The organism is Nocardia sp. NPDC001965, assembly GCF_053594175.1.
Map to the genome: position 1 here is coordinate 57,672 of NZ_JBSFDZ010000014.1, position 55,330 is coordinate 113,001.

Sequence of the window (55,330 nt, forward strand, 5' to 3'; positions counted from 1 at the left end):
GAGCAGGCTCAACGGACCCGGGTCCACCGCGGCGGAGTGGTAACTCGACTGCCCCGCGCTGAGTGTGACGGCGGTGACCGCGCGGGCCAGCCGTTCCGTGGTGTATCCGGCGTCCTCGATCGCGCGCTGGGCCAGCAGCAGGGCGAGCCGCTGCTGCGGATCGGTGACACACGCCTCCCGGCGGGACATCCCGAAAAAGCGGTAGTCGAATCCGTCGATCTCGGCGAGGTGCCCCATCGGCAGGTATGTGACGGTGTCGTCCAGGCCGGTGGCGGCGATCCGTGCGGGCGGCATCGGCCCCACCGAATCGCGGCCCGCGGCCAGGTTGGCCCGGAATTCCGCAAGGTCGGCAGCGTCGGGGAAGCGCGCACCGATACCGACGATGGCGATATCGGTGTCACGCGCGCGGGCGGTGGTGTGGACGCCGGAGTCCGGCACGGTGTGCTCCTGAGGGGTCACAGCTCGAAAGCTCGGGTTGGGGCGCAGACCTCGGGTTCGGCCGGCACCGCGGCACCGGCCGCGAGCGCATCGGCCTGGTCGCGGATCGTGCGCAGATCGAACAGCTGCCCGACGCGCACCGCGCCCGGCCGGTGTTGTTCGAGCAGCAGATGCAGCACGACCACCCGGTGCGAGTTGCCGCCGATCTCGAAGAACGAATCGTCGAGATCGAAGTCATCGTGTTCGAGCGCGGCGGACCACAGTTCGGCGATTTCGCGTTGCCCGGGTGTCCAGTCGGCGCGCGACGGCCCCGGCAGCGGGGGGTCGTCGGCTCTGGCCAGCAGAGCGGCTGTGTCGAGCTTGCCCGCCGCGGCGATCGGAATCGTATCGATCGGCACGAACCGGCTCGGCACCTCCAGCGGCGAGAGCCGTTCGGCGCAGTGCCGGGCCAGGGCCCGGCGACCGGGCGGCGCGGTGCCGACGGCGGGCACGATGAACGCGATGAGGTCGTCGATCTCGTCGCGGCCGGTGCGTACCACGGTCACCGCGTGCGCGATCCCCGGATGGGTCTCCAGCACCGCCTCCACTGCGTGTCGTTCCACCCGCGCGCCGCGTATCTGCACTTGGCCGTCGGCGCGGCCGAGATAGTCGATATCGCCCGCGCTGGTGAGTCGCGCGAGATCGCCGGTGCGATACATCCGCGCGCCGGGTTCGCCGGCGAACGGGTCGGCGACGAAACGGGCCGCGGTCTGCCCGGGACGAGCGGCGTAGCCCATGGTGATCTGATCTCCGCCGACATACAGTTCGCCGATATCCCCGTCGGTCGTCACCGTCAGCTCCGGCCCTAGCACCCGCGCGGTGTTGCCCGGCAGCGGTCGGCCGATGGGCACCCGTGCGGTATCGGTGACAACGTGCCATACGCAGGTCACGGTCGCCTCGGTGGGGCCGTACTCGTTCACCAGGACGGTGGCGGGCAGCAGTTCGCGATGCCGGGCGGCCAGCGCCGAGGACAGCGTCTCGCCCGCGAGGGCGACCACCGTCGGCGCGGCTGCCGCCTCGGCCAGAATCGGCAGCAGCAGCCGGTAGTACGACGGCGTGGCGACGAGATGACTCACCCGCGACCCGGCCACGAGCGCACCGACCGCCGCGGCGTCGGGCAGCTCCCGGTGGGTCGGCACCACCACGGTCCCGCCCCGAGTGAGAGCCCACGGACCGAAGAGCAGTGCGGCGTCGGCGGTGAGCGGGCAGGTCGACAGAGTGACCAACGCGCCGTCTTCGCACGGATAGTCACGTCCGGAGATCATCGCGGCCAGGTTGCCGCGGCTGACCACGACCGCCTTGGGTGCGCCGGTGGATCCCGAGGTGGTGATGACATAGGCGGGCGCCGACGCGGGCGGCGGCGCGGGCAGCGGGCCGGCCGGTGAGGTCTCGCCCAGCGGCACCAGTGCGGGCCGGGCCGACGCGGGGGCGAGCAGTGCCGCCACTTCCCCGCGCGGTGTTGGAGGCGCGTGCTCGTCGAAGATCACAGCGGTACATGCCAGGTCGTCGACCAGTGCGCGCACCTGCGCGCCGCCCCGCCCGGGCTCGACCAGACACCACGCCGCCCCCGCGCGTAGTGCGGCCAGCATCGCCACCACCGTCCACACGTCCTGCCGGAGCAGACACAGCACCACGTCGCCGGGATTCACACCGGCCCCGACCAGGCGCCCGGCGAGAGCGGCGGTGCGGTCCGCGAGTTCGCGATAGGTGAGTGTTTCTCCACCGGAGATCAGCGCGGTCCGGTCCGGGACCTCGGCGGCCCGCCGCAGCAGCCCGCCGATCAGATCGCCGGGCGGCGTCGGCGCATCGGCCGACCGCACGAGCACGTGCGCGGTGTGGTGCGCGTCGGTGCGTCCGTCGTGACCGAGCAGTACCCGTTCCGGGCCTTGTTCCAGCACGGCGAATCCGGCGAAGCGCAGCGTGACGAGCATGACCCGGTTGACCTCGGTCGGCACGAACTCCGCGACACAGCGCTGTCCGCGCGCACTCGCCCGCTCGACCAGGTGCGCCAGCAGCGCGCCACCGACCCCGCGCGACATCACCCGGCAGGACATGAGCATCAGCAGCAGTACCGAGTCCGTGCCGCGCACCTCGGTGACCGCGAGCCCGATCGCGCCGTACTCGCCGAACCGGTCGCGCAAGGTCGCGATCAGCACCTCGTGCGTGGCATCGGCGCTGAGCTCCCGCAACTGCCCGATATCGAAGGTGCGGCCGGTCGTGTTGAGCTGGTGGGTACGCACCGTGAGTTCGTGCGCCCGGTCCAGATCCGCCTCGCGCGCCCGGCGCACAGTCATCACGAGCCCGAGCCCGCGCAGGAATTCGGCATCCGAACCGGCGAAGGACTGCTCGCCGGCCCGTCTGCGCGCTTCGGCGCGATAGCGCTGTCTGCGCTCGCGGGCGTCGCGGGTGACGACCGCCGGGCTGAACTCCGCGAGATCCGGCAGACCCGCTATGTCCTCGGCGGCATAGCAGCGCACCTGGGGCAGCGCGGACGCCACCTCGGCGCGTTCGACCGGATCGTTGTCGACGAAGGCGACGGCATCCAGGCCGATGTTCAGCGACTCCGCGATCCGGCGCACCGCCAGCGATTTGGCCTCCCAGCCGATCTGCGTCGCGCAGAACATCCCCTCGACCCCGTGCTCCGCCAGATGCGCGAGCGCCGGAGCGGGCTCGCCGCGACTCGCGACCGCGTGTACGATGCCACGCTCGTCCAGCAACTGCAGCGCCCTGCGCGCTTCCGGACGCGGTGCGCGGGCGTCGCCTTCCAGCACCACACCGTCCCACAGAGTGTCGTCCAGATCCCACACCAGGCATTTCACGATCGTGTTCATGAGAACATCCCTCCCCTATCGCCGTCCGGCAGGCGACGCAGCAGGCTGGTGCTCCACGCCGCGACCGGGCTGCTGTTCAGGAGCAGCAGGTGCTCCCCCGGCGCGCGAGTCCGCGCCGCGAGGTCCAGGTTGACCAGCACATCCACCGAGCCGAGGTGGCCGAATTCGGCGAGATTGCGGTGGCAGGCCGGATCGATGCCGACACCGAGCGCCTCCGCCCAGAAGGCGAACGCGCCGGCCGACAGGTTCTGCATCAGTACCGAACCCAGGTCGTCCATACGTAATCCGTTGCGAGACAGTATTTCGTTGTTCATCACGGTGAACCGTTTGCGGCTTTCGACCGCGAGCCGGAAGCTGTAGGTGGCCTCGTCGGCGCAGGTCTCGCGCCACTGATCCGAAGGAAGGTCGCGGTAGTCGATCCGGAAGAGGTCCGCGTAGCGGCCGTCACTGCGCACCTCGTGGTCGACCAGCTGATACCGGCCCCGGTTTCCGGCACCGAGCACAACGGCGGCGGCCCCGTCGCCGAGGATCGTCATCGGCGCGCGATAGCGGAACCGGGTCGGCGCGGTCGCCGCGGCTACGACGAGTACGGTGCGGCACCGGGTGTCCCCGCGCAGCAACGCCGCCGCGAGGGTGAGGGCGGCCGAGATCGACACGCATCCCAGTTCGGCGATCCCGGCGACGAACGCACGATCCGCGCCGAGACGCTGCTGGAGGCGCGTGGCCTCGGAGGCGAGCAGATAGCGCGGTGCGCGCCCACCGACCACCAGCAGCGCGTCGAGTTCGCTCGCCGCCAGCCCCGCGCGGTCGATTGCCCCACGGGCCGCCTCGGCGGCGAGATCGTGCTCCGCGGCGTCAGGTTCCGCGGCGTCGCGGGCACAGCGCACGGAGGTGATGCCGAGCGACAGTGCGTGCGCGCGACGAGCGGGCGGCAGGTCCGACAGCTCGGCGAGATCGGCTACCGCGATGGTGGATTGAGGAAAAGCGGTCGACACCGGACCGAGGGAGATCATCGGTGTCGCTCGCTGTTCTCCGACAGGAGGTCCGCCGCGGCACGGGATTCCCCGACGGACCGCAGCACGAACTCGCCCAGATCCTGTTCGGCGATCTCGCGGGCGCCTTCGATGATCTGCATGACCTTGGCATCGCGGTAGAAGCGGCCGGCCCGGTTGCCGGGGGCGCAGCCCGCGGCGCCCAGCATCTGCACCGCGCGCTCACTCACCGCGCACGCCGCCCGGGCAGCGGCGTATTTCGCGGCGATGGTGGTGAGGTGCGCGGTCGGTTCGCGGTTGTCGCGGTCACCGGCCGCGCGGACGCACAGCGCCTCCGCACTCGCCACGTCCACCCAGCTGCGTCCGAGCACGGCACGCACCGATTGGTGGTCGGCGAGGCGGACATCGCCCTGGATCCGGTCGCGCGCATGCGCCGCGGCGTCGCTCAGGCATGCCCGCGCCATTCCGGTGCAGCCCCACGCGATCGTGTACCTGCCGTGGTCGAGTGCGGTTCCCAGCACATGCGACAGGCCGAAACCCGCTCGGCCGAGTATGTTCCCGGCGGGCACCCGCGCCGCGTCGAAGGTCAGGTGCGCGAGGCGCGCGCCCCGCATGCCCAGCTGATCGGTCACCGGTTCCACCTGCACTCCGGGCTGATCCGTCTCCACCAGCGCGGCGACCGGGCCGTCGTCCGATCGCCCCACCACCAGCACCACATCGGCCAGCGCCCCGAAAGTGACCCACAGCTTGCGGCCGGACACACGTCGCTCGGGCCCGGTACCCGTGACGCGGGTGGTGATTCCCGAAAGGTCGCTGCCTGCCCCGGCTTCCGTCGCCGCGAGAGCCGCGACCAGCGCACCACCGGTCAACCCGGGCAACCAGTGCGTACGCTGCTCGGGAGTGCCCCAGCGGGCGATCGTCGCAGCGACCAGGCCCTGCACTGTGAACAACGACCGCAGCGACGTGCACACCGCGCCCAATTCGGCCGCCGTCCGGCCGGTTGCCGACGCATCCGCGCCGCGACCGCCGTAACGCGCCGGACTATCCATGCCGAGCACGCCCGCTTCCGCTGCGGCGGCTACTATTTCCCGCGGCGTCCCCGTACTGTCCCATTCGGCCGCACCCTCAGCGGCGCGGCGCAGTAGAGACTCCAGCCGGCTCACCTGCCGGCACCCAGGTCGGCGGTGGAACCACATTTGCGGGTGACGAAGGCGGCCGCGCGCCGCGCCGTCCGGAAATTGTCCAGATCCAGGTCGTCGATCTCGATCTCGATCTCGAAAGTACCCTCGAGATAGGCGACGATCTCCAGTGCCCGGAGCGAATTCACCAGACCCATACCGAAATAGTCGTCGTCCGGTCCCAGCCGGGTGGCCGTGACCACACCGAAATACCGCACCAGCCGCTCCACCAGATCCGGATGCGGTGGGGTGCCTTCGTCGCTCATGAACTGCCTGTCCTCGCCTGGATATCACCTGCCGGATATCCAGGCGAAGCTATCAGCGGGCTGCCCGTCGCGCGTGCCCCCAATTCCTCTGCCGCCAGAACTCCCGGATGAGTTCACCACCGCGCGTGCCGGTCCCGGTCCAGGCCGGTCAGAGCCAGGCCACACCCAGGTCGCCGGCCAATCCACCGCGACCGCGCACATCGCTGCCACAGTGGTTCCGCCTCGCCGGACCTGTGACACCGAAACAGATCGTCGCCGAGTCCACGGAGTTCGGGCGACCATGCTCGCGCCGAGGTGATTCATCCGACCAGTGGTGGCTCGTCAACAGTTCGGCATGCGTCGTAGTCGATCAAAGATCGACCATTCGACTACTTCGGCGGTGACCTGCAGACCGGTCGCGAACCTTGGCCGGCGCGTGCCGGCCCACGACCGTTTCGAAGTCGGGCATCGCGGCCGGCGCCACACGAGTGCCGGGTCCTGCGCCCAGACGCACTGCGCGGTCCTGCCACCGATCCCGCGGGTCACGACCTTTTGCTGCCCTGACCGGACCTCCGCGGGGGGTGTGGGGCCCTGCCGAGGAAGAGACCCGCCGTGGGTATGTCATCGCCAACGGCACGAATTCATCGAGCTGAATACACCGGTGAGACGAGACGGGCCTGTTGCCTCGAGTTGATCCAGGATTATCAGTGTTCGCTCAGAATGACCCGACTCGAACTCCCACAAGCTTCTACCTGCAGCCTTGTGTCGGCCCGTGTCGACACCATCGTTGGTGGCGGCCGCGCAGGAGCTGCTGCGCCTGGTCGCCGAACAGGCTCCGCAAGCCGCCTAAATCGTGGGTGTTCGACTGGAGCGGGTCGCCGCGGCCCGTGATATCGAAGTCACTGACGTGGCCGTGCAGGGCGGTTCTGCGTCCTGGATCCGACTGCTGTGCAATTCCTGGGCGGCTACGGCTTTCGGCACGCCGGGCGGGGATGACGTGGCGATCATACTGGGAGACAGGGCAGGCGGGTTGGTCCGTCGAGTGAGGTGCCGTCGAGTGGGTTGATTTTGTACCGGCCGCGGCTTTATTGCGAGACCCTGCCAGGCCGGAACCCCGGGAAGCGCGACCCCCATCCCACATCAGAGATTGGTGATCGATCGGTCAGCTTTGGGGCGTCAACGTGATGGCGCCGACCAACACTCCGCCCAAATACGCCGGGCCCCTATACCCGCCATGTCCGTCGCTGATCAGTACGACTCGGTGGCCGGGGAACAGGTCCACGTAATCACCGTCGGGCGTCGAATGAATTGGGTAACGCCCTATCAAGACCAGGTCCCCGCCCTCGACGCGCGCGTCGCGTTGCAGGAGCACGATGCCGGCCGACCATGTCGTGGACGTATAGGCGCCGGGTTCGACATCGGCGAATGCTTCGCCGACCGTGCCGAAGAGCGTGGCGGCACCCACCGCCACGGCGATCGCAGCAGTCCGCACTATCGCTGGTCTGACGCGTACGGACATACGTCAACTCCTGTCGCCTCGGGTCACCAACTCTACGTCACCGCCCCAGGTTTCGTTTCCCGATGGATGGAACCCGTCGAGAACATACGACAGTCGAATACGCGACCGCACCAGTCCGGACCCCCTCTCACCGCGCCTACTCGAACGCACACAGCCCCAGGCGTTGTCGTCGATTGTGCGTCTGTCTGGGGTAGACCGCGCCAACTCCTCGTCCGCAAACACCCGCGTCGCCACGAAACCCGACCTCCAGCACAACCGACCAATCGACCGACCTCATCGGCAGCCGGCCGAGCACCGACCGAGCCCATCCACGCCCGAGCCATTACGTGGACATAACCTCCCAGGCGGTGGTGGCGATACAGTGCCCGTTGTTCCGGTCGACCAATAGTGAAAGCCCGATACGTCCGGGGATGTCCCGTAATGCGGGCAGAACGATCTCTCGCATATGCGAAATTCCGGCATCGATAGCTGAGGGTTGCGCCCGAATCATGGCAGGTAGCGCGAACACGATCCACTCCCTCTCGGCTCGGAGCAGCGCCCCCGGTGGCACCACCGGTGTCCTTCACACTGCTCTTCCGGGTTGCGGTGGCAAGGATCGGCACCTGTCGGCAGTCGAGATCCGTTCAGCTGAGCGACCGGCTCGCTGTGCGCAGATCGTCCAGCGCTGCCAGGGTGCAGGGCTGGAGCGCGGCGTCGGGCCGGGACTCCAGCCACCGGGCACAGCCCCGTTCGAAGGCGAGGATGCCCAGCTAGCCTGCGAGGTGCGCGGTGGAATCCGGTACGCCGCGGGCGGCCAGGGCATCGTTCATGGCTGCCGCGAGACCGATATTCGCGAGCGCGTCGCCTTCTCGGAGCTCGATATCGGCAGCGATCGCGGCTTTCGGGCGGGGGCCGAGTCGCGGCTCACCGGGCCCATCGCGTTCGAGGCGCGTACGAGGCCGGCGGCGACCGCTTCGAGCGGGGTGGCGCGCTCGGGTACACCCTCCGTGCCCGGCCGCGTCTCCACCGAAGCCGATCTGCTGCCGACCGACGGGCCTGCCGCTGGCCGGCCGTTCACGCGCTCGACGCGGCCGTACTCTTCCGGCCGGCCCTGGAGAAGGCGCCGGCGGGGATCGGAATCCGATAATGCCTCGTGGTCAGCGCACCCGGCCGCCGCCGCGCAGAAAGAACTCGCTATCCAATAATGGCGCAGGGTCTACACCACACCGTCGCGCCTCGACAACGAACGACGATACGGTCGATGCGCCGTGGCCCCTGGTCAGCCGAGCCGCCAGCACGTCGGTGGGGCGATTCAGAGCTTCGTCACCCATGAGAGTTTCCAGTTCTACCGATCCGCGCTCGCCGAGATACGCGGTCATGCCATTCGATGTGGATACCACCGTTCGCGAGGTTGCCGCGGTGGGCGATTCGACTCGCGGTTTCCGGCGATGGAGCAGTATTTCGAGGAGGAGCCGGCGCCGGGTTCGCTCTCGGTGTGGCCGGTGACCGAAATTACTTGGTCCACCTCGGGCAAATTTGCCGAGATATCCCCTTACTTCCGAAGCTACGCCCTTGTAACCCGTTGCGCAACACGACCTTCGAGACCCCTGGTGCGGGTTCGCGCGAACTCCGAAATTTTCTGTTCCCTTACGGTATGTCGAAGTATTTTCTCGCGAATAGTGACAGCGATATGTCACGAACAGCGGAATCGTTTATCGCGAATTCCGACAGCGATTATCGAACGAGTCCAGGTGGTCGGTGTCCCGGGGTTTCCGAAGAAGGCGAAGCTCGGCGTCGGCCCTGAGCCGGTCCCTCACGCACAACGATCTCGAAACCGGGATGTGCTGCAACACCGGTGGCCACAGCACCGATAACCACACAGCGGGGCGTGCCGAACGCACCGCGAACCGCGACAGCAGCATTCACCTCGACTGCGTACAAACCGTCGCCGGAACAGAGTAACTTCCGTGAACGGGACGGCCGCTCATCACGACGACGGTCGCGCGTGAATCATGCTGAGCAAGTGCATGAGTCGATGTTTACGAGGCCGTATGTCACTCTCGAAGGAGAACCTGACAACGGGGTACAGCCGGCAGGGGAGCGAGCCGATGTCCGAGATGTCGAAAGTCAACCTGTACGCGGCGATTCGCCAGGATCTGCGTGCCGGTCTCTCCAAACGTGCCATCGAGCGCAAATATCGGGTCGGGTGGCGCACCGTGTCCAAGGCGATGGAGTCGGTGTGGCCGGAGCCGCGCAAAGAGTATCCGCATCGACCGCAGAAGCTCGACCCCTACAAACCGTTCATCGACGAGGTCCTGCGTGCTGACCTGAACGCGGACCTGGACCCATCCCACAGACAACGTCACACGGCGACATATATCCATCGCTGGCTGGCCGAGGAGCACGGCATGACCGGAGTGTCCTACCAACGGGTCAGTGCCTATGTTCGTGCCCGCAAACCACAGCTGCAGGGTGAACTGGCGAATCATCGCCGCACCGAGCGGCTCATCGGAGCCGCGGGCTTCCCGGCCCGAAAGGAGCTGTCCGGCTTCGAGTTCGATGCCGACCCGACCGTCGACTCCGCCATGATCCGCACCCTCGCAGACTGCGACTGGGTGAGGGAGGGCCTGCCGCTGCGTGTGATCGGCGGATCCGGCACCGGAAAGTCCCATCTGCTCATCGCCCTGGGTATCGAGGCCGCGAAGGCCGGATTCCGGGTCAGGTACACATCGGCCGCCATGCTGCTGGCGAGGTTGACCGAAGCCGCAGAGGGCGGGCGGCTGGCCAATACCATCGCCCGCTACAGCGGTGTCGACCTGCTCTGTATCGATGACCTCGACCACGCGGAATCAGACGGCCGTAGCGCCGAATTGCTTCTTCGAGTGCTGGAGGAACGCGAAGCGGGAACGTCGGTCGCGATCACCTCCGAGCGCGACCTCTCCAGTTGGTCCGGACTCCTCCCGGAGGACCGCACTGCGATCATCGACCTGCTCACCCGCGGTGGCATCACCATCCGAACCGGCACCCGCAGGTATCGCCGCGCACGTTCCGGAACGACCACCGGTACCGACAGTCCTCCCTGATCTCGAGGGGCCGGTGGCCTGCGAGTTCGGAGTTCGGCGGCAACCCTATCGACCCGAGCGGCACCGTTCCCCGGACAGACCTGTCCGCGCGCCGAGGCACGCGGACAGGTCTTGAATCCTTTCGGTGTATCGAGGCTCAGGGTGCCGTGATGGTGTTGGTGTCGAGGGTGACCGCGCCGTTGAGGGCCAGGATGTTCCCGTCTGCGGTGACGCCGGTCGTCACCGTCACCGAGGTGAAGGCCAGCAGGCTTCCGGCGAAGTCGGTGTCGGCGCCCAGTGTGGCCGAGCTACCGACTTTCCAGAACACGTTGTCCGCGGTGGCGCCGTTGGTGAGGTCGACCACGCTGTTGGCTCCGGTGATAAGTGTCGTCCCGGCCTGGAAGATGAACACTGCGTTCGGATTGCCCTGCCCATCCAGGGTGACGGTCCCGTTGAGGCCGATCCCGGCGACTGCGTTGTACACCCCGGAGGTCAGGTTTTGTCCGGCGAGATCGGTGGTCACGGTAGCGGTGGGTGTCCGGCTCGCCGCGTCGGTGTAGGCAGCCTGCAAATCGGTGTGTGCCTGCGCCGCGACCGCGTCCCCGGCATGGATCGCACCGCCTGTCACCGTTCCCGGCGGGAATCCGGTCACCGCGGTGCCCGGGCTGACACCCAGGTCACCGGAGATGGCCGTGGCTCCGGTGTTGGTGACTGTCGAGGCACCCAGTACCGCGAACGACGAGGCTGTTCCGAGATCGACCGGCGCCAGACCCGACACGTAGGTGTAGGTGACACTGTTGCTGGTGCCGCCCGGGGTGGTGACGGTGACTGCCACCGAACCGGCCGCGTGTGCGGGGGTGAGGACGGTGATCTGGGTGTCGGAGTTGACGGTGAACAGGATTGCCGGTGTGCCACCGAAACTCACCGCGGTGGTTCCGGTCAGGCCTGTTCCGGTGAGCACGACCACGGTCCCGCCGCTGGGCGGCCCTGAGTTCGGGGTGATCCCGGTGAGGGTGGGCACCACGATATAGGTGAACGCGACACCGTTACTGGTGCCACCTGCGGTGGTGACGGTGACCGATACCGTTCCGGCCGCGTGTGCGGGGGTGAGGACGGTGATCTGGGTGTCGGAGTTGACGGTGAACAGGGTCGCCGGTGTGCCACCGAAACTCACCGCGGTGGTTCCGGTCAGGCCTGTTCCGGTGAGCACGACCACGGTCCCGCCGCTGGGCGGCCCTGAGTTCGGGGTGACTCCGGTGAGGGTGGGCACCACGATATAGGTGAACGCGACACCGTTGCTCGTGCCGAACGGGGTGGTGACGGTCACCGATACCGGCCCAGCAGAGTGAGCAGGGGTCACCGCGGTGATCTGTGTCGAGGAGTTGACCGTGAACGAGGTTGCCGGTGTCCCACCGAAACTCACCGCGGTGGCTCCGGTGAAATTGGTCCCGGTGAGCACAACCGCCGTCCCGCCGGCCGCTGACCCCGAGGTCGGAGTGATGCTGGTCAAGGTAGGAACCGGAGCCGGACCATAGATGTAGGGCATCGGGTTGCTCGTGCCGTCCAGCAGTACTTGCACGGTGACGTTCACCGTGCCGGTTCCGGGCGGGACGATGGCCGTGATCTGGGTATCGGAGTCGATGGTGAACGTCGTTGCCTTGGTGCCGAACCGGACGGTCAAGGGACCGACGTTGGCGTATCCGGAGCCGGTGATGACGACGGAGTTGAAACCCGCTGGAGGGCCGAAGGACGGTGTCAACGAGGTGATGACAGGTGCCATTTGCTTTTCTTTCTGTTCGGTGATCGGTGAAAGGGATTTTCCGCAGCAGCGCAGGCCTGGCCTTTGTGACGCCGCTTGAATCCAGTAGTCCTCCGGTGACCGCGTTTTGGCAATGGAATTTCCTGTTCGTTTTCTTCTGGCCTGCATCAATATTCGGATTCGTCCGGTAGCTGCTGGGAAACTGGACTCGAGACACTGAGATCGATCGATATCGGTTTCCTCGTCCTGAATGGTGCTCGAATTCGCGAGCAACCGATGTCCGAATTCGTGGTCAACCGACATCGGAATTCGTGACCAGACGGACGAGGTGGCCCGGCGCTCCTCCGGGATGGGCACGCGGGCGCGACATCCGGGCCGAGTGCGGACGACCCGGTCCATCGTGCTGTCCGCTGCCCGATGGACGGCGCGAGCGTCCGATCGAGGGCCTGTCACCACCACAGCGTCGGAATTCGCGACCGGTACCGTTCCACTCCACCGAATTGATGTCGAGATCTACGACCAACCGCTGCCGGGATTCGCGATCAGAATCAGATACCGGTACGGACCAAGGCACCCACGATATGACTCAAACTGCCTGGTAGCCGATAGTGTGGTGGGCGGCTCACCGGATGTCCGGCAGGGCTTCCGGGCGCCTAGGGGGGGTTGACAGGGATGAGCTGCCGGACCTCGCCGTGGAGGACGACTCGCCGACGGTTGTGACCGCCGGTCTCGAGCAGTACGACCCGGACCCGGCGGCGGCGCCGTGCCGGACGTCGTCGCCGGGCGCGCCAGGTGTGATGTCCAGGGAGGTTGGTCGGTCGGGTGATCGGTGGCCGGCCTCCGAGGGCGGAGTGGGCTCGGTGGTGATTGTAGAAGTGCAGCCAGGCGGGTAGGGCTGTGTTGCGGTGTTGGGTGGATTCGTAGAACCGGGCGTAGGCCCAGCCGTCGGCGAGGGTGCGGTGGAATCGTTCGATCTTGCCGTTGGTCTGTGGCCGGTATGGCCGGGTCCGTTTGTAGGTGATCGCGAGGTCGGTGCAGGTGTCGCGCCATGTGAAGGATCGGTAGCAGGCGCCGTTGTCGGACAGGACGCGTTCGACGGTGACACCGTGGTCGGCGAACCACGCCACTGCCCGCCGGAAGACACCGGTCGCGGTGCCGGCTTTCTCGTCGGTGCAGATTTCGGCGTAGGCGATTCGCGAGTGGTCGTCGATCACGGTGTGCACGAACGCGGTCCCGATTCTGGGGTTCCCCTTCTCGGTCCGACCGGTTCGAGGCACCGAGGAGATCTTGTTTTTCTTGCCCTGTTGCCGGCCGAGGAAACGCCAGCCGCCCCCGTCGGGGATGTTGCCGAACTTGGTGACATCGACGTGGATCAGCGATCCGGGGCGGTCGTGTTCGTAGCGGCGTAGTGGTTCGCCGGTGACCCGGTCGATCCGGGACAAGCGGTTGATCCGGCACCGGGTCAGCACCGCGTGCACGGTGGAGGCCGGCATACCCAGCCGGCCACCGATCTGGACAGGGCCGAGCCGTTGACGCCACCGCAGTTCAACGATCCGGCGCACGATATGCGGCGGGGTTCTGTTCGGGCTGGTCACCGGGCGTGAGCTGCGGTCGATCATTGCGGTCGTGCCCTGCCCGCGGTAGCGGTCGGCCCACTTCTTCGCCGTACGAGGCGAGACCATGAACATTTTCGCCGACGCGGTGTAGGTCCAGCCGCCGTCGACGACGAGTCGGGCCAGTCGTAGACGGGCACGTGGAGTCAGAGCTGCGTCAGCGTGGGACACGAAGGCCCCCCTGGATGGTGAAGCGGTTCCTCGACAGCTCCACTTCACAACCGGAGGGCCTTCGCTGTCACCTCGACTCACCCACGAGGGGCAGGACAACCTCCCCGACATCACACCTAGGGGATACCGATGGCCACGCACGCATCCGATGTCGGACTCTTCGTCGCCACTCGGAAGGGATTATCAGTGAATACCCGTTGCCATGGTGCGTCCGACTATTCTGAAGGGCACCGGCGGCGTGCAGCCGCGATCGAGGGCGTGCACGAAAACGTGGGAAGGCGGCTGATGACTTTCATCCAGCGTTTCGACCATATCGGTATCACCGTGGCCGACATCGATACCGCGACGGCGTTCTTCGTCGGTCTCGGGCTCCGGGCCGATCAGAAAATGATCGTCGAAGGAGAGTTCCTGGACACCGTGATCGGAATGAAAGGTGCTGCCACCGAGATCGTCATGCTGCACCCACCCGGCGGCGGCGCGACCGTGGAGCTTTCGAGCTTCAAATGGCCGGCCCCCCTCCCAGGCGCACCAGCCGCACCGGCGAACGAATTGGGCCTACGCAACGTCGCGTTCGAGGTCCGCGACCTGCAGGCCGCGGTCGGCTGGGCCGAGGCCGACGGTTACGGCCTGGTGGGAGGTATCGGTGAGTATGAGGGCGTGTGGCGGATGGCCTACGTCCGCGGGCCCGAGGGGATCATCGTCTCGTTGGCCGAGCGCATCCAGAATTGAGGGCAACGCCATGAGCACCACCGTGACCGACGAACAGATTCGAGCGCTGGCTTCCACCGCGAAGCCCTACAGTCCGGCCATCCTTCGGTGGACACCTCAGCGAACCATGGCCGGCGCGGACGCGATAGAACTCGAGCATCAGCGGCGCATGGTGACTCTCCGCGCCGACAGCGTGATCGCCATCCTCTGCCCGGTCGCCTCCGACACCGTGGCCGGTGTCGCGATCATGACCGTACCGGCCGACGAAGCCGCCGAGATCATGGCCGCAGACCCCTGCGTACAAGCTGGGATGATGCGCTGCGAGGTGCATCCGTGCCACGGCTTCCCCGGAGACACGCTCCCCGTTTGAGCGGTCCGGCTGGAGAGCGCCCTCAAAGCCTGTTCGGTCTCGGGCGCAAAGGGGGCGCCCGCGGGTCGAGAATCGGGGTGGATTCCGGTGGTCCGCTGATCTGCCTTGCCGTGGCGAGCATGCCGACCTCGGCCGGTTCCCCGGTGATGTCGGCAATCGCGGCCCGACCAGATGGCGGTCGGATCGAGCTGTTCGGTCAGATAGCCTGCGAGGTTCGCGAGCCGGATCTCCGCCGCCCTCGCCGGGATCACCCGGCCTTGGGAAGACCTCGCGTCGTCGTCCAGATTGTCCGGTGTGAGCTCGGGCGGATCCTTCGGGACTATGACTTCGACTTGCCTCGAGTCCCTGCTGCCCTGCGGCAGGCGGGTGGTAGTCGACCGAGCGGTCTCGACCGGGCCAACGTTCCGCACGAGGCCACCTTCTGATCGGTGTGGCGAGCGGGGACGAATCCCAACGGCGGGCCCCTCGACCGATATCCGCAGAGTCAGAAGGACTTCCGCGATCCGACGAATATGATGTACTACGCCGCCCTGCCGGTTCTCAGGATTCCCTAACTCCCACAGGCCCCTACCTGCGATTTTGCATCGATCCGACTCGGCACCGCTACTAATCCTCGTGTATAACCGCAGGTAGAAGGCCTAAGATGGCGCAGTTTTGTGTCCGGAGGGGGAATCGACCAGTACGCCCACGCGGCGCCGGCCAGTGCGAGGTTGCTCCTGGAGCCATGACGCCAGAGCAATACCAGACTCTCTGCCCAGCCGGGTGATCACGGGGACTGCTCTCGCACGGGTGGGCCATCGGTAGGGCGGCTTCATACGCAATCATGCACGTCGGCCATGATCCCCGAAGACGGCCAGACGCATGTAATACCCGTGCTCGGTGGACAACAGTCACCGAGTCGAGTTTCCACCATGAGCGCCCGGGCCTCGAGACGTCCGCACACGCCCGCACGCGACCGTCCATGAGCGTCGGCCGGGTCGAGCTCCTGGCCGCACGGTCACACCGACCGCCACGGCAGGAGCCGACGAACCGCCTTTCGTCCCGTAGTGATATGTGGGGGTTTCGACATCAAGGAATCCTCGCCCCGAATACACCACCCGAACGCCACCCACCGGTCGTCGTCATCGGTGATCACATACTCTTCGGCCCCGCCGAGAATGATCGCCTCGACCGCCGTGGCGGCCTGGGACGGCTTGCACTCGAACTGGATTTCGTAGTCGGCGATGGCTCGGATGCACCAGCCCGTTTCGAGGCGCACCGCGGCGTCGCCCATATCCACCAGTTTGATGTGTGGATCGGCCCCGCTCACTTGGGCTTCCGTGGACGAGGATCCGCTGGAGAGCACCAGGGTGCCGGGATTCGAAAACGTCTGGATGATGTCATCGGCGGTATGTGCCCGCCAAGAAACCCCGATGAGGTAGCGTCCCCGGACGGGGTCGCCCGGGAATGAAAAGTAGGCGGTTGCGTAGATTCTGGCCGAGGACTCCTCCGGTGGCACGGTCATCTTCGCGGTAGTAGCGAGGCCGGAGTGGGGTGCTGATCTCGTCTCCGACGACTGCACGATATCGGGACCCGCAACAGTTTCCCGATGGCGAAAATCGTCAGAGCCCAACCACAGTCGGACAGCGGTGGCAGTCGAAAAGTCTGTGTTGAAGTAGCTGATCCCGGAGTTTTCCTTGTGGTCGCACGTGATTTGGAGTCCTTGCGAACCGTTACCGGCGCGGCAGGACGATCTCGGCTCCTCCCCGGTGAGCCACGTAGACTTCGGCGCGGCTCGTCAGCTCAACGGCATGTTCGCAAGCGAGGTCGAAATCGGCATGAAACAGATCGAATTCGACTCGCTCGACCCGATGTAAGGGAGGTCTCCGGTAAATGGTTCATCGACGAAGAAGAACCTGAATTACCGGAGACCTCGTGACCAGGTAGCGGTAACGGGGCGCGCGGACCCGACCGATGCCCAATGTGCTCGGAGGGTTCCGTTGCTGCCCCGACGGCTCGGTATTGGTTGAGGGCGGGCTCACACCCGCTCTCAACTGCTGCTCAACTTCGAGACACTGCCTAGCGCTGATAGACCTCGACGTAGGCGTTGGTGGTCACCGCGATGACGCCGGGGCCGGCCCCGGTGCAACCGGTGGTGACGCGCTCGCCGGATGGGGTGAAGGGGTAGCTGAGGGCGTGGTAGGGGCCGATGGCGTAGAGCGGGAACGGACCGTTTGCGTAGAGGCCGAGGCATTCGACGCGCAGGACATAATTGCTGCCGCCGTCGGGTCGGCAGATCGCCGAGGCGCCGAAGAGGTCACGTTCGACGACGCAATCCTGGGGCGCGGCCTGGGCGGTGCCCGAACCGATGATCGCGACGAAGGCCAGGCCCGAGATTCCGGCGGTAGCGAGTCGCGCTGCGGAGGCGATGGTCTTCTTCATGGAAGTTCTCCTGTGTGAAGGTGGTCGAGGAGCGTCGCCGCGTCCGCGGCGTCGAGTTCGATATCGAAGATCTCGGTGAGAATCCTCGGGACGTCGGAAGGTAGTACCGCACGGGTTTCGCCGGTGCCGTCAGGGTAGTTGGTGTGCAAGGTGAGACCGTCGAGCATGTGGTGGACCTCCGGGTGGAGGCGCTGCGTGATGGGGCGGGTGGTGAAAGGCGAATGCGGGGACGTCGAGACGTAGTAGTTGCCGACGGTCTGGTCGATCGGGTATTGCGGATTCATCGTGAACGTGCGACGGGTGAGCCAGCCGCCGCGGGAGAAGTGACGCAGGGTCCACAGACCGCCGCCCAGTACATCGCTCTCGTATTCGAGCATGAATCGCCATGTGCCGGCGGTGAATTCTCCGGCGGCGGGAGCCAGTTCGATCGGTTCCAGCGGGCCCGAGCCGAAACCGACATCGCACAACCACGCTCGTTCGTCGTCGGACGTGGTGACGTGCAGCAGGGCGTGTGTGGCGGGGAGCAGCCGGGTATCCGTGCCGAGGAAGATCCGTCCGGCCAGGCCGGTGACGCCGAAGCCGAGCCGTTCCAGCACCGCGGCGAACAGCGCGCAGTTCTCGAAGCAGTAGCCGCCTCGGCGGTGTCGAACCATCTTGTCCTGCATGAACTCGACGTCCAACCGGACCGGCCGGCCCAGGATGATCTCGAGGTTCTCGAAAGGGAAGGTGGTGGTGTGCCGATAGACCAGGTCGCGCAATGTCGCCAGGGTCGGCGCACGCTCGCCGGTGAAGCCGATGCGGGCCAGATACGCGTCCAGGTCCAGGTCCGCACCGTGCCATGTGTTCATGCGCGGCCCGGTCGGCGGCCGAAGTGTTCGACCAGACGGGAGTAGCTGTCGTCGCCGTGGCCGGCGGCCAGCGCCTCGGCGACGAGCTGCCTGGTGTAGGCCGGCAGCTCGGTATCGATTCCGCGGGAATCACTTTCGGTGATCAGATCGTCGATCGAGGGCAGGTGGTGTGCGAGTGCGCCGAACGGGGTGGCGAATTCGGCGCGGTCGATCTCGCCGGCGAACAGGCCGAAAAGCGACGGCAGCGCCGCCAGCGACGGCTCCGCCTGATCGGCGTAGCGGGTGATCGGGATTCCGGCATCGCGCAGCAGCGCCGCGGCGTGCAGGAATCCGTTCAGCAGTCCCCACATGATGTCGTGGAATGCCATTCCGTACAGCAGTGGCACGCCGGGATCGGTGGACACGTGGGTCGCGCGGCCGCCGAGCGCCCGCAGGACCGGTTCGTGCCGATCGAAGACCGGGCGGGAGCCGCCGAAGAAGATCACCGCGTCCGGCGAGCCGATCACGGGGGCGATGGTCATGATCTGGCCGTGCAGGTAGTCCGCGCCCAGGCCGGTCACCAGATCCGCCGCGACCCGGGCCTGTTCGGAGGGGCCGTCGGTCAGGTTGACCACCGTACGCCCGCCCAGGGCGGTACCCGCCGTCCGCAGCAGCTTCTCGGCCGCCGCGCCGCCCTGGACGTTGACGATCACCAGCTCGGCCTCACGCACCGCCGCTTCCGGCGACTCCGCCCGTCGAGCTCCCGCGGCCACCAGCGGCTCGGCTTTCTCGGGCGATCTGTTCCAGACGATGAGGGGGTGCCCGGCCGCCAGCAGAGCGGCGGCCAGCGCGGAACCCATTTCCCCCAAACCGAATAGTGCGATTGTCATGATTCTCCGATCTCGGTGCTTGCGTACGACGGTAAAATCTCAACCTTTGTTGAGATCAAGAGGACGAGACGTAGGCGACCTCGGTCGGCTCCGCGCGCCGGCCGGTCAGTGACCAGGCCGCGAACAGACCGAGCAGGATGAGGACGGAGGCGACGAAGACCGTGCTGCGCAGACCGTCGGCGGTGGCCCGCTGCAGCGCCGCACCGTCGGACCCGGTCGCGCCCGAGTTCGCGATGCCGACGAGCACCGCGAGCCCGGCGCCGATACCGACCTGCATCGCGGTGTTGGCCATCCCGCCCGCGGTGCCCTGCTCCTGTTCGGCGATACCGGTGCCGGCGGCGGCGTACATGGTCGGATAGACGGTGCCCATCCCGGCGCCGTAGACCAGGATTCCGACCACGAGCGTGCGGTAGGAACCGTCGGCGACCATTCCCCCGGCGAGCAGGGCGCCGCCCACCGCGCCGAGCAGCAGCCCGGCGATCAGGGTCGCGCGGATGCCGATCCGCACGATCAGCCGCTCGGCGACGAAGTTCGCGACCGCGATGACCAGCGACAGGCTCAGAAACACCAGCCCGGTGACCAGCGCGCTGTAGCTCCACACGTTCTGCAGGAACAGCGTGAGGAAGTAGACGATGTTCTGCATGGTCGCGCCGAACACGAAGATAACGACCAGCACCGGCCCCAGTGCACGGGCCAGCCGCAACGGCATGAGCGGGCTGTCACTGCGCGACTCGATGACCAGGAACGCGGCCAGCAGCGTCACCGCGAGCGCGCCGCCGCCCAGGACAGGCACCGAGGTCCAACCGGATTCCGGGCCCTGCGCCACAGTGAACACCAGCAGCGTCACACCGACGGTCCCCGTGAGCGCGCCGGGCACATCGAACCGACCCCGACCGCGCGGACCGTCCGCGCGCAGCAGCGGAAACGCCGCCACTACGCCGACCACGACCAGCGGCACATTGATCAAGAACACTGCCTGCCAGCCGAACGCACTGGTCAGCACGCCGCCGAGCAGCGCACCGAGGCTGAGTCCGCCCGCACCGGCCATCGCCCACACCGCGAGTGCGCGGATCCGCCGCCTGCCCTCCTCGAACATGATGTTCACCAGCGAGAGCGTCGCGGGAAACAGCAGGGCAGCGCCGATGCCCTGGATCGCGCGGGCGGCGATCAGCGCGATCGTAGTGGTGGCCAGACCTCCCAACAGCGACGCGATACCGAACACCACCATGCCGAGCACGAACATCCGCCGCCTGCCGAGCAGATCCGCCGACCGTCCGCCCAGCAACAACAGGCCACCGAAGAAGATGGCGTAGGCGCTGACCACCCACTGCATGGAATGCCCGGAGAATCCGACGTCACGGGCGATATCGGGCAGGGCGACGTAGATGATCGTGAAGTCCAGCGAGGTGATCAGGCTGGAGAAGGCCAGCAGGGCCAGTGTCGTGGTGGGACGTCTCATGGCGGTGTCCTTCTCTACAGCGGGTAGGGCCGGGCTTCGCGGGCGGCGTGCAGCGCGCGGGCCCACCAGGTGAGCTGGTTGAGCAGCGCGGTGGCGGCGGCGCCCGCACCGGCGCGGTCGAGCGGCTGACCGGCGTCGTCGAACTTGTTCCAGCACGAGTGGAAGCTGACGGTGTCGCGGATCGCGATGGCGTGCAGTTCGCCGAACACCTGGCGCAGTTGTTCGGCGGCGCGCAGACCGCCGGAGACCCCGCCGTAGCAGACGAACGCGACCGGCTTGGCCTTCCACTCGTCTACGTAGGAATCGATGGCGGTCTTGAGCGCGGCGGGATAGCCGCGGTTGTATTCGGGCGAGACGATGACGAAGGCGTCGGCCCCCGCCAGACGTTTCGACAGCGCCGCGACTGCGTCGTCGGGCTGGTCGAGGTCGGCGGGGAGCGGGGTCTCGGCGAGGTCGATCAGATCGAGGTCGAGCCCGCCGTGCTCGACGGCGTGACCGTGGAACCAGCGGGCGACCGTCGGCCCGAACCGCTGGGTTCGGGTACTCCCGATGATGATCGCCACGCGCAAGAGGTCGGTTGCGGGCATCGGGCCTGCCTTCCGGTCGGGTCTATGTCGTCACGACCCTCGCCGATGCGGCCTACGCCGTGCCTACAGTCGCCCTACACGGGCCAGGAAAAACGGGTGCGTATCGTCACGGTCATGCGGTTCGGTGTGCTCGGTCCCTTGACGGTGCGCACGGACTCGGGCGAGCCGGTCACGGTCCCGTCCGGGCAGGTGCGCACGGTGCTGGCGGTGCTCTTGGTGCATCGGGGGCGTCCGGTGTCGACCGATCGGCTCGTCGAGGTGCTGTGGCCGCGTCGGGCTCCGCGGGATGCGGCGGCGGCGCTGCAGGTCAAGGTCTCGCAACTGCGTAGCGCGCTGGCCGCGGCCGAGCCGGATGCGCGGGCCCTCGTGGTGTCGGGGCCCGCGGGATACAGCCTGGACGTGCCGGCCGGTGCGGTGGACGCGGGCCGCTTCGAGGGCATGCTCGCTCACGTCGCGCCGAACCCCCGGCGATATGCCGATACCCTGACCGCCGCCCTCGAGCTGTGGCGTGGCCCTGCGTTCGCGGAGGTGGCCGACGCGGAGTTCGCGGAGGTCGAGGTCGCCCGGCTGGACGAGCTGCGACTGTCCGCGGTGGAATCCCGGGCCGAGGCGCTGCTCGAACTCGGCGAATACGCGGCGCTGGTCGGCGAATTGGCACCGCTGGTCGCCGAACACCCCCTGCGCGAACGCTTACGCGCGGCGCACCTGTGGGCGCTGTACCGGGCCGGACGGCAGGGTGAGGCGCTGGCCGAGTTCACCGATCTGCGCACGCGATTGCGCACCGAGCTCGGCGTGGATCCGAGCCCCGAGATCGTTGCCGTACACCGGGCGATCCTGGCCCAGGACCCGCTGCTCACGCCCCGCTCGGCCACCACGACGAACCTGCCCGGCCAGCTCACCGAGCTGATCGGCCGGGCCGAGGCAGCGCACGACGTGCGGACGCTGGCCGCCGCGCATCGCTTGGTGACCCTGGTCGGGCCCGGCGGTGTCGGCAAGACGCGCCTGGCGATCGAGGTGGGGCACACCCTGCTCCCCGACCGGCGCGACGGCGTATGGTTCGTCGAGCTGGCCGGGATCGAGCAGACCTCCGCCGCACGCGCGACCGTCGTCGACACCGTGCACGCGGTGCTGGGCATCCGCGACGACGTCCGCTCGCCCGCCGGTCCGGTCGACCAGCTGATCAGCGCGTTACGCGGTAAGCGGGTACTGCTGGTCCTCGACAACTGCGAACACCTGGTGACCGTGGTCGCCGAACTCACCGAGCGACTGTTGCGCTCGGTCGCCGAACTGCATGTGCTGGCCACGAGCCGCGAACCACTCGGGATGGCCGGCGAGGCCGTGTACCCGGTGGCCGCGCTCGAACTGCCGCACTCCCCAGCGGATATCGGCCCCGACTCGCTACCGAGGTTCAGCGCGATCCGCCTGTTCACCGCACGCGCGGCGGCCGCGGCGCCCGGTTTCACCCTCGATGCCGGGAACGCCGCGACCGTCGCCACCATCTGTCGCCGACTCGACGGAATTCCGCTGGCACTCGAGCTGGCCGCCGCACGGGTGCGGGCGCTCGGCGTACGAGAATTGGCCGCCCGGATGGACGACCGGTTCGACCTGCTGGTCACCGGGCACCGCGGCGGGCCGAGTCGCCAGCAGACCCTGCGCGCGATGATCGACTGGAGCTGGGAACAGCTCTCCGAGTCGGAAAAGGTGGTACTGCGCCGACTTTCGGTGCACGCCGACGGTTTCGGGCTGGCGGCGGCGGAGTACATCTGCGCGTTCGGGGAACTCCCTCGCGGACAGGTCCTCGGTCTGCTCGCCCGGCTGGTGGACCGGTCACTCGTCACAACGACCGACACCGACGACGGCCCACGATACCGGCTGCTGGAATCGGTCGCGCTGTACTGCTCGGAGCGGCTGAGCGAGGCCGGTGAGGCCGCCGTTGTGCACGAGCAGCGCAATGAGTACTACGCGACGCTGGCCGAGCAGGCACGTGACCGGTTACGCGGCGCCGAACAACGGCGACGGCTCACGATACTGGACGTCGAATACGCGAATCTGCGTGCTGCCGTCCAGGATTCATCGCTTCGCGGAGATCATATCGTCGCACTTCGGCTGGTGGACGCGCTTGCCTGGTACTGGTTCCTGCGCGGCCGCATCGGGGAGGGTGTCCGGCTACTCGATACGGCGCTGGCAACCTCCCGCGAGGTCGCGCCCGTGCTGTGGGCCAGGGCCAACGGCTGGCGGTCGGCGCTGATGCTGCTCGGCGGCGGCGATGCGGACCGTTCGGGACTGGTGCCCGCCGGGCTGGCCGGGTTCAGCGAGGTGGACGATCCGGCGGGTCGCGCGTTCGCCGAATGGCTGCTCGCCGAGGTGCTGCTCGGCGGCGGCGACCAGGCGGTCAGCGACACCCTCGCACAGCGCGCGCTCGCCGGATTCCGCGCGGCCGAGGATCACTGGGGCATCGCCGCGGCCCTGAGCAGCGCCGCGCACCATGCCATGCTGCGCGGAGATCTCCCCGCCATGGCCCGCGACGCCACCGAAAGCGCGCGACTGTTCACGAATCTCGGCGATCGGTGGGGACAGCTGCGCGCCACCGAACTGCTCGCCCGCCGCGCCGAGATCATCGGCGACTACCCCGAAGCCGCTCGCCTGCGCCGCGACGGTCTGTGCCGGGCCGAGGAGCTGGGGCTCTGGCCGCAGGTCGCCGATATGCTGTCCGGACTGGGCCGACTCGCCCTGCTCGCGGGCGATCTGGACCAGGCGCGCCACCTCCACGAACGCGCGCTGGAGCTGTCGGTGAGCCAGGGCCACGAACTCGGCCGGGTCTTCGCCGAGGTCGGTCTCGGCATCGGCGCCCGGCGCGAGGGCCGCCTCGACGATGCCGAACGCCACACCCGCGCATCCCTGGACTGGAATCGGGAAGTCGGCTACGCACCGGGTGTCGCACACAGCCTCGCAGAACTCGGCTTCATCGCCGAACTACGCGGCGATCCCGAACAGGCACGCGCGCTGCACGACGAGGGGCTCGCCGTGGCCCGGCGCACCGGCGACCCCCGCGCGATTGCCCTCGCGCTGGAAGGACTCGCCGGAGCCGCCGCCCTCGCCGGGGATTTCGAACAGGCCAGGGCCTTGCTCACGGACGCCACTGCGGCACGCGACACCGCGGGAGCGCCACTACCGGAGCGGGAACGCTCCGATGTGGACCGCATCGCGGCGGCAATTCACGCGGCCGAGTGATGAGAACACCCACCAGCCCGTCCCGAAGTCCTACGCCCGGTCGCCGATCGAGGGTGAGTCTTGGTGGTCCAGCCACCCCGGGAACGCCCGAGCCCGTGGTCGCCGGGCTCGGTGTCGACCCCGCCGGGCGGTTCGACCTGGCGGTGGCCGTCGCGGCGGGCACCGGCGGCATGCCGATGCGCCCGCGCGATGGTGGAGTCCACGCTCACCTGCCACACGATCGGATCGCACCGGCGGCGTCGGCGAAGGCCTGCAGCATCTTCCAGATCACCGCCCACACTCCCGCACCCTGCCAACGCCGGAACAGCCCGTAGATCGTTTTCCAATGCCCGTAGCATTCGGGCACGTCCCGCCACGGAGATCCGATCCTGGTTCGCCATCGGATTCCGTCGATGAGCTGGCGTTTGGCCCATTTCGGTGGATGTCCTGGTTTCTTGCCACGAGGCAGCAGCGGTGCCAGCCGGGCCCATTGGGCGTCGGTCAGGTTCGCTCGCCTCGTCACCGATACGCTGGTCACGAGGTCTCCGGTGTTCTGGTGTTGCATGGTCGCTCACCGACATACCGGAGACCTCCCTTCGTTGCTCATCGACACGCTCACGTACGCAACATCATTCACATAAACCGAGTGGTGGCGCCGCTCAGTGTCAGTGGCCACCGCAGACTCCCCGCGTACGGCCAGTTGCAGCTCCCCACAGGTGGTCAGCTCTCGCTTCATGGCAAACCATCACCATCCTCGCGGGATGCGCGCTCATGCCGAGATGAGTGCGGTGCGCCATGGTTCGGCAGACTGTCCGTGTGCCGGTGGTGCGCGCCTGCTTGACACGGACGAGCGCAGGGTCCTCGGTCTGCTGCTGGTCGAGGACGTCGACGGCGCTCCCCGCCGAACACGAGGAGAAGACTCCGTCGCGATCGCCTCCAACCGCCTCACTCTCGGCGGCAACATCATCGAGACCGGCACCGACTCCTACCGCCTCGCCCGCGAGGCCGCCTGCATGTCGCCGCGCGGTGTTGTGCAGTGCGCGACGCACGCGTCCGGTTTGGAGGCGGTCTCGCGTTCGAATGTGCGGCTGGTGAATCCGTGTCGACGTGCGCCGATGACGATAGCGAGCGTCGGGAGCAGGAGCGCGAGCGTGATCCAGCTCAGGGAGGGGGATCCCAGTACGTTGAGGGTGATACCGCCGATGACCCCGCCTGCGGCGATCCCGATGTTCCAGCATGTGGTGAGGAGTGCTTGTGCGACGTCGCCCGCTGGGCCGGCGGCGTCAGCGATCGCGGTTTGCAGCAGGGTTGAGGCGCCGCCGAACGCGAGCCCCCACAGGGCTGCACTGGCGTACACGAGAGCAGGGGTGCCGGAGAAGACGCTCAGGACGAGAGCCGCTGTGGCCAGGAGCGCGCAGGACAAGATCATGAGCATGCGCAGGTGTCGGTCGATGAGCACGCCGGTGAGCCAGATGCTCACGAGCGACACCAGGCCGAAGGTAAGCAGCACCGAATCGACCTGACCCGCCATGCCGAGCGGGGCCAGGATCGGGGCGATATAGGTGAAGAGAATGTTGTGAGCTAACACGAACGTCAACGTCACGACGAGGATCGGGGCGACTCCGGGTGTGCGGAACGTGTGGACCAGCGGCAGTCGTGCGCCCTTGGATTGGCCAGGGAAGTTCGGAACGGTGGCAATCACCCATACGATCAGTGCGAGAGTCGCCAGTGTCATGATCCCGAAAGCGAATCGCCATTCGACGACCTTGGCGAGGAGCGCAGCTGCGGGGACCCCGACGGACAGCGCAACGGTTGCGCCCGCCATCGCGATGGCCATGGCTTTGCCTCGCTGGTGCGCGGGAACCATCCGTCGGGCGTAACCGGCAAGGAGCGCCCAGAGCAAGCCGCCGACGATACCGCCGAGGAACCGGGCGGTCAGGGTGAGTGCGAAACTGTCGGAGAAGGCGGTGATCGTGTTGGCGACCGCGAACCCGGAAATCGCGAACAGTAGCAGGTGCTTGCGTTGCCAGCCGATCGTTGCTCTCGTGAGAGGAACCGCCGCGAGAATCGCCCCGATCGCGAAGACTGTCACGCTCTGCCCCGCAGCGGCCTCGCTCACTCCCAGGTCGCGGCTCATCTGCGACAGCATCCCGGCGGGCATCGTCTCCGTCAGGAGCGTGATGAACCCCGTGGCAGCCAGAGCCAGCAGACCTGCGAGCGGGAACCGTGCATCAGCGGCGGATGGTGATGGTGATGGTGATGGTGACGTAACCGTTCGTGTCATACCCTTATCATCAATGTGTGACATTAATGAGAGGGTCAAGTCCAGCTGCCTCGCAGCCCAGACGAAAAGGGTGTGGGGATGAAGATCGGTGAGCTCTCCCAGCGCACGGACACGCCCGTGCGGATGCTCCGCTACTACGAGAAACAGGAGCTGATCCACTCCGAACGGCTCCCCAACGGGTACCGGAACTACGAGGACTACGTTGTCGACCGGGTGTGGCAAGTCCGGGGCCTGCTCGATGTCGGCCTGCCAACACGGATCATCAAGCAGATCCTTCCCTGCCTGGACGGTTCGCGGGCGATACACCTGCCATACGTCACCCCAGACATGATCGCGACTCTCGAACACGAACGCGACCGCATGGCAGAGAAGATCGAATGCCTCACGAAAAACCACCGAGCCATCAACGACTACCTCGACGCCGTGAGCCACGAAATCCGAGCTTCCTGACAGAGGCTGCAGTACCTCTCACTGCCGCGCGCGGGTGCGATGCGCGGCCCGCCGTAGCCATCCATCCGGCAACATCGACGTTCGTGTCAGTGTTAGTCTCAAACCCCTGCAAAGGCTATTCCCCATCTTGCACCGAGCCGGTCAAGTGCGGACCTGAACGTCCGATCCCCCGGCTGCACCCGGAGATGATCGCGGCCTTCAGGAAGTCGATGTCATTCGCGACCTTCAGCGCCGATACCGTGCCGGCACCCGACCGACGAGCCGCGACCGCCGAACTGTTCGCCGCCGCGGCCCGCGGCGAACTGGAAGCGGTTGTGCACGAGACGCTTTCCCTGGAACAAGCTGTGCTGGCGCATCAGAAAATGAAAACCGGCGAGATATTCGGCAGAATCGTGCTCACACCATCGGCGAGATAGGCGACACCGCCTCTCACCTCAATATCAACGCACGCACATGCCGCCTATCGAGCTTCCACCCGCATCCTGTGTGTTACTACCGATTTGCTGCGGCGGCCCGATCGCTCCCCACCAAGTGGCCGTCAATGGGGAGTCCAAACTGGCCGCTGACACTCAGCGCCGCCCACCACTCACCCCACTATTGAGACAAGGCCCAGTGCCGGCCGTCTGCTTGGGAAGCAGATGTTCTGCCATTGAACTACACCGGATTGCGCGCGCGATCGCTCGGCTCGGTCCGTCCGATAGGGGCCGAAACCGGAAGTCTCGGTCTCTGTATCCGGTGTCTCGGGTGAGCGAGTCACGCTTGCCGTGGAGTGTGAAACCTGCCTTGAGCTCGGCGTCGTTCGATCTTCTCCATCTGTGATCGGAGGATCTCGTTCTCCAGTTCTCGCGCCTCTGCCTGTGTCGCGAGGGCGACGAAGTGATCGTGCACTCCATGGACCGCCTCGCCCGCAACCTCGACGACCTCCGCCAGCTCTTCCGCACTCTCACCGGTAAGAGCGTGAAGGTGGTCTTCCTCGACCCCGCCCTTGTCGGCTGAGGCCCGAACTCCGCCCGCACCCGGGCACCGGGCCGCGCCCGGTGCCCGGTTAGCGAAAGGAAGAACCGATCACCACGCCTGTCCGACCCGACGACCCAGCCGGAAGCTACTTCAACGGCTGGGCCATACCCACCCCGGCCGGGGACTGGAACTACGAACTTGACGACTGGGGCATCTGGCACGGCCCCGGCTGGTGGCCGTTCCACCGCTACTACGAGCGCCCCGGCGCCGCCTCATGCCTGCGGCCGGCCTCGGTCCGAGTGTCCCCGGACACCGCCTACCAATCGTGGCGAAACGAATACGTCCTGCTCTGGCCCTCCCACAACCAGAGCACCCGAGTCGATGCCCGCCTGCGCCTGTTCGTCCGCACACAAGGTCTCGGCGCCATCCTCGCCGACACCCACATCATCCTCGACCTCAAACAACGCACCACCACCATCGACACCGCGTGCCCGCCCTCCCTGAGAGAGCAAGCCGAAACCAAGGCCGCCCGGCTTCTGCATTTCGTGCTCGACCACCGCGCCGCCCGCCGCTGCGGAATCACCGAACCACCCACCGCCCACGACCGATGGATCACCCACACACAGCAACCCGACCCCACCGACGCGCCGACATGGCCACCACCCCGCCCGTGCACTCCGGACCCGCAGACCATCTCATCGCTGAACGAAAGGACCTACCGCCCATGAATCCCACGATCCCCGACCTGACCGAATTCGACGCCTTGCTGCTCGCCACCAGCGCCGGAAAGGACTCCAGCGCCACCCTGGCCGAAGTCGTCGTCGCAGCCGACGCCGCCGGCGTCCGCGACCGGCTCACCGTCGTACACGCCGACCTCGGAGAAGCAGAATGGGACGGCACCGTTGACCTCGCCGCCGAACACGCGGCCCACTACGACCTTCCGTTCACCACCGTCGCGCGCCGCCACCCAGACGGAGCAGTGCACGCCATCCTGGAACGGGTCGCCGAAAGAAAACTCTGGCCCGACGCCCGACGACGCTGGTGCACAGTTGACTGCACGGTCTGACCATCCTCCGTCATGGCCGTGTTTCCGTTGTCATGGAGGAGAACTGGATTGGATATCCGTCAGCAGCTGATGCAGGGGCAAATTATGCTTCCGCGGGTCGGCTCGGTCGTCCCGATCGACCGTGCGCACCCGCCTATGGACGCTTGGAGATCAGGGGGTCGGCGGCGCCGCTCACCAACAAAACCCGATCTGGTCAGCGCGGGGTTCAGACATCAGTCCCGGCGTTCACACGTGGTGCCCGCTGTCACTACCGGGTGGCAGTCCGGGCCAGCGCAGCCCCCGCCAGGATTTCGGCAGGATGATCGACCCCTCGAAGACAAGGCGGATCAACCCCTCGTAGCCCTGGCGCATCTCGGCCAGGTGGTCCCAGGCACGGTGGCGCTCCCTCTCGTCCGCGCCGTGGTGCAGAGTCCAATGTGCACATGCCCAGGCCTCCGCGACGCGCGCGACGACTCCGCCGACGGAGTCGGTCCCGGGGGTTACGCCGGGCCGCGGACGCGGCAGGAAGCCGTGTACCAAACCATCGATCGCGGTTATCCGATCACCGATCTGTTCGTGTAGTTCGAGGGCCTGGTTCGGTTCTTCGATCCATCTCAGGTACAGGCTGGACAGCTCCCCTGCCAGCACAGCCATGGGGGCGCCGGATCCGGTGTTTCCCTGGACCGCGGCTATCAGCGCTTCGGGAGTGAGAATCGGCCTGGGCTCATCGGTCGCGCCGGTGCCGCCGCGGTATCGGCTCGCCTTGGTCTCGGTGCGGGCCCCTGGTGTTGCGATGGTCATCGCCGATACTCCGATCGGTCGTCGTGCAGTATCCGGTTGGCTCAACACAGACAAGGCTGCGTTGCCGGGGACGCCGACTGTCCGAGATGGTTGCCTGCGGGACGACGTAGGCGTCCCGCAGGCAACCGCGAACCGCCCTTTCCCGGTGGGGCCGGCTCACGTCTGTGACACACTGCGCTCCGTCACGGAACCCGGATCGAATTCCGTTCCCGCGGGGCGCTGGAGTGATCGCTCCGTTCGGGCTCGTACGTTCAGAAGAACCAGTGCTCGGGTTCGCTTCCGTGTGGCACGATGCTGCTGAAGTTGCCGCGGAAGAACCCGAGCGCTTCGCCTTCGCGTGAGCAGACATCTCGGACGGCGCCGAAGACGACTGTGTGGTCACCGGCCCCGACGATGCGTTCGACATCGCAGTCCAGGTGGGCGAGCGCACGGGGGACGACCGGTACCCGATGGCCGTCGTATTCGAGCCCGAGGCCGGCGAAGTGGTCCTCTCCGCGCTGGGCGAAGCGGAGGGCGATTGCCTGCTGGCGGCTCGACAGGATGTTGACCACGAACCGCCCGGCTTCCGCGACGGCATCAGCGCTGCGATCATTCCGCCGCTATACCCGCTCAGCGCGCGACAAACCTGCCGGATCCGGACAACCGACACGGCCGCCGCCACCGGCGCGCTGCGCTATCGCCGCCGCCGGCCCATCCACCGACCCCTGTTGCCGCCGGAACAGCGGCAATGCGCAAACCGGCGCACGAGAAGCCTCAGGTCCGCCTCGCCGCTGGGCTGGTGCCCGACCGGGGTCGCGGTGCCCGACGACATACGGGAGTCACGCAGGGTGCGCAGTGGGATCGAGAACGACCTTGACAGCTCCGTCCGATTTCGTCTGGAACATCTTGTAGGCCTCCGGTGCCGAGGTGAGCGGAAGCCGATGGGTGGCGAAGGAATCCACGCCGAGCGGATCATCCTCGCGGAGCAGGGGCATGATGTCGTCGACCCACCGAGTGACGTTCGCCTGGCCCATGCGCAGCTGGATCTGCTTGTCGAACAGCACTCGCATCGGGATCGGATCGATCATCCCCCCGTACACGCCGCTGAGCGATATCGTCCCGCCGCGACGCACAATATCGATCGCGCTCCGGAATGCCGCCAGCCGATCGAGAGCGGCGGTATCACTGAGCTTTTCGGCCACGGCGTCGGGCAGATGCGCGACCGATCGCTGCGCGACGGAGCCGAGCGGGGACCCGTGTGCTTCCATCCCGACGGCCTCGATCACGGCATCGGTTCCTCGTCCGTCGGTCCTGTCGCGGATGGTCTCGCCCAACCCGTCGCCCACCTGCGCGAGGTCGATGGTTTCGATTCCTCGTGCTGCGACTCGTTCCAGCCGTTCGGGCACCAGATCGACGCCGATCACCCGGACACCTCGATATGCCGCGACCCGGCACGCCATGTCACCGATCGGGCCCAGCCCGAGCACAGTGACCGAACCGCCGGGCGGCACGGCCGCGTACTCCACCGCCTGCCACGCGGTGGGCAGAACATCCGACAGGTACAGGAATCGCTGGTCCTCCGGGCCGTACGGCACCTTGATGTGCGTGGCTTCGGCGTAGGGGACGCGCAGGTATTCCGCCTGCCCTCCCGGCACCTGTCCGTACAGTTTTGAATATCCGAAAAGTGCTGCGCCGCTGCCTCTTTCCGCCACCTGCGTCGTCTCGCACTGGGTCGGCAGGCCCCGATCGCACATATAGCAATCACCACAGCTGATCTGGAACGGTACGACCACGCGGTCACCCGCATACAGGGACGTCACCCCGCTTCCGACTTCTTCGACAATGCCCATGGGTTCGTGCCCCAGCACGTCGCCCTCGCTCATATAGGCGCCCAGCACTTCGTACAGATGCAGGTCGGAGCCGCAGATCCCCGAGGAGGTCACCCGAATGATCGCATCGGTGGCGGCCTCGATCCGGGGATCGGGCACCGTCTCGACGCCTATCTCGCGCCGGCCCTGCCATGTCACGGCTTTCATCGCATACCTCCACTTCCGTCACCACCACCCCGCGACCTGGTCGGGTGGCTCCTGGAGCTGATAGTCGGGTCGCTCTTCGGCCGACCGCTCGCGCGATGCGCGTGGCTCGGCCTGTTCACGGGGGGCATGCCGTGCTTCTCTACACCGGGCCGATGCTCCGTCGGGCTCGGTCATCACGTCCCCTTTCCTCGGCTACGCCATCACCCGGGCTATGCCCGGGTATCAGCATCGGCGCCGCGGCTACCGTGACCGGGATCGGCGGGGATCACGAATGGTCCGTGAGGGCACTCACGACGTCGCGCATCTGCGCCTCTGCGTGCGCCTCGGTGGTGGCGGGGTCGATCACCAGCAGCCGGACGCACCGATTCTGGGAGCCGAACACGTACATCATCATGGTCGGCTGGCCCGGCAAAGGCCCAGTGACCTCGATCCCGTCGCAAGGGTCGATACCGCGCTGGGACAGGCTCAGCGAATTCCAGTCGAAGGCGATCCGCGTGGTGACCCCCAGCCGCGCGGTGAGGGCGCTGATCAGATCGTGCAGCTCGGTGGTGAGGTTGCCGGTTCTGGGCCACCAAGCACCGTCGACACATTGAGAATCCTGTGCGGGGGCGCCGAGCCGTAGTCGCGGTGTGCGGGTGGGTACAGCGAACGGTTGCCCACCGCCGGCGCCCCGGAAGCCGCCGGCCGTGCGCTGTGGGTCGTCGGTCATATCGACCTCGCGGAGTCGGAGATCCGGCCCGCCGGGACCGGCACACGACCCCCTTCGTCGTCCCAGCGGCGCAAGGCGTCCGCGTTCTGCGCGTACTCGAGGAATTGCCGGTCGGCGGCCCCCACCAGTTCGTCGGCGGTGAGTTCGTTGCCGGGCCGGGACGCAGCGGACAGCAGGGCCCGCGCGGTCGCGGCGTCGGTGCCGGCGGGAATCACCAGCAGCACGAGACGAGTACGGTCCAGGCCGAGAACACAGAGAGTATGTGCGGGTAGATGCCGGTAGCCGTCCAGATGCACCGGGCCCCCGCCGAGCGTCATCCGCCTCGGCGCGGGGCGCCAATCGTCGATGTTGTACATGATGCGGTCGACCGGCCGTGCGCGCCCGCGCTGCAGCGCCTCGAAATCGAGACCGGCCAATTCGGCGACCAGGTCGTCGGTGTGCGGCCACCAGGCACCGGCCACTGCTCCGGGGCGCGGCGCTCTCGGTGTGGGACGCCGCCGGGATTCCGGTGGCGAACCGCCCCTTCTGGACAACCGGACCGACCGGTCCGGCTTGATCTGCTCGTGTTGCAGCGTCATTGCGACGCTCCTGACCGGGGCCGCGTAACGGCCCCTGTTGATCGAGATGAGTAGCGGCTCCGAGGACGATCACTACAGGAGCGCCCGGCCTCGGACAGTGCGTGGAGTCTCGCCCCAGCCGATAGAAACGCGCGACCGGTTACCGTGCCGGGCGTCGGCCCTAGCGAGCGCCGGAGCGACCGAATATCTGGCTCAGGCCGCGGCGGTGAGGCGCCGACGGCTCACCGGGATACGGTGCGTCGCCGGGCGCCGTACCGGCGATATCGGTGGTACCGGTGTGGGCGTAATGGGTGGGAGCTTCCCGCTCCGCTCCGACTGGCTGCGACGGGCGGGCCGCGCCGGCAGGGCCGTCACGACGCGTTGCTTTGAGTTCACGGCGGGCGGCGCGGCCGCGGCGGGCCGTACGGCGAGACCCCGCCAGCAGCAGTGCCAGGCCGGCGATTCCGATACCGCCGACCACGATGCCGTAGAGGAACAGCACCCCGGTGGAACCGGTGACGTGGTAGCCGAACACCGCGAAATCGCCGGTCAAGGTGTGTGCAGAGCCGCTGTTGGCGAACACCCCCGCGACCCCGACCAGCACAGCGGCGACGAGGATGACGAGCCCGATGATGACAATCATGACGATCCCTCGGATCTGTTGGGTTCTTCCAGTAGACGCCTCTCACAAGCTGGTGTCAACAGTGTAGGTCTACAGTATTTGTCATCGCGGACTCACATCGCAGCGCGGTAAACACAACCGGCCGCCTCGGGGGCTCGACTCGGCACTGGGAGATGCGGCGGTTCGCTTTCGCGCATATCCACCTTTCTCCGTACGGGCGACAGCCTCGATTGCGCCGCCAACGCGCGCAGCGCCGAGCGCAGGCCACGTCGGCCCATCGGCCGGGGCCATCGTTCGCCGGGCCGTCCGTGACCGCCTTCGTTGGGGCCTCGGAATTTCTTCTCCGAGGCCGTCTCGGGCGCATCGTCGCTGGTGGCGATCAGAAAATTGTCCGGCAGGGCCAGTTTGACGATGGTGCGCAGGGTGAGCAGGTATTGGCGCAACAAGGGGCCGGTCGTATACGGGATGCCGTACTCGGCGCACAGCGTTCGCACCCGGTGGCTGATCTCGGCGTAGCGGTTGCTGGGCAGGTCCGGGAAGAGGTGGTGTTCGATCTGGTAGCACAGGTTTCCACTCAAGAACGCCAGTAACGGCCCGGCGTCGAAGTTGGCGGTGCCGAGCATCTGCCGCAGATACCACTCCGGTTTCGACTCCTCCTCGACCACAGTGGGTGCGAATTTCTCCGCCCCGTCGGGAAAGTGTCCGCAGAAGATCACCACATACGCCCACAGGTTGCGCGCCAGGTTGGCGGTCGCGTTCGCCGCCAGGGTCCGGCGCCACCGCCGCCCGCTCAGCAGCGGGAACACCGCATAATCCTTGCCGAGCTGTCTGCCGATCTTCTGCACGAACGCCTTGGTCTCCGCGGTCTTTCCCGCAGGGGTGGCGGCACGATCACGTTCGGAGTACAGGTCGTGTAGGGCGATACCCCACTCGAACAGCGCCGCCAGCACGAAGTTCTGGAAGGGCTGCAACAGTAGCCGCGGCCGCCACGGTTGGTCTCGGGTCACCCGCATCACACCGAAACCGATATCGTCGTCCATCCCGAGCACATTCGTATACACGTGGTGCCGGAAATTGTGGGCGTAGCGCCATTGCGATGACAGCCCGGCCATATCCCATTCCCAGGTGCCGGAATGGATTTCGGGGTCGTTCATCCAATCCCATTGGCCGTGGCCGATATTGTGACCGAGCTCCATGTTCTCGACGCTCTTGGCTATCGCCGATCCACCGACCCCCAGCGCCCAGCCCATCCTTCCCCGGCTCAGGGCGATGACCAGACGAGAGGCCAGGTCCAACCCCCGCTGGAAGGCGATGGTGCGGCGGATATAGGCCGCATCCCGTGCGCCCCGCTGCGCCACGATGTCACGCCGGATCGCGTCGAGCTCGAGGCCGAGTGCTTCGACGTCGGCGGGACCGAGGTGCGCGTAGACACCGACTTCGGTAATTGCCATTGTTCATACCCTCGAATTGCCAAGTGTTCCGCCATGATCTATCCGGCGCCGGTGCCGATATTCCGCACGCGCAAGGAGCGCTGACCAGCGCTTGAATGCACTTCCCAAAGCATTCCGGGCATATTCGCTCTTTCCGCCCGGACGCGGTGGTCGATCTTGTTCTTCGTGGCCGTCGAATTGGTCCCCTCTTCGGCTTCTGCGCATCTGGCCACGGTCGGCCGAATCGTCCGACCGGTCGACGCATGACCCGCCTGCACCGCCAGCCTAGACTCGATTACAACGTATGTCTACGATGTAGAAGTACACTGTTATTACATCCAGATGAACAGGTGGAAACCGCGATGAACGAGACGAGAGCCGGTCCGCCCGACCGCCGGGATCGACCGGACGATCCCACCGAGAATCGCATTGCCCATCCGCTGACCCGCCCGGTCATTCTGGCTGCCGCGCTGGAGATCATCGACCGCGACAGCATCGACCGGCTATCGATGCGACGCCTGGGCAACCGGCTCGGCCACGACCCGACTGCGCTCTACCGGCATGCCGCCAACAAAGCCGCGCTCCTCGACGGCGTCACCGAATTCGTGCTCGACCAACTGACCGTCGATGCCACCGACCCCGACTGGCGCCACCAGCTACGTCTCGTCGCCCGGGATTTCCGCAGACTCGCCGTGGCGCACCCGCATGCAGTGCCGCTGCTGGTCACCCATCCCCTGGCCACGCCGCTGGGCCTGCGGCCACCTGGCACCCTGCGCCCGCTGGAACACATTCTCGACCTACTCACCCGGGCCGACTTCAGCGGAAGCGACGCCCTGCACATCTATCGGGCGCTGTTCGGGTTCCTCTACGGACACATCCTCAACGAAGTACAGGAAATCGTCGACCGGCCGGAAGAGACCACAGACCTGCTACGCCTCGGCCTGCACCATCTACCGATCGGCGAGTTCCCGCTGCTGCGCGGACTCGCGACACAGCTGGCCGCCTACGACGGTGTCACCGAACTGGAACGCGGCCTCGACACCCTGCTCACCGGCCTCACCACCACCATCACCCCAGCTACGCCACGCCAAAAGTACCCGGGGTGACCTGTCAGCGGGCGGCAGGCGCATCATCCGGACCGGGCAGGACAGCATCACCGGGCAGAGGCGCGGCAAGATGCGGCCCCGGCAACGTCGCCGCGAGACCGGCCAGCAGGATATCGAGCCCCCGTTCGAGTTCCACGGCGCCGTCATAGGCGGCCAGCGCCGGCGCCAAACCCCGAACCAGTGGAAACTCCCCGATCGGCAGCCGGTACAACCCCAGCCGCAACAGATCATCGGTCTCCTCTGGATGCTCCACGATCTCCTGCAACTCGTTGAGGACGTGCCCGTACAGGAATCCGAACAGAGCGCGATAGATGTGCAACGCATCGGCCACGGCGTACCCGACACCTGTCAGCAGCGCGAGCATGTCCTCCAGCGGCCGCACCACCACCGGCGGTCGCTGCCCCAGCGGAGTACCCAGCGGCCGGGTCACCAGCAGCGGCACCACCAGAGGATGCGCCAACGCCACCCGCCGGAACTCCCGGGCCACACGACGCACTTCAGAGACCCAATCGGCAGCCGCGGCATCGACCGACAATTCGGCGAACACCACCTCCGCGACACCGTCGAGAACCGCCGCTTTGTTCGGCACATGCCGGTAGATCACCATCGGATCCCGGCCCACCGCCTCGGCCAGACGCCGCATCGACAACCCCTCGACCCCGTCGCGGTCGACGATCTCGAGCGCCGCGCTCAGTACCGCCGCCCGAGTCACCGGGCTGTCCCGGCGACCGGCGGCCTTTCTGCGGTTGCTCGGGGGTTCAGCCATCACGAAGGGGCTCCGTTCTCCAAGGCGGAAACTCTAAATGTAGATCTACAACGTAGACAGATGGGCCGCGCCGCGTCCAGTGAGGTGGCCGCGGCGGCCGCCCATCGCCGTCCGGCATTCCGGAGAGGTGCGAGCACGATCGCGGCGCCGGTGACGGCCATCCACGCCGGCAACGGATAGAGCACCAGCCGTTCGGTGATTCCGACCTGCAGGCCGACCACCATCAGCACCGCGCCGACAAGGCCCGCCGAGGCACAGAACGCCGACCACAATGCCATGACAAGGCGGTGTTTCCACAGCCAGATCGCGAGCAGGATCAGCACGATGTGGCGGGATACGAACGCGGGCATGACGGCCAGGGCGTGCACAACGATTCCGTCGTCGGACGGGAACAACCCGGTCGCGGCAGTACTCAGTCCGATGATGACGGCGAGAACAACGATCGACCATTGGCGTGGGCCGCGCGGGATGTAGTGGCGGAACACGAGGGCGCCGGCAATGGTCACCAATCCCAGCGCCACGAATGTGGCGTTCATGAGCAGATGCAGCGGCGAACACGCATGCGGTGTGCAGGTGGTGATGCCGAGATCGCTGATCGTATCGTTACGGAAGCTGTAGGCGGATTTCCATGCCGTAGCGGTCACGAGTTCGGCGAGCAGATAGCCGAACACCAGGATCCACGCGAACCCCGCCGCGAGATAGCGGACTCCGCTCCCCGGCACCGCGGTGACCGGGCCGAGGCCGGGCACGGTCGGCGGGTACCCGATCCGGGCGATGAGGTGATCGACAGTACGCATGGGCAAGCGCCTCAGATTTCGGTGCCGAAGCAATAACAAGGACATATTCAGTGCTGGTCCCACCGGGCCGGTCGACGTCGCGACGCAGGTGAACCCATCAACTCCTGCCACCATCGTAGACCTACAGTGTTGACTTTGCGCTTTGCGCGGGGTGTACTGGAGCGACAGGAGGCCGAGAATGCCTCGACGATCGCCATCGCAGAATTGTCGCCCCGCTCGTCGAAGCGGTGCCGTTGGCCGAGGAATCGGCATACCCGATACCTCCCTCCGCAGCTGCGCCGGCCGCTTCGGCAATCCCTGTCGGCCGCCGCTCCCGCCAGCAGACGCAAGACCACAGCGGTCGGGTCCTTTTCGACTTCACCCGGCGGGCGACACCGCGAGACCCACCCACCGGGGACAACAGGAGAACAGTCCGATGGACAGCAAACCCGATACCGTTCGCGGCGATACCGCCGCCGTGCCAGGCGCGGATCCACCGGTAGTGCGCTGGCCCGAACCCAGCCCGCTGGCCGACTGGTGGGACCAGGTCATGCGCCACCACCCGACCACAGCCGCATGACCTCCATGCCCGGCGCCGACCCGTCCGAGCAGGCGACGGCACCCCGCTCACCGGCACCACCCTTTCCGGGAGGGACGACACGTCCCGTATCCGCAACGGAATTCGCCATCGGCCGCGCACCTGTCCCTGCTTCCCTGCTGACGCGAGAGTGGGCAGATCACGCGCATGTCGGCAGAACGCGCACAGATGCGCCGAGATTCGATCATCTGCACGTGAGGAGTTCCCCGTGACAGCACACGCGAGCAATATCCGACCGACCCCGTCCCCGGCTGCCTGCCGCGCCCACCGCGGCCACGACTCCTACGACGGAATCGAGCCCCTGCTCGAGAAGCTCGCCGCCCTCGGCCCCGCCGGCCCCCACCGCCCCGCGGTGCGCGACGAAATCATCAGGCGTTGTCTGCCGCTGGCCGACCATATCGCTCGCCGTTACGCAGGCCGCGGCGTCGAATTCGATGATCTGCAGCAAATCGCGCGTATGGGCGTCGTGCACGCCGTCGACCGCTTCGATTCCGCGGTCGGTACCGAATTCATCTCCTTTGCCGTACCCACTGTCATGGGAGAAGTACGCCGCTACTTCCGCGACCAGGGCTGGGCCCTCCGAGTTCCCCGGCGGCTGAAGGAACTACGCGGCCGGATCACCGCCGTCACACCGCTCCTCACACAGGAACTCGGCCACATCCCCACCGCTCGCGATCTCGCCACCGCACTCGACACCGCGGTCGAGGAGATCACCCAAGCAGTGATCGCCACCAACGGCTACGCCACCGACTCCCTCGACGACCTTTCCGGCGCCGACAAAGACGGCAACCAGCGTCCACCCTCACATGCCGAACGGCTCGGCAGCATCGACCCTTGTTACGGCCTGCTCGAGGACGCGGCGGCGGTGCGGCCACTACTCGCGCGGCTCCCCCGGCACGACCGCCGCATTCTGATCCTGCGGTATTTCGACAACAGAACCCAGCAACAGATCGCCACGACGATCGGCTGCTCCCAGATGCAAGTCTCTCGCACGCTCACCCGCATCCTGACCACACTGCGGGAGCAGGCCCTCAGCGAACCGGACAACGTCCACCCCACGGTGGATCGACAATCTCGGACTCGAGAGCACTGCGCTGCTCGTTCTCCTTCCGGACTACATCCGCGCCGCCGGTTCGAGATCGAAAGCACTGCCAGGCCCCGCATCGTTTGATTCTCTCGGTCCTGCAGCGACCGTTAGGCCGTGTTTCATAAGCCGTGGCCGGATAGCCACAGGTTGATCGCGGCGACACGGACGGTGGCCAGGTAGCGGACGGCGAGTTTGTCGTAGCGGGTGGCCACTGCCCGGTGCTGTTTGAGGCGACTGATCGTGCATTCCACCGCGTGCCGCAACGCATACAGGCTCGGCTCGAATGCCGGCGGCCGGCCGCCGGCATGGCCTCTGGCCGCGCGATGCGCGGCCTGGTCGGCTTTGATCGGGATCGTGGCCTTGATCCCGCGCCGCCGCAGGTAAGCACGGTTGGCCGCCGACGAATACGCCTTATCGGCCAGCACCCGATCCGGGCGAGACCGCGTGCCACCGACCCCGAGCCGCGGCACCCGGATCTCGCCGAGCACGGTCGTGAACTGCGGACAGTCCGCCGGGTCAGGCACCACGCCTGCTCGGTTCGGGCTTCCAAGTGACGGACGCGGAAAGCCTCTTCGTGGGCGTCGATGAGGTCCCGTTCGAGGGCGTTCTGCCAGCCCACGCCCCCGCACCGGCGCGACAAACGCGATATCGGCCGAGGTCAGCGTAAAGAACCGGAACAACTCCTCGCGGTTGACCTCCCCAGACTCCCGCAAACGCGCCAACTCCCCGTCCGCAAACACCCTTGTCGCCACGAAACCCCACTGTTCGTCACCCGAGAACCGGCCAGAAGTAGGCCATTGTCGAACACTGCCGGGCGGCACAGTGAGGGTCGTTCCGGAGACCGGCCCCGAGCGTGGTTTCGACTCGGCCGGCGACTGACAGGTCGACTGGCATTCCGGTGAGAGCTCCGGTTTCCGAAGGCGCTCGGGTGCGGCAGGGTTCGGCTCGTCGTCCAGGACGCACGAAAAATCTGGCGTGGATGGTGTTCCCGGCGGCACGCTCACTGCGCGCGTAGCAATGCGGCGACCGCGAGCCTCGACTTCATGCGCGAGTCGATCGAGTAGCCCACGATCCGGCCGGAGAATACGTCCTTGACCGCGCAGAGGTAGAATTTACCTTCACCGGTGCGATGTTCGGTGATGCCGCTGAGCCACAGATGGTTTCGTGCTTGCGCGGTGAAATCGCGTTTCACGAGGTCGTCGTGCACCGGCGGGCCCGGTCGGCCGTTCTTGCCGCGCCGGCGCTTGCAGAACGCCCTCCAGCCGAGCAGATCCGCCAGGCGGTGCGCCCGGCCATCGGTTCACCGGATTCGGCGGCTTCGTCGGCCAGGAACCGGCAGCCGAACTCCGGGTCGTCGTGGTGGGCGTCGAACAGGGCGTTCGCGCGATAGGCCTCGATGAGTTCGGCCTCGGTGACCGGCACGGCCGGCCACCGGTAATAGGGTTGGCGAGCAAGGTTCAGGACCCGGCAGGTGACCGCGACGGGGATCCCGTCGGCGGCGAGCTCGCTCACGAGCGGGTAGACCCTTTTCCCGGAAGATTGGCCTGCGACAGATACTCCGCCGTCCGGCGCAGCACCTCGTTCTCCTGCTCGAGCAAACGGCTGCGGCGCCGCAGTTCCCGCAGCTCGTCGGACTCGCTTCTGGTCGTTCCGGGCGTGTTGCCCTCGTCGATATCAGCTTGACGCATCCACTTCGTCAAGGTCATCGGGTGGATCCCGAAATCGGCGGCGACCTGGTCAAGAGTCACTCAGTACGCACCGAGGGTGGAGAAACCCGTTTCGGCCGGCCCACCCAGCAGGGGCGGAATCCGAACGACACCTTCGTCCACGACCGAGGCGACGAGCGGTTCAATACCGCTCGCAGGGCCATACCGGCCAGCAGAGCCCAGAGCGCGGCACCGATCCCGGCGAAGCTCACACCCGATGCCGCGATGACAATCGTTACGACGCTCGACTCGCGGTGTTCGCCGCAGGCAAGGGCACCGGAAAGCGCCGCACCCAATGTAGCCAGCAACGCCAATCCGGCAACAGTCTCGAACACGCCCTTCGGAGTGGCGGCAACCAGGGCGATGAGCAGACCCGAGCTCAGCGCGAGGAAGAGGTAGGTCACGCCCGAGGCGAACGCCGCGACCCAGCGCCGCTCAGGGTCGGGGTGGGCTGTGGGAGCGGCTGCTAGGGCCGCGCTGATCGCGGCGAGGTTGATCGCGTGTCCGCCCGCTGGGGCACCGATGATGGTGCCTAGGCCGGTAATCGTCATGGACGCACGCCACGGCACGGTATAGCCGTACGACTTCATTACCGCGGCGCCTGGAATATTCTGCGACGCCATAGTGACAACATAAAGTGGAACCGCGATTCCGAGGAATGCCTGCCAATTCCATTCCGGCACGGAAATCTCCACGGTCGGGATGATCCCGCTGACGTCCAGGCGCCTATGGTGCACGACGATGCTCATGGCAGCCCCCAGCACCGCTGTGCCGAAGGCTGCGAGACCGGCTGGTTCGACACCACGGAATCACAAGCGCTACTGAACTTCCAGCAGCACGAGTGGCGGGAAACGGTCGCGTGGATCGCCGAGGCTCAGCCACGTTTCCTGCGAATCGCCCTCCGGACCACCGGCTCCCTCCTACGGCCGGCGATACGCACGGCCCTGGCCCTGCAGCGACGAATAGAACATCGGGGCCGCTACGCCGATCCCTGGAGCCTGATCGCCGCCCGATACGGCCCGCAAGCCCTCGCCGAAAGTAGCGGAGACACGGACCGCTGAGCACGGCATCTCCGGTACTGGCACGGCACCCCGCTGACCCACAAGCGTCGGAGCCGGCGAGCGACCGCGCGATATATCGCCCCCGAGAAGGGCTGTGCGACAGCGACACTCCTCCCGCTCCGGGTCCCGTGGCCCATCGGATTCCCGTGAACCCGCGAGTAGGTGATGCCTCTGCACGGCCTTCGTCGCCGTGCGGTCAGGGCGCGGTGATCACCGCCGTGTACATCTCGAGTACCGGCCGGTACAGGTCGGTGTCGTTCAATTCGGCGGCCAGCATGATGCTGTCGCTGGTGGCGATCAGCAGCTGCGCGAAAGTGGATACCGGCATACTGAGGGTGGCGCCGAGCTTGCCGAGGCTTTCTACGATGAAGGCCGTGAGCTCGTCGGTCACCTGCTGCTGTTTCGGCGCCACACGCGCGCGGGCTTCGGGGTTCCGGAGCAGGTAGAGGGTGAATTCGTAGCCCAGCGCGGCCTGCTGGGCGCCACCGCTTTCGGCGACGCGGCGCCATCGTCCGGCGATCTCGGCGAGCTCACTCTCACCGATCTCTGTGACCGAGGCCAGCAATTCGGTGAAGTTGTCGAAGAAGCGCCGCCAGTACCGTTGATGGACGGCCAGGAACAGGTCTTCCTTTGTCTTGTTGGACGATGGCCGGATCTTCGCCGAATACATCGACTGGCGGGAGAAACACCCCTCCGACGACATCGTCACCGAACTGCTCGAGGTCGAGTTCGAGGACGAAACGGGAGCGGTCCGCCGGCTCACCCGCGACGAACTGCTGATGTATGTGAACATGGTGGCCGGCGCCGGCAACGAAACCACGACACGCCTCATCGGCTGGGCGGGCAAAGTCCTCGCCGAGCACCCCGATCAACACCGCGAACTCGCCGACGACCCCGGCCTCATTCCCCGGGCAATCGCGGAACTGCTCCGACTCGAGCCACCGGCACCTCACGCCGCACGCTATGTCACCCGCGACATCGAGCACTACGGCCGCAAGGTGCCCGCCGGCAGCGTCATGATGCTTCTCATCGGGGCAGCCAACCACGACCACCGCCGATACCCACCCGACGCCGACACGTTCGATATCCACCGCCCACCGCAACCCCATCTCGGGTTCGGGATCGGCGCCCACTTCTGCCTCGGCGCCGCCCTGGCCCGCCTCGAAGGCCGCATCGCCCTCGAAGAGGTGCTGAGGCGCTTCCCGCAATGGGACGTCGACCTCACCACGGCACGAATGTCGACAACCTCGACGGTCCGTGGATGGGACACCATGCCCGCCGTCCTGCCTTGACCCCTACCTGGACACCGTCAGCGGATCCCAGAGCGTCCGGAACGAATGGCCGGAAGATACCGAAATGCAGGACCTCGGAGGCCGAGGATACTTCGTCACCGGCGCAGCAAGCGGTATCAAACCCGTGTGTGTCAGGCTCGCAGCGTCGAGATCGACTTAGTATCGAGGTAACTGTCGAGCCCTTCGCGCCCGAATTCCCGCCCGACTCCGCTGGCCTTGACACCGCCGAAAGGCGCGTGCGGATCCATGCTGTAGGCCTGGTTTATCCCGAGTGTTCCGCTGCGGATGCGGCGCGCGACGGCCAGGCCGCGCTCGGGGTCCCGAGTCCACACCGAGCCGGAGAGGCCGTACTCGGTGTCGTCGGCGAGTCGCACGGCATCGTCGAGACCCCGGTAGGGCAGCACGGTCAGCACCGGTCCGAAAATCTCTTCCCGGGCGATACGCATGTCGGGGGCCACCTCGGTGAACAACGTCGGCCGGATGTACCAGCCGGTGTCTGCGCCGGGGGGCGGTTCAGGGCCTCCGGCGACCAGGTGAGCGCCTTCGGCATGCCCCTGCCGGATGTAGTCGCGGACGCGCTCCCGCTGCCGAGCGGAGACCAGGGGACCGATCTGGGTGGCCTCTTCGTGGGGACTCCCGACAACGAGCCGGTCGATCATGGCGGCCAGCGCATCGACGAATTCGGTGTGCCGGTGCTGCGGTACCAGAATTCTGGTCTGCGCGACGCAGGCCTGTCCGGTGTTCATCAGCGCGGCCACCTGCACACCGGAGGCGACGGTTTCCGGGTCTGCATCGTCGAGCACGACCGCGGCGGATTTGCCGCCGAGTTCCAGGCTGACGCGTTTGAGAGCGGCACCGCATACGGCGCCGACTTCGCGGCCGGCTGCGGTGGATCCCGTGAAGGAGACCTTGTCGATACCGGGGTGACCGACAAGATATTTCCCGATGTCGCTGTCGCCGGGCAGAATGGATACGACGCCCGGCGGGATCTCGCTGTCCTGGATCAGTTCGGCCATGAGATAGGCATCCAATGGCGTCTCGGGTGAGGGTTTGAGCACCACGGTGCAGCCGGTCAGCAAGGCCGGAGCCAGTTTGGCGACCACCATGAGCATCGGCATGTTCCACGGGACCACTCCGGCCACCACGCCCACGGGTTCGCGGTGGATCAGAACGTCCGAACCATAGTAGCCGGCGCGGCGCTCCTCCCACGGAAACGTTTCAGCGAGATCGGCAAGGGCCCGCATCATCACGCCGGGTAGCCGGGCGTGCGCGGATCGGGAAAAGGTGATCGGGGCTCCCATTTCCGCCGTGACCAGCTGCGCGACTTCCTCCACGCGCGCTTCGTAGCAGTCGGCGAGATCACGCACGATCCGGACCCGCTCGGCGGGGTCGAGCCGCGGCCATGGGCCCTCGTCGAAGGCTCTGCGCGCCGCCTCGACCGCGTGGTCGACATCGGCGCGTCCAGGTGCGACGATCTGCGCGATGGGTTTTTCGGTGTCCGGGGAGATCACCTCGATCAGTCCGCCGTCCTTCGGCGTTACCCAGGCGCCGCCGATGAAGAGGCTCGTGTATTCGCGCATGGCGTCAGCCGATCTCAAGAGGTGTGCACACTCAGTTCACGCAGCAATCGCACGGTGGGCGGTGGATCCGATTGCACGGCGACCGGTTTCGACATCTCCCCCGAGCGGGCTCGCTCGCCCATCCGCGCTTGTACCGCGGCCAGGTCATCGGCCTCGATTTCGTAGAGGGCGATGAAACTACCGTCTCCGGCGATCGGTTCGAGTCGGCGGGCGGAAACGATACCGTCGACCCCGAGCATCTCGCCGATATGAGTTTCGGTGTACCAGCGATGGTATTCCTCGACCTCGGCCGCCGAGCTGGGACGGGATTCGACGTAGAGAATTCCTTTGGGCATGTGTGACTCCTTCTGTTGTCGGGCGGTGGTGAGGTCAGCGGCCCGGCTCGGCGGTAGAATTCTTGTGGACAACGCCGTCCTTCATCACGAAATCCACGGTCTCGAGTGCGGTGATATCGCGGGCGGGATCGCCGGGGACGGCGATGATATCGGCGAGCAGACCCGGTGCTAGCCGGCCACGGTCCTCGGCATCGATGAGCTCGGCGCTGGTCACGGTCGCGGCACGCAGCGCCTGCATCGGGGTCATTCCGCGATCGACCAGCGCCCAGAGTTCTTTGGCGTTCTGTCCGTGCGGCACTGCGGGTGCGTCGGTGCCGCAGGCGATCTTCACTCCGGCCTCGATCGCCTTTGCCAGCATCCGGCGTGCTTTCGGGAAGACCTGTTCGGCTTTACGACGCAGCGCGGGCGGAGCTTTGGAGGTGTCGAGGCCTTCGGACAGATAGCTGGTCGGGACCAGGAAGGTGCCGTGGTCGACCATCATCTGCACGGTGTCATCGCCGGCAAGGGACCCGTGCTCGATACAGTCGACGCCGGCGCGGATACAGGCGCGGATGCCCGCGTCTCCGTGCGCGTGGGCGGCGACCTTGATACCGGCACGATGGGCTTCGTCGACGATGGCGGCGAGTTCCTCGTCGGAGTATTGCTGGGTGCCGGGCGCGGTGCTGTGCGACATCACTCCGCCCGATGCCGAAATTTTTATGACTCCGGCGCCGTATTTGATCTGGTAGCGGGTCGCCGCCCGGACCGCCGGCACTCCGTCGGCCATCCCCTCTTGCACCGACATCGGCATGATGTGCGGGGCCAGTTTCTGGAACATGGTGGGGTCGAGGTGCCCGCCGGTGGGCGTGATGGCGTGTCCGGCCGAGACGACCCGCGGGCCCGGGAACCAGCCGTTCTCGATCGCGCGGCCGAGGTCGACGTCGAGCAGATATCCGCCGGTCTTGACCATGAGCCCCAGGTTGCGAACGGTGGTGAATCCGGCCATGAGCGTGGCCCGGGCGTTGACGGTGCCGCGCAGTGTGCGGTAGACGGGATCGTCCTGCACACCGTGCATCGGATTCGGTAACCCGCTGGGGTTTTCGGGGCCGCCGATGAGCAGGTTGATTTCCATATCCATCAGACCGGGCAACACTGTGCGGTCACCGAGGTCCACCGTGGTCGCGTCGGCGGGAATCTCGGGTGGATTCACGGCCTCGATCAGTCCGTCGCGGACGACGATCACCGCGGGCGAGCGCACCTGACCTGCATCGATATCGATCCACCGCGCTGCGCGCAGGACCGTGGCGCCGGTGCTCACGGCGTCGGCTCGATGACGCAGTCCATCGATGCCTGGCTGGCATCGGGAATCCACGGCTGATTCCACACCTCGACCGGGAAGGACACCATGATCATCGAATACAGCAGGTGCAGCAGGTTCAGCGCGTCATCGGGCATATCGTCGAGGCCTACCGCATCCAGATAGCTCAAGGCGTTCTCCGCGCGCGGCGTTATCGCGTCGTAGAACCGCTGCATCTCCTCCATCGAGGTGGCCATCCGCCGTGCGTAGCGTTCCCGCTCGGTGGCCAGGCACCACTGCGCGGCGAAGGGTTCCAGGTCGGAGAATTCCGGGGGTAGCAATGTCATCGCTGGACTACTCCTGTCTGTTGCTCGCGGTGGTCGGCGACCCAGTCGGCCGCGGTCTTGTGCAGGTGGCGGAGCAGGATCTCCTGATCGCACAGCGGGAAATGGGTCACCGCTCGCGATTCCAGTGTCATCTGTGTCGCTTCGAGGGTGCTGGCGTCCTGCAAGCCGTATTCCTTGAACGTCACGGCCGTCATCTCGTGGGCGACTCGATCGCGCGGCGTCCGGGCCGGGATGAAGTACAGGTTCCCCTCGAAAATATGGGTGTTGTACGAGGTCGGCCAATAGTGGTAGGTGAGATACCAGCCCGCCGACCAGATCAGGATCACGAAGTTGGGGAACATCTGAAACGAATCCAGTCCCCACGGCTCGCACTTCCCCGGATTGACGCCGGAGGGCAGTTCACCCAGATCAGGGACGTCCCACGGGCCGAAGAGTCCGCCCCGGGTGATGTCCTCCATCGGTTTACGCATGGACGGGTCGAGTTCCCAGGTCACCACTCCGGAGGTGCTGACCAGGCGATGCGGCCCCTGCAGTTGATAGTGCGGCGCTTCGAAGCCGGCAGCCTGGGCCGCGGCGGAGAAGTTGTCCGGAGACTGGTTCCCGTGTAGGACGGCGGCGTGATAGAACTCCTGGAAGGCATCCATGTAGAGTTTCCAGTTCGCGCCGACTTCGGAGCGGTAGGAATAGCGTTCGGTGAGTTGATCGAAGGGGTAGCCTTCCAGGTCGGTGATCATCGGCCCGAGGAACTCCCGCAGTGACTGCGCCGGCCGGCGAGCCAGATTGACGAATACGAATCCGGCCCATACTTCGCAGTGCACCGGAGCCAGGCCATAATCCGACTTGTCGAGGTCGAAGAACTCGCCCTCCTGCTGGACGAAGGTGAGCTCGCCGTCGAGTCCGTAGCGCCAGCCGTGATATTTGCAGGTGAACTGCCGGCAGGTGCCGGAAACCTCTTCGCGGGGCAGTTCGTTCCACACCAGTTTGTTGCCGCGGTGTCGGCAGATGTTATAGAAGGCCCGGACCTGCTTGTCCTTATCGCGTACAACGATCACGGAGGCAGAGGCGGCGTGGATTTCCTTGGTGAAGTAGCTGCCCACCCTCGGCACCTGCTCGACCCGCCCGACGTTCAGCCAGGCCTTCTTGAAGATCGCTTCCCGTTCCTGTTCGTAGACCTCCGGGGAGATCGAATCTTCATAGGACATCGGGGCGGTGCCCAGTTCGGGATAGTGTTCGGTCCAGCTGCCTTCGGCGGGTTTGGGCCAGCGGGGCATGGTGGTGCTCCTCGAGGTGTCGATCGTTGCGGGAGATACCCGGTGACTATTGGATCGGTTCGTCGCCCAGCACGGTGGTGCGCAACATCTCGCGCGGCGAATTCTCCGGGTACGGTGCCGCCCGGTGGATGACTCCCCGGTTGTCCCAGATCACCGTGTCGCCGACCGACCATTCGTGCCGGTAGACCCGTTCGGGAGCGGTGGTATGAGCGAGCAGGTCGTCGAGTAGCGCACGTCCCTCGGCGCGGTCCATACCCACCACGTGGTCGGTGGAAGTGCCGAGGACCAGGGAGCGGCGGCCCGACTTGTGGGTCCAGATCAGCGGGTGCTCGCGAGTCGGCCAGTTCTGCCAGTACTCGAGCAGCCGGGGCGAGGGATCGGGGGTCACCGGACGCTGCGAGGCCTCCAGCGAATGCAGCACGCGCACTGTCGCCAATCGCGCCTTCTCCTCGTCGGTGAGGCGGTCGTAGGCCTTGTAGGTGCTGGCGAATTCGGTCTCGCCACCGCTGACAGCAACGGCTCTCGCGGACAATACGGTCGCCATCTGCGGATACACATCGTCTCGGGGCGTGCAGCCGTCGATATGCCAGTCGAAGGTGCCGCGCAGATAACCGGCCGACGAGTTCTTCGAAGAGTCCAAGCTGACCCGGTAGATTCCCGTCACCGGATGATGGCCGGCGGAGGTGTCGATCTCGCCGAGTTTGCGGCAGAAGGCCACCTGCGCCTCCGGTTCCCAATTCAGGCCCCGGAACACCAGTACGCCGTTGGCTTCCAAAGCGTCGAGGACGAGCCCGGGGACGGTGTCATCGGATGCCATCCGGTCGGCATCGAGGCCCGCGACCTCGGCGCCGATCTCATGGTTGAGTTTCTCCACTGTCACTGTGGTCATTACTGCTGCGCTCCTGCGGTCCGAGTAGGTGATGCCGGGGGCCGGCCGGGTCGGTTCACGGCCACGGCTCCCCGATGCGTTCCAGTTCGGCGTCGGCGCTGTCGACCGGCCGGGGCTGGAGGAAGATTTCGACTGCCATGGCCACCATGGCCAGCGAATAGATGAGCTGCAGCAGATGCAGCACGTCGTCGGGCAGATCGTCGAGGCCGAATTTGTCGCAGTAGGCGATCGCCTCTTCGAGCCGCGGGAAGAACGCCGCATAGAACTCGTTCAGTTCGTCCATCGAGCTGCCCATCCGGCGGTTCCACCGCTCGGTCTCGGTCGCCAGGCACCAGATCGGAGCGAACTTCTCGAATTCGGCGAACGCGGGCGGCAGCATGTTCTCGGCCATCGGGATCACACCCCCACTCGTTCGCCGCGGTACTCCCCCACCCAGTCGGCGACCACTTTGTGGAAGTGCCGGACCAGGATCTCTTGGTCGTTGACCGGATAGTCGGTGATCCCCGCGGTGCGGTAGGCCGATTCGAGCGCGGTCTGGGTGCCGGTCAGCATCCCGGCGTCCTGCAGGGCGAACTCCTTGAACACCACGGAGGACACCTCGTGCTCCACCCGCTCCCGGACCGTGCGGGCCGGTTGATAGCACAGGACCCCCTCGAACACGTGACTGTTGTAGGAGGTCGGCCAGTAGCGGTAGATCAGGTACCAGCCGCGATAGAACAGAATCTCGAGGTTCGGGAAGATCTGGAAGTTGTCGATCCCCCACGGCTCCACCCGCCCCGGGTTGATACCGGGCGGCAGCTCACCGATATCCGGGGACTCCCACGGCCCCACCAATCCACTGCGGGTGACCCGTTCGATCGGATACATGTACTCCGGCGGTAACGTCCAGCGACGCGCCCCGCCGGTACTCACCACCCGGTGTGGACCGTCCACCTGAAAATGCGCACATTCGAAATTCGGTTCCGGATTACGCACCGCACCGGGCACCTGCTGCGAATGCAGGCCGGGGACATGGTAATACTCCTGGAACGCGTCGGCGAACAGCTTCCAGTTGCTCTGGTTCTCGGCCCGGAACTCGTACCATTCGGTCATCTTGTCGAACGGATAGTCCTCCAGCGCGGTCACCATGGGGCCCAGGAATTCTCGTAAGGTCTGCAGCGGTTCCGGGGCGAGGTTGACGAAGACGAATCCGGCCCAGACCTCGCAATGCACCGGAGCCAGGCCGAAATCCAACTTGTCGAGGTCGAAGAACTCGCCCTCCTGCTGGACAAAGGTCAGTTCTCCGTCGATGCCGTATCGCCACCCGTGGTATTTGCAGGTGAACTGACGGCACGTGCCGGCCGCCTCCGCGCGCGGGTCCTCGTTCCACACCAGCTTGTTGCCGCGGTGCCGGCACACGTTGTAGAAGGCACGTACCTGCCGGTCCCGGTCACGCACCAGGATCAACGAGGTCTTCGCGATATGGATTTCCTTGGTGAAGTAGCTGCCCACCCGGGGCAGCTGCTCCACCCGGCCCACGTTCAACCAGGCCCTTTTGAAGATCGCTTCCCGCTCCAGGTCGTAGAACTCCGGCGAGACCGAATCCTCGAACGATACCGGTCCGGTCCCGAGGTCCGGATAGTGCTGAGTCCAGGTGCCTGCCGCGGGTTTGGGCCATCGAGGCATGGTCATTCCTCCCATTCGGGTGTTGCGGGTGCCGTCACAGGACCGGTATCCGGATCAGGCTGTAGATCGACGCTGTTGAACACGAGAGCCAGACAGAGATAGGACCCCACGACGAAGAGCAATTCGATCAATTCGCGGGTGTCGAGATACTCGGTGAGCGCGATCCAGGTGGTATCGGCCACCCGGTGCCGGTCGATCAGTTCGTCGGTGGCCGCCAGAACCAGCCGCTCCAGTTCCGGCCAGGTGGCCGTATCCCCGCAGGCGATATCCTCGATCGTTTTCGTGCTCATGCCGAGGACGGCCGCCATCCGCGTGTGCTGGCTCCACTCGTAGGCCGAGCGGGTACGCCACGCGACCCGAAGCACTGCCAGCTCTCGGATCAGCGGGGCCAGAGTCCCGCGTTCCAGCAACAGCCCGTTGTATTCCAGCCAGGCGCCACCGAGTTCGGGATGATGTCCGAGGATCCCCAGGATATTCGGCAGCCGCGGGGCGGCGGGTTCCCCAGACAGATAACGGTCGGCCTGCTGAAGCCGTCCGCGGAGCATCGCCCGCGCGTCCTCTGTCCAGCTCTCGGCCGGCAGCGGCACCAGCCGTGGGACGGTGGAGGTCATATCACAGCACCACCATTCACGCCGACGACCTGCCCGGTGATGAACCTGGCGTCGGCGGAACACAGGAATTCACAGGCCGCGGCGATATCCTCGCCGTTGCCGAGATAGCCGACCGGGATGGCACGGGCCATCGTCTCGTTGTCCGGGAGGTGCCCGGCAGATTGGGAATCTCGCGACATGGGTGTATCGATCCCCGACGGCGGGATCGTGTTGACGGTGATCCCGCGCGTCGCGTACTCCCGGGCCAGCGCCTTGGTCATTGCGATCACCGCGCCTTTGGAGGCGGTGTAGTGGACCATTTTCGGCGAACCCCGCTGGGCACTGGAGGAAGAGATCGTGACGATGCGTCCCCACCCGGCGGCCACCATATCGGGGATCACCGCTTGCACGCAGTGGAAGGTGCCGTTGAGGTTCACATCGATGATCCGATTCCACGACTCGATCGAGATATCGGTGAAATCCTCGAAAGCGAACACTCCGGCACTGGTGACGAGCACCTGCACCGGACCCCACTCCGCGCGCACCTTGCGCACGGCTTCCTCCACAGCGGGCCGGTCGGTCACGTCCACCTCGCAGGCCATCGCCGACCCACCGGATGCCCGAATGCCCTCCGCCGCGCGCTGCGCCCGGGCACCGTCACGGTCGAAGACCGCGACACGGTCGCCGGCCGCCGCCAGTCTGCGGGACACCGACAAACCCATACCGGAGGCTCCACCGGTGACGACGACGACACGACCGGCCGGGCCGGTCGCCAACGGCCCTGGAATATGCTCCCGGCCTTCCTCGGGACTGCCCATGGCGATGCTCCTTCTACTCATAGACGACCCGGACCGGCCCCCGGGTGGGCAATGCCTGGCAAGTAAGCACCCAGCCCGCAGCCACCTCCGCTTCCGACAGCGCCTCGTTATGGCGCATTTCGACGCCGACACCGGAAACCACACGCGCAGTACAGGCACCGCAGTGCCCCGTCTCGCACGTTGCCGGTGGGTCGATACCGAGAAAGCGCGCCATCTGCAGGATGGTCGCTCCCTTCCGATGGCTTCCGGTCACCGTTCGGCGGTCACAGCGGATGGTGATCCACGGGCACCCACCGGCAGATGGCTCCCCATGATCGGGCAAACCGGAACAGCTCACGGTCACCGCCTTCTCGACCCAGTCCACGGTCGTCCTTGCAGCGTCGCAGCCGCCTGACACACAGCGCGTCGCTTTAACCACTCGATTAATTAATCGAGTGGTTAAAGTTATAGAGGCGATCCGATACGGCTGTCAATAGCCGCACAGTACGAACGGGCCAGCGGTTCGCTCCCCGGTCACGGCTTCGCAGGGCACCGCGCAAGGAAGACCGACGGCATTCCTAAGATCGAGTAGGCCCACTGGACTCCCGGTCGAACCCGGAGCGCTACGGGTAAACCGACCGGGCACACAGGAGGTGCAATGAACGACAGCGATACGCCGGTTCCGGCCGGAGGCGGGATGGTAACCAGAAGCCTCTCCACGAGATCCGCGCTCCTCGACGCAGCCGAACAGGTCATGCTCGAGGAGGGCTACGCCGCGGTCAGCTCCCGTCGGCTCGCCACACGGGCGGGAGTGAATTCCGCACTGGTCTACTACTACTTCGGCACCATGGACAACCTGTTCGCCGAACTGTTCCACAGAGGTGCCGAGCGCAGCTATCAGCGCCTACTCGAGGCCGCCGACTCCGATCAACCCCTATGGGCTATGTGGGACGCAGTCCACGACCAATCCCGCACGGCCCTCACCATGGAGTTCGTTTCTCTGGCCATCCACCGGCCGTCCATCCGCACCGAGATCATCCGCTCGTCGAAACGATTCCGCGAACTCCAACTCGACATCGTCACCCGAGCGCTGCGCGACCACGACTCCACAGCCTGGACACCGACAACGCTGGTCATGCTCATGTCCAGCGTATCCCGATTCCTGCGCATGGAAGAAGCCTTCCAGATCGACACCGGTCACGCCGAGATCACCGCTGTGATCGAAGATTTCATCCGCACCGTCGAAGGTGAGCGGCAGCCGAGAGCCCGGTAGCCACTCAGATCGCAACCACAGCCACAAGCCCCGACAGGGCAGAGGTGAGAGTCCCTGCTGGAGCGGGCGGACCTATACATCAGCTGCGTCGCCGGGCCGCATCGACGCGGGTGGTGTATTCGGGGCGAGGATTCCCTGATGTCGCAACTCCCGCACATCACCTCGGGGCGAAAGGCTGTTCGTCGGCTCCTGCCGTGGCGGTCGGCGTGACCGTGCGGCGAGGAGCTCGACTAAGCCGCCCCAGCCGCCGCCCATCGGGCGGAATCGGACAGGCGGGTGCGGATCGCCCTGAGGCGTGGCGCGCATGGTCGGAACTAGACTCGGTGACCGTCGTCCACCGAGCCTCCATACGTTTATCCCCACCATTAGCGCCGGTTGCCCACCACGAACGATCCTGATGGTGCGCGCTCGTACTCTGTTGCAGTCGAGCAGATCACGTCAGCTCCCACTCCTTGATGAGCAGCCCCGTGAGTTCCTGGTGCCGCGCTTCCACTGGCGGGGTCGTCGATGTCGGTGTGGACGTAGAGTGTCTACTCGGTGAATCCGACGTTCACGACCATGAGCAGGATCATCGAGGCCATGACCGCGGCGTTGACCGAGTTCGCCGCCCCGCCTCATCCGCAAAAGCGCTTTTTTCGCCCCATATCTCCGGTAGCGGTTTCGTGGTCCGGGATACCCCACCCAGGTCGGGGGCGCTACCGCGCCGAGCTGGTTCACGGGACAGGAGAGACGGCATGGCGCACCGACGCCGAGTCGGATTTCCGCCAGCATCGGCGCACTCGCGCAGGACATCATGACCACATGCATCGAGTAGTTGATCTGAAGGTACTGTATTTCGGGACGCCGGTGGTGCTGATCGGGACGAGGAACCCGGACGGGACGGCGAAGTGGTCCTCCTGGAGGCAGGGGAGATCCCCTTCCGTCTGGTGGGAACGCACCGACGCGTCCGATTCGACGATCTCCGCGCCTATCGACGCCGGCTCGAGGAGTCCGGTCGCGCCGCCGCCGATGAGCTCTCCGAACTGGGACAGGAATTGGGTATCTGAGATGGCCTGTGTGGTCGTATACGACGCGAATGTGCTGTACGGCAACACTTTGCGGGACATGATGATCCGAGTGGCCCGATCCCGATTGGTGCAGGCGAAGTGGTCCGATCGAATCCTTGACGAAGCACTCGAGAACCTGGCTGCGCGCCGCCCGGATATCGAACGAGCGAAGCTCGATCGCCCCTACGGACATTGATGAATGCCGCGGTGCCGGACAGCCTCGTCACGGGATACGAGCCGCTGATCGAAGGGTTGAAACTACCGGATCCGGATGATCGGCACGTTCTGGCCGCCGCAATCAAATGCCACGCCACGATGATCATCACGTGAAATCTGGCCGACTCTCCGGCGGAAAGCCTCGAACCTTGGCAGCTCGAAGCCAAGAGCCCCGATGATTTCCTCCTCGAACAGGTCAGCATCGACGACCGGCGAGTATGGGCGTGTGTTCAGCAGATCGCGGATTCCCGGCGCGCGCAACCCTGCTGAAACGGCCGAGGATGCGCTCGACGCACTCGAACGAGCAGGGATCGTAGAAGCCGTAGCCGCCCTTCGCTCGGGCCGCTGAAACCGGCACTGGCCTCGGCCGTCATCGCCCACGTAGGGCATCAGCCAGATGAACTGGTTGCGTTCGCGGTCGAGCGCCCACTCCTCGAGACGGCCGTCCCGGATCGTGTAGGTCCGGCAACTGCGTCCTACGAGGC

General features: G+C 66.5%; 53 protein-coding genes and 5 pseudogenes (1 of these 58 running past the window's edge). 17 read left to right on the forward strand and 41 right to left on the reverse strand.

The window, feature by feature from the left end:
* The 7 genes from ACWCPQ_RS20465 to ACWCPQ_RS20495 all read right to left on the reverse strand — a co-directional run.
* Nucleotides 1-459, reverse strand: partial view of a condensation domain-containing protein gene (locus ACWCPQ_RS20465; protein WP_449901075.1) — the 5' portion only. 3,909 nt of this gene lie to the left of the window's left edge; the window shows 459 of its 4,368 coding nt (coding positions 1-459); the start codon lies at nt 457-459; its stop codon lies off the left edge, out of view.
* Nucleotides 456-3,308, reverse strand: a complete 2,853-nt coding sequence (locus ACWCPQ_RS20470) for an HAD-IIIC family phosphatase (RefSeq protein WP_449901077.1) — start codon at nt 3,306-3,308, stop codon at nt 456-458. The genes ACWCPQ_RS20465 and ACWCPQ_RS20470 overlap by 4 nt, the downstream gene beginning before the upstream one ends.
* Nucleotides 3,305-4,321: a 3-oxoacyl-ACP synthase gene (locus ACWCPQ_RS20475; RefSeq protein ID WP_449901080.1), complete on the reverse strand. Its 1,017-nt coding sequence runs from the start codon at nt 4,319-4,321 to the stop codon at nt 3,305-3,307. The genes ACWCPQ_RS20470 and ACWCPQ_RS20475 overlap by 4 nt, the downstream gene beginning before the upstream one ends.
* Entirely contained in the window at nt 4,318-5,463 is a 1,146-nt protein-coding gene (locus ACWCPQ_RS20480; RefSeq protein ID WP_449901082.1) for an acyl-CoA dehydrogenase family protein, read from the reverse strand. The genes ACWCPQ_RS20475 and ACWCPQ_RS20480 overlap by 4 nt, the downstream gene beginning before the upstream one ends.
* Entirely contained in the window at nt 5,460-5,744 is a 285-nt protein-coding gene (locus ACWCPQ_RS20485; RefSeq protein ID WP_449901085.1) for an acyl carrier protein, read from the reverse strand. The genes ACWCPQ_RS20480 and ACWCPQ_RS20485 overlap by 4 nt, the downstream gene beginning before the upstream one ends.
* Before the next feature lie 1,141 nt (nt 5,745-6,885).
* The gene (locus ACWCPQ_RS20490) at nt 6,886-7,242 is read right to left on the reverse strand and encodes a hypothetical protein (protein WP_449901087.1); all 357 of its coding nucleotides are present in this window, start codon (nt 7,240-7,242) and stop codon (nt 6,886-6,888) included.
* A 1,136-nt stretch (nt 7,243-8,378) separates the two neighbouring features.
* On the reverse strand, nt 8,379-8,600 hold the full coding sequence (locus ACWCPQ_RS20495; RefSeq protein ID WP_449901089.1) for a hypothetical protein: 222 nt from the start codon (nt 8,598-8,600) through the stop codon (nt 8,379-8,381).
* 633 nt (nt 8,601-9,233) lie between these two features.
* On the opposite strand from ACWCPQ_RS20495, the gene ACWCPQ_RS20500 reads away from it, so the two are divergent.
* On the forward strand, nt 9,234-10,304 hold the full coding sequence (locus ACWCPQ_RS20500; RefSeq protein WP_449901091.1) for an ATP-binding protein: 1,071 nt from the start codon (nt 9,234-9,236) through the stop codon (nt 10,302-10,304).
* 136 nt (nt 10,305-10,440) lie between these two features.
* Here the strand turns inward: ACWCPQ_RS20500 and ACWCPQ_RS20505 are convergent, their stop codons facing one another.
* The gene (locus ACWCPQ_RS20505; RefSeq protein WP_449901092.1) at nt 10,441-12,063 is read right to left on the reverse strand and encodes an ice-binding family protein; all 1,623 of its coding nucleotides are present in this window, start codon (nt 12,061-12,063) and stop codon (nt 10,441-10,443) included.
* A gap of 773 nt (nt 12,064-12,836) precedes the next feature.
* Nucleotides 12,837-13,826 (reverse strand): annotated as a pseudogene (locus tag ACWCPQ_RS20510) (IS481 family transposase); the annotation flags it as partial.
* Between the two features lie 285 nt (nt 13,827-14,111).
* Between ACWCPQ_RS20510 and ACWCPQ_RS20515 the strand changes: the two are divergent.
* Entirely contained in the window at nt 14,112-14,555 is a 444-nt protein-coding gene (locus ACWCPQ_RS20515; protein WP_449901259.1) for a VOC family protein, read from the forward strand.
* Nucleotides 14,556-14,565: 10 nt separating this feature from the next.
* Nucleotides 14,566-14,904, forward strand: a complete 339-nt coding sequence (locus ACWCPQ_RS20520; RefSeq protein ID WP_449901094.1) for a hypothetical protein — start codon at nt 14,566-14,568, stop codon at nt 14,902-14,904.
* A 997-nt stretch (nt 14,905-15,901) separates the two neighbouring features.
* Here the strand turns inward: ACWCPQ_RS20520 and ACWCPQ_RS20525 are convergent.
* The 6 genes from ACWCPQ_RS20525 to ACWCPQ_RS20550 all read right to left on the reverse strand — a co-directional run bounded on the left by ACWCPQ_RS20525 (nt 15,902) and on the right by ACWCPQ_RS20550 (nt 21,088).
* A complete protein-coding gene (locus ACWCPQ_RS20525; protein ID WP_449901096.1) occupies nt 15,902-16,408 on the reverse strand; it encodes a hypothetical protein in 507 nt (168 codons plus the stop codon).
* Between the two features lie 554 nt (nt 16,409-16,962).
* Nucleotides 16,963-17,325 (reverse strand): hypothetical protein, encoded by a 363-nt coding sequence (locus ACWCPQ_RS20530; protein ID WP_449901099.1) that lies wholly within the window; start codon nt 17,323-17,325, stop codon nt 16,963-16,965.
* Complete coding sequence (locus ACWCPQ_RS20535) at nt 17,322-18,173, reverse strand: arylamine N-acetyltransferase family protein (RefSeq protein ID WP_449901101.1); 852 nt, start codon at nt 18,171-18,173, stop codon at nt 17,322-17,324. The genes ACWCPQ_RS20530 and ACWCPQ_RS20535 overlap by 4 nt, the downstream gene beginning before the upstream one ends.
* A complete protein-coding gene (locus ACWCPQ_RS20540; protein ID WP_449901104.1) occupies nt 18,170-19,042 on the reverse strand; it encodes an NAD(P)-dependent oxidoreductase in 873 nt (290 codons plus the stop codon). The genes ACWCPQ_RS20535 and ACWCPQ_RS20540 overlap by 4 nt, the downstream gene beginning before the upstream one ends.
* 55 nt (nt 19,043-19,097) lie before the next feature.
* The gene (locus ACWCPQ_RS20545) at nt 19,098-20,501 is read right to left on the reverse strand and encodes an MFS transporter (RefSeq protein ID WP_449901106.1); all 1,404 of its coding nucleotides are present in this window, start codon (nt 20,499-20,501) and stop codon (nt 19,098-19,100) included.
* A 14-nt stretch (nt 20,502-20,515) separates the two neighbouring features.
* The gene (locus ACWCPQ_RS20550) at nt 20,516-21,088 is read right to left on the reverse strand and encodes an NADPH-dependent FMN reductase (protein ID WP_449868729.1); all 573 of its coding nucleotides are present in this window, start codon (nt 21,086-21,088) and stop codon (nt 20,516-20,518) included.
* A 96-nt stretch (nt 21,089-21,184) separates the two neighbouring features.
* On the opposite strand from ACWCPQ_RS20550, the gene ACWCPQ_RS20555 reads away from it, so the two are divergent.
* Entirely contained in the window at nt 21,185-24,319 is a 3,135-nt protein-coding gene (locus tag ACWCPQ_RS20555; RefSeq protein ID WP_449901108.1) for a BTAD domain-containing putative transcriptional regulator, read from the forward strand.
* A gap of 205 nt (nt 24,320-24,524) precedes the next feature.
* On the opposite strand, the gene ACWCPQ_RS20560 is transcribed toward ACWCPQ_RS20555, so the two are convergent.
* Both ACWCPQ_RS20560 and ACWCPQ_RS20565 read right to left on the reverse strand, forming a co-directional pair.
* Nucleotides 24,525-24,836 carry a transposase gene (locus ACWCPQ_RS20560; protein ID WP_449901111.1) on the reverse strand — a complete coding sequence of 104 codons (312 nt, stop codon included), beginning with the start codon at nt 24,834-24,836 and terminating at the stop codon, nt 24,525-24,527.
* A 447-nt stretch (nt 24,837-25,283) separates the two neighbouring features.
* Nucleotides 25,284-26,606: an MFS transporter gene (locus tag ACWCPQ_RS20565; protein WP_449901114.1), complete on the reverse strand. Its 1,323-nt coding sequence runs from the start codon at nt 26,604-26,606 to the stop codon at nt 25,284-25,286.
* A 54-nt stretch (nt 26,607-26,660) separates the two neighbouring features.
* On the opposite strand from ACWCPQ_RS20565, the gene ACWCPQ_RS20570 reads away from it, so the two are divergent.
* From ACWCPQ_RS20570 to ACWCPQ_RS20590, 5 genes are all read left to right on the forward strand, one after another.
* Complete coding sequence (locus ACWCPQ_RS20570; RefSeq protein WP_449901117.1) at nt 26,661-27,032, forward strand: MerR family transcriptional regulator; 372 nt, start codon at nt 26,661-26,663, stop codon at nt 27,030-27,032.
* A gap of 185 nt (nt 27,033-27,217) precedes the next feature.
* Nucleotides 27,218-27,448: a zinc-binding dehydrogenase gene (locus ACWCPQ_RS20575; protein WP_449901119.1), complete on the forward strand. Its 231-nt coding sequence runs from the start codon at nt 27,218-27,220 to the stop codon at nt 27,446-27,448.
* A gap of 439 nt (nt 27,449-27,887) precedes the next feature.
* Nucleotides 27,888-28,028 carry a recombinase family protein gene (locus tag ACWCPQ_RS20580; RefSeq protein WP_449901261.1) on the forward strand — a complete coding sequence of 47 codons (141 nt, stop codon included), beginning with the start codon at nt 27,888-27,890 and terminating at the stop codon, nt 28,026-28,028.
* 260 nt (nt 28,029-28,288) lie between these two features.
* Complete coding sequence (locus tag ACWCPQ_RS20585) at nt 28,289-28,717, forward strand: hypothetical protein (RefSeq protein WP_449901121.1); 429 nt, start codon at nt 28,289-28,291, stop codon at nt 28,715-28,717.
* Entirely contained in the window at nt 28,714-29,055 is a 342-nt protein-coding gene (locus ACWCPQ_RS20590) for a hypothetical protein (RefSeq protein ID WP_449901124.1), read from the forward strand. Before ACWCPQ_RS20585 ends, ACWCPQ_RS20590 begins: the two co-directional genes overlap by 4 nt.
* Before the next feature lie 225 nt (nt 29,056-29,280).
* Here ACWCPQ_RS20590 and ACWCPQ_RS20595 read toward each other — a convergent pair whose 3' ends face one another.
* The 7 genes and pseudogenes from ACWCPQ_RS20595 to ACWCPQ_RS20625 all read right to left on the reverse strand — a co-directional run bounded on the left by ACWCPQ_RS20595 (nt 29,281) and on the right by ACWCPQ_RS20625 (nt 35,189).
* Nucleotides 29,281-29,835, reverse strand: a complete 555-nt coding sequence (locus ACWCPQ_RS20595; RefSeq protein WP_449901126.1) for a hypothetical protein — start codon at nt 29,833-29,835, stop codon at nt 29,281-29,283.
* A 251-nt stretch (nt 29,836-30,086) separates the two neighbouring features.
* A pseudogene (locus ACWCPQ_RS20600) lies at nt 30,087-30,419 on the reverse strand (flavin reductase family protein); the annotation flags it as partial.
* 234 nt (nt 30,420-30,653) lie between these two features.
* Complete coding sequence (locus tag ACWCPQ_RS20605; RefSeq protein WP_449901129.1) at nt 30,654-31,850, reverse strand: alcohol dehydrogenase catalytic domain-containing protein; 1,197 nt, start codon at nt 31,848-31,850, stop codon at nt 30,654-30,656.
* Nucleotides 31,851-32,115: 265 nt separating this feature from the next.
* Nucleotides 32,116-32,559: a DUF5994 family protein gene (locus tag ACWCPQ_RS20610; RefSeq protein WP_449901130.1), complete on the reverse strand. Its 444-nt coding sequence runs from the start codon at nt 32,557-32,559 to the stop codon at nt 32,116-32,118.
* Nucleotides 32,556-33,137 (reverse strand): DUF5994 family protein, encoded by a 582-nt coding sequence (locus ACWCPQ_RS20615; RefSeq protein WP_449901133.1) that lies wholly within the window; start codon nt 33,135-33,137, stop codon nt 32,556-32,558. Before ACWCPQ_RS20615 ends, ACWCPQ_RS20610 begins: the two co-directional genes overlap by 4 nt.
* Nucleotides 33,138-33,297: 160 nt before the next feature.
* A complete protein-coding gene (locus ACWCPQ_RS20620) occupies nt 33,298-33,759 on the reverse strand; it encodes a hypothetical protein (RefSeq protein ID WP_449901135.1) in 462 nt (153 codons plus the stop codon).
* A 92-nt stretch (nt 33,760-33,851) separates the two neighbouring features.
* Nucleotides 33,852-35,189 (reverse strand): fatty acid desaturase family protein, encoded by a 1,338-nt coding sequence (locus ACWCPQ_RS20625; RefSeq protein WP_449901137.1) that lies wholly within the window; start codon nt 35,187-35,189, stop codon nt 33,852-33,854.
* A gap of 341 nt (nt 35,190-35,530) precedes the next feature.
* On the opposite strand from ACWCPQ_RS20625, the gene ACWCPQ_RS20630 reads away from it, so the two are divergent.
* Entirely contained in the window at nt 35,531-36,274 is a 744-nt protein-coding gene (locus ACWCPQ_RS20630) for a TetR/AcrR family transcriptional regulator (protein WP_449901139.1), read from the forward strand.
* A gap of 4 nt (nt 36,275-36,278) precedes the next feature.
* Here the strand turns inward: ACWCPQ_RS20630 and ACWCPQ_RS20635 are convergent, their stop codons facing one another.
* Together ACWCPQ_RS20635 and ACWCPQ_RS20640 are read right to left on the reverse strand one after the other, a co-directional pair.
* Nucleotides 36,279-37,040 (reverse strand): TetR/AcrR family transcriptional regulator C-terminal domain-containing protein, encoded by a 762-nt coding sequence (locus ACWCPQ_RS20635; RefSeq protein WP_449901141.1) that lies wholly within the window; start codon nt 37,038-37,040, stop codon nt 36,279-36,281.
* Entirely contained in the window at nt 37,040-37,837 is a 798-nt protein-coding gene (locus ACWCPQ_RS20640; RefSeq protein ID WP_449901144.1) for a DUF998 domain-containing protein, read from the reverse strand. Before ACWCPQ_RS20640 ends, ACWCPQ_RS20635 begins: the two co-directional genes overlap by 1 nt.
* A gap of 415 nt (nt 37,838-38,252) precedes the next feature.
* Between ACWCPQ_RS20640 and ACWCPQ_RS20645 the strand changes: the two genes are divergently transcribed.
* On the forward strand, nt 38,253-38,396 hold the full coding sequence (locus tag ACWCPQ_RS20645; RefSeq protein WP_449901147.1) for a hypothetical protein: 144 nt from the start codon (nt 38,253-38,255) through the stop codon (nt 38,394-38,396).
* 226 nt (nt 38,397-38,622) lie between these two features.
* Nucleotides 38,623-39,585, forward strand: coding sequence for a SigB/SigF/SigG family RNA polymerase sigma factor (locus ACWCPQ_RS20650; protein ID WP_449901149.1), 963 nt, complete (start codon nt 38,623-38,625; stop codon nt 39,583-39,585).
* Between the two features lie 35 nt (nt 39,586-39,620).
* Here ACWCPQ_RS20650 and ACWCPQ_RS20655 read toward each other — a convergent pair whose 3' ends face one another.
* The 3 genes and pseudogenes from ACWCPQ_RS20655 to ACWCPQ_RS20665 form a co-directional block, all read right to left on the reverse strand.
* Nucleotides 39,621-40,025, reverse strand: a complete 405-nt coding sequence (locus ACWCPQ_RS20655) for a transposase (RefSeq protein ID WP_449901263.1) — start codon at nt 40,023-40,025, stop codon at nt 39,621-39,623.
* 482 nt (nt 40,026-40,507) lie between these two features.
* A pseudogene (locus ACWCPQ_RS20660) lies at nt 40,508-41,243 on the reverse strand (IS3 family transposase); the annotation flags it as partial.
* A gap of 2 nt (nt 41,244-41,245) precedes the next feature.
* Nucleotides 41,246-41,989, reverse strand: a pseudogene (locus ACWCPQ_RS20665) (benzoate/H(+) symporter BenE family transporter); the annotation flags it as partial.
* On the opposite strand from ACWCPQ_RS20665, the gene ACWCPQ_RS20670 reads away from it, so the two are divergent.
* Nucleotides 41,936-42,268: a hypothetical protein gene (locus tag ACWCPQ_RS20670; RefSeq protein ID WP_449901152.1), complete on the forward strand. Its 333-nt coding sequence runs from the start codon at nt 41,936-41,938 to the stop codon at nt 42,266-42,268. The pseudogene ACWCPQ_RS20665 and the gene ACWCPQ_RS20670 overlap by 54 nt on opposite strands.
* Before the next feature lie 196 nt (nt 42,269-42,464).
* Here ACWCPQ_RS20670 and ACWCPQ_RS20675 read toward each other — a convergent pair whose 3' ends face one another.
* On the reverse strand, nt 42,465-42,938 hold the full coding sequence (locus ACWCPQ_RS20675) for a TetR/AcrR family transcriptional regulator (protein WP_449901154.1): 474 nt from the start codon (nt 42,936-42,938) through the stop codon (nt 42,465-42,467).
* On the opposite strand from ACWCPQ_RS20675, the pseudogene ACWCPQ_RS20680 reads away from it, so the two are divergent.
* Nucleotides 42,916-43,560 (forward strand): annotated as a pseudogene (locus ACWCPQ_RS20680) (cytochrome P450); the annotation flags it as partial. The gene ACWCPQ_RS20675 and the pseudogene ACWCPQ_RS20680 sit on opposite strands and share 23 nt — an antisense overlap.
* Nucleotides 43,561-43,691: 131 nt before the next feature.
* Here ACWCPQ_RS20680 and ACWCPQ_RS20685 read toward each other — a convergent pair.
* Genes ACWCPQ_RS20685 through ACWCPQ_RS20735 form a run of 11 tightly spaced genes read right to left on the reverse strand, consistent with a single transcriptional unit; the run spans nt 43,692 to nt 52,695 of the window.
* On the reverse strand, nt 43,692-45,140 hold the full coding sequence (locus ACWCPQ_RS20685) for an aldehyde dehydrogenase (protein WP_449901156.1): 1,449 nt from the start codon (nt 45,138-45,140) through the stop codon (nt 43,692-43,694).
* Between the two features lie 14 nt (nt 45,141-45,154).
* Nucleotides 45,155-45,475, reverse strand: a complete 321-nt coding sequence (locus tag ACWCPQ_RS20690) for a hypothetical protein (protein ID WP_357063712.1) — start codon at nt 45,473-45,475, stop codon at nt 45,155-45,157.
* 34 nt (nt 45,476-45,509) lie between these two features.
* The gene (locus ACWCPQ_RS20695; RefSeq protein ID WP_449901159.1) at nt 45,510-46,772 is read right to left on the reverse strand and encodes an amidohydrolase family protein; all 1,263 of its coding nucleotides are present in this window, start codon (nt 46,770-46,772) and stop codon (nt 45,510-45,512) included.
* Nucleotides 46,769-47,098 carry a hypothetical protein gene (locus ACWCPQ_RS20700; RefSeq protein ID WP_449901161.1) on the reverse strand — a complete coding sequence of 110 codons (330 nt, stop codon included), beginning with the start codon at nt 47,096-47,098 and terminating at the stop codon, nt 46,769-46,771. Before ACWCPQ_RS20700 ends, ACWCPQ_RS20695 begins: the two co-directional genes overlap by 4 nt.
* Entirely contained in the window at nt 47,095-48,369 is a 1,275-nt protein-coding gene (locus tag ACWCPQ_RS20705) for an aromatic ring-hydroxylating oxygenase subunit alpha (protein WP_449901164.1), read from the reverse strand. The genes ACWCPQ_RS20700 and ACWCPQ_RS20705 overlap by 4 nt, the downstream gene beginning before the upstream one ends.
* A gap of 46 nt (nt 48,370-48,415) precedes the next feature.
* Entirely contained in the window at nt 48,416-49,258 is an 843-nt protein-coding gene (locus ACWCPQ_RS20710; RefSeq protein ID WP_357063703.1) for a TauD/TfdA dioxygenase family protein, read from the reverse strand.
* Between the two features lie 55 nt (nt 49,259-49,313).
* On the reverse strand, nt 49,314-49,649 hold the full coding sequence (locus tag ACWCPQ_RS20715) for a hypothetical protein (protein WP_449901167.1): 336 nt from the start codon (nt 49,647-49,649) through the stop codon (nt 49,314-49,316).
* Nucleotides 49,650-49,654: 5 nt separating this feature from the next.
* The gene (locus ACWCPQ_RS20720; RefSeq protein WP_449901169.1) at nt 49,655-50,923 is read right to left on the reverse strand and encodes an aromatic ring-hydroxylating oxygenase subunit alpha; all 1,269 of its coding nucleotides are present in this window, start codon (nt 50,921-50,923) and stop codon (nt 49,655-49,657) included.
* Nucleotides 50,924-50,925: 2 nt separating this feature from the next.
* Nucleotides 50,926-51,534, reverse strand: a complete 609-nt coding sequence (locus ACWCPQ_RS20725) for a carboxymuconolactone decarboxylase family protein (protein WP_357063698.1) — start codon at nt 51,532-51,534, stop codon at nt 50,926-50,928.
* Nucleotides 51,531-52,331, reverse strand: a complete 801-nt coding sequence (locus ACWCPQ_RS20730; RefSeq protein ID WP_449901171.1) for an SDR family NAD(P)-dependent oxidoreductase — start codon at nt 52,329-52,331, stop codon at nt 51,531-51,533. Before ACWCPQ_RS20730 ends, ACWCPQ_RS20725 begins: the two co-directional genes overlap by 4 nt.
* Nucleotides 52,332-52,344: 13 nt before the next feature.
* Nucleotides 52,345-52,695: a 2Fe-2S iron-sulfur cluster-binding protein gene (locus ACWCPQ_RS20735; RefSeq protein ID WP_357063693.1), complete on the reverse strand. Its 351-nt coding sequence runs from the start codon at nt 52,693-52,695 to the stop codon at nt 52,345-52,347.
* 312 nt (nt 52,696-53,007) lie between these two features.
* Between ACWCPQ_RS20735 and ACWCPQ_RS20740 the strand changes: the two genes are divergently transcribed.
* The 3 genes from ACWCPQ_RS20740 (at nt 53,008) to ACWCPQ_RS20750 (ending at nt 54,959) form a co-directional block, all read left to right on the forward strand.
* Nucleotides 53,008-53,583 carry a TetR/AcrR family transcriptional regulator gene (locus tag ACWCPQ_RS20740; protein WP_449901174.1) on the forward strand — a complete coding sequence of 192 codons (576 nt, stop codon included), beginning with the start codon at nt 53,008-53,010 and terminating at the stop codon, nt 53,581-53,583.
* Nucleotides 53,584-54,141: 558 nt separating this feature from the next.
* A complete protein-coding gene (locus ACWCPQ_RS20745) occupies nt 54,142-54,825 on the forward strand; it encodes a hypothetical protein (protein ID WP_449901176.1) in 684 nt (227 codons plus the stop codon).
* Nucleotides 54,825-54,959: a hypothetical protein gene (locus tag ACWCPQ_RS20750; protein ID WP_449901178.1), complete on the forward strand. Its 135-nt coding sequence runs from the start codon at nt 54,825-54,827 to the stop codon at nt 54,957-54,959. Before ACWCPQ_RS20745 ends, ACWCPQ_RS20750 begins: the two co-directional genes overlap by 1 nt.
* Nucleotides 54,960-55,330: the final 371 nt, after the last annotated feature.

What these genes read in the sequence shown, in the direction of transcription:
- ACWCPQ_RS20710 (WP_357063703.1), bottom strand. Translation starts at nt 49,258, where the DNA reads ATGACCACAGTGACAGTGGAGAAACTCAACCATGAGATCGGCGCCGAG.
- ACWCPQ_RS20610 (WP_449901130.1), bottom strand. Translation starts at nt 32,559, where the DNA reads ATGACCGACGACCCACAGCGCACGGCCGGCGGCTTCCGGGGCGCCGGC.
- ACWCPQ_RS20575 (WP_449901119.1), top strand. Translation starts at nt 27,218, where the DNA reads ATGATCGCGGCCTTCAGGAAGTCGATGTCATTCGCGACCTTCAGCGCC.
- ACWCPQ_RS20590 (WP_449901124.1), top strand. Translation starts at nt 28,714, where the DNA reads ATGAATCCCACGATCCCCGACCTGACCGAATTCGACGCCTTGCTGCTC.
- ACWCPQ_RS20565 (WP_449901114.1), bottom strand. Translation starts at nt 26,606, where the DNA reads ATGTCACACATTGATGATAAGGGTATGACACGAACGGTTACGTCACCA.
- ACWCPQ_RS20505 (WP_449901092.1), bottom strand. Translation starts at nt 12,063, where the DNA reads ATGGCACCTGTCATCACCTCGTTGACACCGTCCTTCGGCCCTCCAGCG.
- ACWCPQ_RS20745 (WP_449901176.1), top strand. Translation starts at nt 54,142, where the DNA reads ATGAGCAGGATCATCGAGGCCATGACCGCGGCGTTGACCGAGTTCGCC.
- ACWCPQ_RS20485 (WP_449901085.1), bottom strand. Translation starts at nt 5,744, where the DNA reads ATGAGCGACGAAGGCACCCCACCGCATCCGGATCTGGTGGAGCGGCTG.
- ACWCPQ_RS20605 (WP_449901129.1), bottom strand. Translation starts at nt 31,850, where the DNA reads ATGAAAGCCGTGACATGGCAGGGCCGGCGCGAGATAGGCGTCGAGACG.
- ACWCPQ_RS20500 (WP_449901091.1), top strand. Translation starts at nt 9,234, where the DNA reads ATGCTGAGCAAGTGCATGAGTCGATGTTTACGAGGCCGTATGTCACTC.
- ACWCPQ_RS20540 (WP_449901104.1), bottom strand. Translation starts at nt 19,042, where the DNA reads ATGACAATCGCACTATTCGGTTTGGGGGAAATGGGTTCCGCGCTGGCC.
- ACWCPQ_RS20530 (WP_449901099.1), bottom strand. Translation starts at nt 17,325, where the DNA reads ATGAAGAAGACCATCGCCTCCGCAGCGCGACTCGCTACCGCCGGAATC.
- ACWCPQ_RS20645 (WP_449901147.1), top strand. Translation starts at nt 38,253, where the DNA reads ATGGACAGCAAACCCGATACCGTTCGCGGCGATACCGCCGCCGTGCCA.
- ACWCPQ_RS20670 (WP_449901152.1), top strand. Translation starts at nt 41,936, where the DNA reads ATGGTGCACGACGATGCTCATGGCAGCCCCCAGCACCGCTGTGCCGAA.
- ACWCPQ_RS20475 (WP_449901080.1), bottom strand. Translation starts at nt 4,321, where the DNA reads ATGATCTCCCTCGGTCCGGTGTCGACCGCTTTTCCTCAATCCACCATC.
- ACWCPQ_RS20515 (WP_449901259.1), top strand. Translation starts at nt 14,112, where the DNA reads ATGACTTTCATCCAGCGTTTCGACCATATCGGTATCACCGTGGCCGAC.
- ACWCPQ_RS20675 (WP_449901154.1), bottom strand. Translation starts at nt 42,938, where the DNA reads ATGTATTCGGCGAAGATCCGGCCATCGTCCAACAAGACAAAGGAAGAC.
- ACWCPQ_RS20520 (WP_449901094.1), top strand. Translation starts at nt 14,566, where the DNA reads ATGAGCACCACCGTGACCGACGAACAGATTCGAGCGCTGGCTTCCACC.
- ACWCPQ_RS20545 (WP_449901106.1), bottom strand. Translation starts at nt 20,501, where the DNA reads ATGAGACGTCCCACCACGACACTGGCCCTGCTGGCCTTCTCCAGCCTG.
- ACWCPQ_RS20690 (WP_357063712.1), bottom strand. Translation starts at nt 45,475, where the DNA reads ATGCCCAAAGGAATTCTCTACGTCGAATCCCGTCCCAGCTCGGCGGCC.
- ACWCPQ_RS20705 (WP_449901164.1), bottom strand. Translation starts at nt 48,369, where the DNA reads ATGCCCCGCTGGCCCAAACCCGCCGAAGGCAGCTGGACCGAACACTAT.
- ACWCPQ_RS20635 (WP_449901141.1), bottom strand. Translation starts at nt 37,040, where the DNA reads ATGGCTGAACCCCCGAGCAACCGCAGAAAGGCCGCCGGTCGCCGGGAC.
- ACWCPQ_RS20535 (WP_449901101.1), bottom strand. Translation starts at nt 18,173, where the DNA reads ATGAACACATGGCACGGTGCGGACCTGGACCTGGACGCGTATCTGGCC.
- ACWCPQ_RS20720 (WP_449901169.1), bottom strand. Translation starts at nt 50,923, where the DNA reads ATGCCTCGATGGCCCAAACCCGCGGCAGGCACCTGGACTCAGCACTAT.
- ACWCPQ_RS20740 (WP_449901174.1), top strand. Translation starts at nt 53,008, where the DNA reads ATGGTAACCAGAAGCCTCTCCACGAGATCCGCGCTCCTCGACGCAGCC.
- ACWCPQ_RS20525 (WP_449901096.1), bottom strand. Translation starts at nt 16,408, where the DNA reads ATGACCGTGCCACCGGAGGAGTCCTCGGCCAGAATCTACGCAACCGCC.
- ACWCPQ_RS20470 (WP_449901077.1), bottom strand. Translation starts at nt 3,308, where the DNA reads ATGAACACGATCGTGAAATGCCTGGTGTGGGATCTGGACGACACTCTG.
- ACWCPQ_RS20730 (WP_449901171.1), bottom strand. Translation starts at nt 52,331, where the DNA reads ATGGGCAGTCCCGAGGAAGGCCGGGAGCATATTCCAGGGCCGTTGGCG.
- ACWCPQ_RS20620 (WP_449901135.1), bottom strand. Translation starts at nt 33,759, where the DNA reads ATGATTGTCATCATCGGGCTCGTCATCCTCGTCGCCGCTGTGCTGGTC.
- ACWCPQ_RS20625 (WP_449901137.1), bottom strand. Translation starts at nt 35,189, where the DNA reads ATGGCAATTACCGAAGTCGGTGTCTACGCGCACCTCGGTCCCGCCGAC.
- ACWCPQ_RS20595 (WP_449901126.1), bottom strand. Translation starts at nt 29,835, where the DNA reads ATGACCATCGCAACACCAGGGGCCCGCACCGAGACCAAGGCGAGCCGA.
- ACWCPQ_RS20615 (WP_449901133.1), bottom strand. Translation starts at nt 33,137, where the DNA reads ATGACGCTGCAACACGAGCAGATCAAGCCGGACCGGTCGGTCCGGTTG.
- ACWCPQ_RS20700 (WP_449901161.1), bottom strand. Translation starts at nt 47,098, where the DNA reads ATGACATTGCTACCCCCGGAATTCTCCGACCTGGAACCCTTCGCCGCG.
- ACWCPQ_RS20640 (WP_449901144.1), bottom strand. Translation starts at nt 37,837, where the DNA reads ATGCGTACTGTCGATCACCTCATCGCCCGGATCGGGTACCCGCCGACC.
- ACWCPQ_RS20750 (WP_449901178.1), top strand. Translation starts at nt 54,825, where the DNA reads ATGAATGCCGCGGTGCCGGACAGCCTCGTCACGGGATACGAGCCGCTG.
- ACWCPQ_RS20550 (WP_449868729.1), bottom strand. Translation starts at nt 21,088, where the DNA reads ATGCCCGCAACCGACCTCTTGCGCGTGGCGATCATCATCGGGAGTACC.
- ACWCPQ_RS20495 (WP_449901089.1), bottom strand. Translation starts at nt 8,600, where the DNA reads ATGACCGCGTATCTCGGCGAGCGCGGATCGGTAGAACTGGAAACTCTC.
- ACWCPQ_RS20725 (WP_357063698.1), bottom strand. Translation starts at nt 51,534, where the DNA reads ATGACCTCCACCGTCCCACGGCTGGTGCCGCTGCCGGCCGAGAGCTGG.
- ACWCPQ_RS20630 (WP_449901139.1), top strand. Translation starts at nt 35,531, where the DNA reads ATGAACGAGACGAGAGCCGGTCCGCCCGACCGCCGGGATCGACCGGAC.
- ACWCPQ_RS20490 (WP_449901087.1), bottom strand. Translation starts at nt 7,242, where the DNA reads ATGTCCGTACGCGTCAGACCAGCGATAGTGCGGACTGCTGCGATCGCC.
- ACWCPQ_RS20715 (WP_449901167.1), bottom strand. Translation starts at nt 49,649, where the DNA reads ATGGCCGAGAACATGCTGCCGCCCGCGTTCGCCGAATTCGAGAAGTTC.
- ACWCPQ_RS20570 (WP_449901117.1), top strand. Translation starts at nt 26,661, where the DNA reads ATGAAGATCGGTGAGCTCTCCCAGCGCACGGACACGCCCGTGCGGATG.
- ACWCPQ_RS20685 (WP_449901156.1), bottom strand. Translation starts at nt 45,140, where the DNA reads ATGCGCGAATACACGAGCCTCTTCATCGGCGGCGCCTGGGTAACGCCG.